At 56.6% G+C, this 57,671-nt stretch carries 52 protein-coding genes and 1 pseudogene (2 of these 53 running past the window's edge); 16 read left to right on the top strand and 37 right to left on the bottom strand.

Annotated elements, in window-relative coordinates:
• Positions 1-1,032: the 3' portion of a two-component system sensor histidine kinase PhoQ gene (gene phoQ / locus HMPREF1144_RS16930; protein ID WP_042927944.1), read on the top strand. It extends 435 nt beyond the left edge of the window; only the last 1,032 of its 1,467 coding nucleotides appear in the window; its start codon lies beyond the left edge, outside the window; it ends in the stop codon at positions 1,030-1,032.
• An 86-nt stretch (positions 1,033-1,118) separates the two neighbouring features.
• Positions 1,119-2,240, top strand: a complete 1,122-nt coding sequence (locus HMPREF1144_RS16925) for a cupin domain-containing protein (RefSeq protein ID WP_009653488.1) — start codon at positions 1,119-1,121, stop codon at positions 2,238-2,240.
• Between the two features lie 55 nt (positions 2,241-2,295).
• On the opposite strand, the gene pepT is transcribed toward HMPREF1144_RS16925, so the two are convergent.
• Positions 2,296-3,525, bottom strand: coding sequence for a peptidase T (pepT, locus tag HMPREF1144_RS16920; RefSeq protein ID WP_004849966.1), 1,230 nt, complete (start codon positions 3,523-3,525; stop codon positions 2,296-2,298).
• A gap of 275 nt (positions 3,526-3,800) precedes the next feature.
• Between pepT and potA the strand changes: the two genes are divergently transcribed.
• From potA to potD, 4 genes are read left to right on the top strand one after another with little or no spacing between them, the layout of a single operon-like run.
• A complete protein-coding gene (gene potA / locus HMPREF1144_RS16915; protein ID WP_004849964.1) occupies positions 3,801-4,919 on the top strand; it encodes a spermidine/putrescine ABC transporter ATP-binding protein PotA in 1,119 nt (372 codons plus the stop codon).
• Complete coding sequence (gene potB / locus HMPREF1144_RS16910; protein WP_009653465.1) at positions 4,903-5,760, top strand: spermidine/putrescine ABC transporter permease PotB; 858 nt, start codon at positions 4,903-4,905, stop codon at positions 5,758-5,760. Before potA ends, potB begins: the two co-directional genes overlap by 17 nt.
• On the top strand, positions 5,757-6,542 hold the full coding sequence (gene potC, locus HMPREF1144_RS16905; protein ID WP_004849960.1) for a spermidine/putrescine ABC transporter permease PotC: 786 nt from the start codon (positions 5,757-5,759) through the stop codon (positions 6,540-6,542). The genes potB and potC overlap by 4 nt, the downstream gene beginning before the upstream one ends.
• Positions 6,539-7,585: a spermidine/putrescine ABC transporter substrate-binding protein PotD gene (gene potD / locus HMPREF1144_RS16900; protein ID WP_004849958.1), complete on the top strand. Its 1,047-nt coding sequence runs from the start codon at positions 6,539-6,541 to the stop codon at positions 7,583-7,585. Before potC ends, potD begins: the two co-directional genes overlap by 4 nt.
• A gap of 423 nt (positions 7,586-8,008) precedes the next feature.
• Here the strand turns inward: potD and HMPREF1144_RS16895 are convergent, their stop codons facing one another.
• The 7 genes and pseudogenes from HMPREF1144_RS16895 to HMPREF1144_RS33695 all read right to left on the bottom strand — a co-directional run.
• On the bottom strand, positions 8,009-8,326 hold the full coding sequence (locus HMPREF1144_RS16895) for a hypothetical protein (RefSeq protein ID WP_004849956.1): 318 nt from the start codon (positions 8,324-8,326) through the stop codon (positions 8,009-8,011).
• A gap of 28 nt (positions 8,327-8,354) precedes the next feature.
• Positions 8,355-9,200, bottom strand: a complete 846-nt coding sequence (cobB, locus tag HMPREF1144_RS16890; protein ID WP_004849954.1) for a Sir2 family NAD+-dependent deacetylase — start codon at positions 9,198-9,200, stop codon at positions 8,355-8,357.
• 14 nt (positions 9,201-9,214) lie between these two features.
• Positions 9,215-10,126: an N-acetylglucosamine kinase gene (gene nagK / locus HMPREF1144_RS16885; RefSeq protein WP_009653421.1), complete on the bottom strand. Its 912-nt coding sequence runs from the start codon at positions 10,124-10,126 to the stop codon at positions 9,215-9,217.
• A 48-nt stretch (positions 10,127-10,174) separates the two neighbouring features.
• Complete coding sequence (lolE, locus tag HMPREF1144_RS16880; protein ID WP_042927942.1) at positions 10,175-11,419, bottom strand: lipoprotein-releasing ABC transporter permease subunit LolE; 1,245 nt, start codon at positions 11,417-11,419, stop codon at positions 10,175-10,177.
• Positions 11,419-12,120, bottom strand: a complete 702-nt coding sequence (lolD, locus tag HMPREF1144_RS16875; protein WP_009653514.1) for a lipoprotein-releasing ABC transporter ATP-binding protein LolD — start codon at positions 12,118-12,120, stop codon at positions 11,419-11,421. The genes lolE and lolD overlap by 1 nt, the downstream gene beginning before the upstream one ends.
• Complete coding sequence (gene lolC, locus HMPREF1144_RS16870) at positions 12,113-13,312, bottom strand: lipoprotein-releasing ABC transporter permease subunit LolC (protein WP_004849945.1); 1,200 nt, start codon at positions 13,310-13,312, stop codon at positions 12,113-12,115. The genes lolD and lolC overlap by 8 nt, the downstream gene beginning before the upstream one ends.
• Before the next feature lie 200 nt (positions 13,313-13,512).
• Positions 13,513-13,578 (bottom strand): annotated as a pseudogene (locus HMPREF1144_RS33695) (hypothetical protein); the annotation flags it as partial.
• A gap of 39 nt (positions 13,579-13,617) precedes the next feature.
• Here HMPREF1144_RS33695 and mfd point away from each other — a divergent pair.
• Together mfd and ldtC are read left to right on the top strand one after the other, a co-directional pair.
• Positions 13,618-17,064 carry a transcription-repair coupling factor gene (gene mfd / locus HMPREF1144_RS16865; RefSeq protein WP_009653454.1) on the top strand — a complete coding sequence of 1,149 codons (3,447 nt, stop codon included), beginning with the start codon at positions 13,618-13,620 and terminating at the stop codon, positions 17,062-17,064.
• A gap of 166 nt (positions 17,065-17,230) precedes the next feature.
• Positions 17,231-18,190, top strand: coding sequence for a L,D-transpeptidase LdtC (gene ldtC / locus HMPREF1144_RS16860; RefSeq protein WP_009653517.1), 960 nt, complete (start codon positions 17,231-17,233; stop codon positions 18,188-18,190).
• Between the two features lie 221 nt (positions 18,191-18,411).
• Here the strand turns inward: ldtC and bhsA are convergent, their stop codons facing one another.
• Complete coding sequence (gene bhsA, locus HMPREF1144_RS16855) at positions 18,412-18,669, bottom strand: multiple stress resistance protein BhsA (protein WP_004131427.1); 258 nt, start codon at positions 18,667-18,669, stop codon at positions 18,412-18,414.
• 249 nt (positions 18,670-18,918) lie between these two features.
• On the opposite strand from bhsA, the gene HMPREF1144_RS16850 reads away from it, so the two are divergent.
• Positions 18,919-19,554 (top strand): TetR/AcrR family transcriptional regulator, encoded by a 636-nt coding sequence (locus HMPREF1144_RS16850; protein ID WP_004849937.1) that lies wholly within the window; start codon positions 18,919-18,921, stop codon positions 19,552-19,554.
• A 370-nt stretch (positions 19,555-19,924) separates the two neighbouring features.
• On the top strand, positions 19,925-22,102 hold the full coding sequence (locus tag HMPREF1144_RS16845) for a TonB-dependent siderophore receptor (protein ID WP_004849935.1): 2,178 nt from the start codon (positions 19,925-19,927) through the stop codon (positions 22,100-22,102).
• A gap of 57 nt (positions 22,103-22,159) precedes the next feature.
• On the opposite strand, the gene HMPREF1144_RS16840 is transcribed toward HMPREF1144_RS16845, so the two are convergent.
• The 8 genes from HMPREF1144_RS16840 to hinT all read right to left on the bottom strand — a co-directional run bounded on the left by HMPREF1144_RS16840 (position 22,160) and on the right by hinT (position 28,269).
• Complete coding sequence (locus HMPREF1144_RS16840; RefSeq protein WP_004131424.1) at positions 22,160-22,699, bottom strand: glycine zipper 2TM domain-containing protein; 540 nt, start codon at positions 22,697-22,699, stop codon at positions 22,160-22,162.
• 225 nt (positions 22,700-22,924) lie between these two features.
• Positions 22,925-24,229 (bottom strand): NAD(P)/FAD-dependent oxidoreductase, encoded by a 1,305-nt coding sequence (locus HMPREF1144_RS16835; protein ID WP_004849932.1) that lies wholly within the window; start codon positions 24,227-24,229, stop codon positions 22,925-22,927.
• A 235-nt stretch (positions 24,230-24,464) separates the two neighbouring features.
• Entirely contained in the window at positions 24,465-25,007 is a 543-nt protein-coding gene (gene ycfP / locus HMPREF1144_RS16830) for an alpha/beta hydrolase YcfP (RefSeq protein WP_004849931.1), read from the bottom strand.
• 36 nt (positions 25,008-25,043) lie between these two features.
• Positions 25,044-26,054 carry a beta-N-acetylhexosaminidase gene (gene nagZ / locus HMPREF1144_RS16825; protein ID WP_161505690.1) on the bottom strand — a complete coding sequence of 337 codons (1,011 nt, stop codon included), beginning with the start codon at positions 26,052-26,054 and terminating at the stop codon, positions 25,044-25,046.
• Positions 26,055-26,085: 31 nt separating this feature from the next.
• Entirely contained in the window at positions 26,086-26,904 is an 819-nt protein-coding gene (gene thiK, locus HMPREF1144_RS16820) for a thiamine kinase (protein ID WP_009653501.1), read from the bottom strand.
• Complete coding sequence (gene lpoB / locus HMPREF1144_RS16815) at positions 26,885-27,520, bottom strand: penicillin-binding protein activator LpoB (protein ID WP_004849926.1); 636 nt, start codon at positions 27,518-27,520, stop codon at positions 26,885-26,887. The genes thiK and lpoB overlap by 20 nt, the downstream gene beginning before the upstream one ends.
• Before the next feature lie 12 nt (positions 27,521-27,532).
• Positions 27,533-27,907 carry a YcfL family protein gene (locus HMPREF1144_RS16810; protein WP_004849925.1) on the bottom strand — a complete coding sequence of 125 codons (375 nt, stop codon included), beginning with the start codon at positions 27,905-27,907 and terminating at the stop codon, positions 27,533-27,535.
• A gap of 5 nt (positions 27,908-27,912) precedes the next feature.
• Positions 27,913-28,269 (bottom strand): purine nucleoside phosphoramidase, encoded by a 357-nt coding sequence (hinT, locus tag HMPREF1144_RS16805; protein ID WP_004849924.1) that lies wholly within the window; start codon positions 28,267-28,269, stop codon positions 27,913-27,915.
• A 353-nt stretch (positions 28,270-28,622) separates the two neighbouring features.
• Between hinT and fhuE the strand changes: the two genes are divergently transcribed.
• Positions 28,623-30,806: a ferric-rhodotorulic acid/ferric-coprogen receptor FhuE gene (gene fhuE, locus HMPREF1144_RS16800; RefSeq protein ID WP_042927939.1), complete on the top strand. Its 2,184-nt coding sequence runs from the start codon at positions 28,623-28,625 to the stop codon at positions 30,804-30,806.
• 100 nt (positions 30,807-30,906) lie between these two features.
• Here the strand turns inward: fhuE and ptsG are convergent, their stop codons facing one another.
• The 14 genes from ptsG to yceD all read right to left on the bottom strand — a co-directional run bounded on the left by ptsG (position 30,907) and on the right by yceD (position 43,543).
• Positions 30,907-32,340, bottom strand: coding sequence for a PTS glucose transporter subunit IIBC (gene ptsG / locus HMPREF1144_RS16795; protein WP_004849920.1), 1,434 nt, complete (start codon positions 32,338-32,340; stop codon positions 30,907-30,909).
• A gap of 297 nt (positions 32,341-32,637) precedes the next feature.
• Positions 32,638-33,432, bottom strand: a complete 795-nt coding sequence (locus HMPREF1144_RS16790; protein WP_004849918.1) for a metal-dependent hydrolase — start codon at positions 33,430-33,432, stop codon at positions 32,638-32,640.
• 10 nt (positions 33,433-33,442) lie between these two features.
• On the bottom strand, positions 33,443-34,447 hold the full coding sequence (holB, locus tag HMPREF1144_RS16785) for a DNA polymerase III subunit delta' (protein WP_009653404.1): 1,005 nt from the start codon (positions 34,445-34,447) through the stop codon (positions 33,443-33,445).
• Positions 34,444-35,085 (bottom strand): dTMP kinase, encoded by a 642-nt coding sequence (gene tmk, locus HMPREF1144_RS16780; RefSeq protein ID WP_004849914.1) that lies wholly within the window; start codon positions 35,083-35,085, stop codon positions 34,444-34,446. Before tmk ends, holB begins: the two co-directional genes overlap by 4 nt.
• Positions 35,075-36,097, bottom strand: a complete 1,023-nt coding sequence (gene yceG / locus HMPREF1144_RS16775; protein ID WP_004849912.1) for a cell division protein YceG — start codon at positions 36,095-36,097, stop codon at positions 35,075-35,077. The genes tmk and yceG overlap by 11 nt, the downstream gene beginning before the upstream one ends.
• Positions 36,098-36,099: 2 nt before the next feature.
• A complete protein-coding gene (gene pabC, locus HMPREF1144_RS16770; protein ID WP_004849910.1) occupies positions 36,100-36,909 on the bottom strand; it encodes an aminodeoxychorismate lyase in 810 nt (269 codons plus the stop codon).
• A 145-nt stretch (positions 36,910-37,054) separates the two neighbouring features.
• Complete coding sequence (gene fabF / locus HMPREF1144_RS16765) at positions 37,055-38,296, bottom strand: beta-ketoacyl-ACP synthase II (protein ID WP_004849908.1); 1,242 nt, start codon at positions 38,294-38,296, stop codon at positions 37,055-37,057.
• Between the two features lie 89 nt (positions 38,297-38,385).
• Positions 38,386-38,622: an acyl carrier protein gene (gene acpP / locus HMPREF1144_RS16760; RefSeq protein ID WP_000103754.1), complete on the bottom strand. Its 237-nt coding sequence runs from the start codon at positions 38,620-38,622 to the stop codon at positions 38,386-38,388.
• 210 nt (positions 38,623-38,832) lie between these two features.
• The gene (fabG, locus tag HMPREF1144_RS16755; protein WP_004131399.1) at positions 38,833-39,567 is read right to left on the bottom strand and encodes a 3-oxoacyl-ACP reductase FabG; all 735 of its coding nucleotides are present in this window, start codon (positions 39,565-39,567) and stop codon (positions 38,833-38,835) included.
• 12 nt (positions 39,568-39,579) lie between these two features.
• Positions 39,580-40,509, bottom strand: a complete 930-nt coding sequence (gene fabD / locus HMPREF1144_RS16750; protein ID WP_042927937.1) for an ACP S-malonyltransferase — start codon at positions 40,507-40,509, stop codon at positions 39,580-39,582.
• Positions 40,510-40,524: 15 nt separating this feature from the next.
• Positions 40,525-41,478: a beta-ketoacyl-ACP synthase III gene (locus tag HMPREF1144_RS16745; RefSeq protein WP_004849901.1), complete on the bottom strand. Its 954-nt coding sequence runs from the start codon at positions 41,476-41,478 to the stop codon at positions 40,525-40,527.
• Positions 41,479-41,531: 53 nt separating this feature from the next.
• Positions 41,532-42,629: a phosphate acyltransferase PlsX gene (plsX, locus tag HMPREF1144_RS16740; protein WP_071532286.1), complete on the bottom strand. Its 1,098-nt coding sequence runs from the start codon at positions 42,627-42,629 to the stop codon at positions 41,532-41,534.
• Positions 42,630-42,831: 202 nt separating this feature from the next.
• The gene (rpmF, locus tag HMPREF1144_RS16735) at positions 42,832-43,005 is read right to left on the bottom strand and encodes a 50S ribosomal protein L32 (protein WP_004101077.1); all 174 of its coding nucleotides are present in this window, start codon (positions 43,003-43,005) and stop codon (positions 42,832-42,834) included.
• Between the two features lie 16 nt (positions 43,006-43,021).
• Positions 43,022-43,543, bottom strand: a complete 522-nt coding sequence (gene yceD, locus HMPREF1144_RS16730) for a 23S rRNA accumulation protein YceD (RefSeq protein ID WP_004849895.1) — start codon at positions 43,541-43,543, stop codon at positions 43,022-43,024.
• Positions 43,544-43,684: 141 nt separating this feature from the next.
• On the opposite strand from yceD, the gene HMPREF1144_RS16725 reads away from it, so the two are divergent.
• Together HMPREF1144_RS16725 and HMPREF1144_RS16720 are read left to right on the top strand one after the other, a co-directional pair.
• Positions 43,685-44,269, top strand: a complete 585-nt coding sequence (locus tag HMPREF1144_RS16725; protein WP_004849894.1) for a Maf family protein — start codon at positions 43,685-43,687, stop codon at positions 44,267-44,269.
• Positions 44,270-44,468: 199 nt separating this feature from the next.
• A complete protein-coding gene (locus HMPREF1144_RS16720; protein WP_009653402.1) occupies positions 44,469-45,614 on the top strand; it encodes a dienelactone hydrolase family protein in 1,146 nt (381 codons plus the stop codon).
• Positions 45,615-45,626: 12 nt separating this feature from the next.
• Here the strand turns inward: HMPREF1144_RS16720 and rluC are convergent, their stop codons facing one another.
• Positions 45,627-46,580 carry a 23S rRNA pseudouridine(955/2504/2580) synthase RluC gene (gene rluC / locus HMPREF1144_RS16715; RefSeq protein WP_014228836.1) on the bottom strand — a complete coding sequence of 318 codons (954 nt, stop codon included), beginning with the start codon at positions 46,578-46,580 and terminating at the stop codon, positions 45,627-45,629.
• Between the two features lie 697 nt (positions 46,581-47,277).
• Here rluC and rne point away from each other — a divergent pair.
• Complete coding sequence (rne, locus tag HMPREF1144_RS16710; RefSeq protein WP_004849889.1) at positions 47,278-50,532, top strand: ribonuclease E; 3,255 nt, start codon at positions 47,278-47,280, stop codon at positions 50,530-50,532.
• A gap of 44 nt (positions 50,533-50,576) precedes the next feature.
• Here the strand turns inward: rne and HMPREF1144_RS16705 are convergent, their stop codons facing one another.
• A complete protein-coding gene (locus HMPREF1144_RS16705; protein WP_004849886.1) occupies positions 50,577-51,512 on the bottom strand; it encodes a LysR family transcriptional regulator in 936 nt (311 codons plus the stop codon).
• A gap of 109 nt (positions 51,513-51,621) precedes the next feature.
• On the opposite strand from HMPREF1144_RS16705, the gene HMPREF1144_RS16700 reads away from it, so the two are divergent.
• Positions 51,622-52,836, top strand: a complete 1,215-nt coding sequence (locus HMPREF1144_RS16700; protein ID WP_004849885.1) for an MFS transporter — start codon at positions 51,622-51,624, stop codon at positions 52,834-52,836.
• Between the two features lie 54 nt (positions 52,837-52,890).
• Here the strand turns inward: HMPREF1144_RS16700 and murJ are convergent, their stop codons facing one another.
• The 4 genes from murJ to rimJ form a co-directional block, all read right to left on the bottom strand.
• On the bottom strand, positions 52,891-54,426 hold the full coding sequence (gene murJ / locus HMPREF1144_RS16695) for a murein biosynthesis integral membrane protein MurJ (RefSeq protein WP_009653526.1): 1,536 nt from the start codon (positions 54,424-54,426) through the stop codon (positions 52,891-52,893).
• 112 nt (positions 54,427-54,538) lie between these two features.
• Positions 54,539-55,462, bottom strand: a complete 924-nt coding sequence (locus tag HMPREF1144_RS16690) for a Gfo/Idh/MocA family protein (RefSeq protein ID WP_042927935.1) — start codon at positions 55,460-55,462, stop codon at positions 54,539-54,541.
• A gap of 2 nt (positions 55,463-55,464) precedes the next feature.
• Positions 55,465-56,112, bottom strand: coding sequence for a YceH family protein (locus HMPREF1144_RS16685; protein ID WP_009653456.1), 648 nt, complete (start codon positions 56,110-56,112; stop codon positions 55,465-55,467).
• Between the two features lie 9 nt (positions 56,113-56,121).
• Positions 56,122-56,706, bottom strand: coding sequence for a ribosomal protein S5-alanine N-acetyltransferase (gene rimJ / locus HMPREF1144_RS16680; protein WP_004131378.1), 585 nt, complete (start codon positions 56,704-56,706; stop codon positions 56,122-56,124).
• Positions 56,707-56,935: 229 nt separating this feature from the next.
• Between rimJ and mdtH the strand changes: the two genes are divergently transcribed.
• Positions 56,936-57,671, top strand: partial view of a multidrug efflux MFS transporter MdtH gene (mdtH, locus tag HMPREF1144_RS16675; RefSeq protein WP_004849878.1) — the 5' portion only. 473 nt of this gene lie beyond the right edge of the window; only the first 736 of its 1,209 coding nucleotides appear in the window; it begins with the start codon at positions 56,936-56,938; the stop codon falls past the right edge of the window.

Genomic DNA, 57,671 nt, shown 5'->3' with positions numbered 1-57,671 from the left:
ATTCGGCAAGAGGACGATGGCTCCGAAATGACCCACTCGGTGGCGATCAATATCTATCCGGCCACCAGCACTATGCCGCAGCTCAGTATCGTGGTTGTCGACACCATTCCGGTGGAGCTGAAGCGCTCCTATATGGTGTGGAGCTGGTTTATTTACGTCCTGGCGGCCAACCTGCTGCTGGTGATCCCGCTGCTGTGGGTCGCGGCATGGTGGAGCCTGCGCCCTATCGAATCGCTGGCCAAAGAGGTCCGCGAACTGGAGGAGCATCACCGCGAGATGCTCAATCCGAATACCACCCGCGAGCTGACGCGGCTGGTCAGCAATCTCAACCGCCTGCTGAAAAGCGAGCGCGAACGCTATGATAAATACCGCACGACGCTGACCGACCTCACCCACAGTCTGAAAACTCCGCTTGCGGTGATGCAGAGCACTCTGCGTTCCATGCGCGGTGAGAAAATGAGCGTCAATGAAGCAGAGCCGGTAATGCTGGAGCAGATTAGCCGCATCTCGCAGCAGATTGGCTACTATCTGCATCGCGCCAGCATGCGCAGCGGCGGTTCGCTGCTCAGCCGCGAGCTGCATCCCATCGCTCCGCTCCTCGACAGCCTGACCTCGGCGCTGAATAAGGTCTATCAACGTAAAGGCGTGAACATTACCCTGGATATCTCGCCGGAAATCAGTTTTGTCGGTGAAAAGAATGATTTTATGGAGGTTATGGGCAATGTGCTCGATAACGCCTGTAAATACTGCCTTGAGTTTGTGGAAGTCTCCGTCCGGCAGACCAACGACAACCATCTGCATATTCTGGTTGAAGATGATGGCCCGGGTATCCCCGCCGCGATGCGCAGCGCGGTGTTCGACCGCGGCCAGCGCGCAGATACGCTGCGCCCCGGACAGGGCGTCGGTCTCTCGGTTGCCCGCGATATCGTAGCCCAGTACGATGGCCGCATCCTCGCCGAAGAGAGCCTGCTCGGCGGCGCCTGCATGGAAGTGATTTTTGGTCGCCAGGCCCTGGAAGATAAAGAGAGCTAAAACAGTCGGTTTTTTAACGGCGCCTGCATCATGCTGGTGCCGCATCCGTTATAATCCCTAACAGACACCTGCTGTGGAATATAAATATGGATTATCAATTAACGCTTAACTGGCCCGACTTTATCGAACGCTACTGGCAAAAACGCCCGGTGGTGCTGAAACGGGGCTTTGCTAATTTCGTCGATCCGTTAAGCCCGGACGAACTGGCCGGACTGGCGATGGAGAGCGAAGTCGACAGTCGCCTGGTCAGTCATCAGGACGGTAAATGGCAGGTTAGCCACGGCCCCTTTGAGAGCTACGATCACCTGAGCGAGAATAACTGGTCGCTGCTGGTACAAGCGGTTAATAACTGGCACCAGCCAACGGCGGCGCTGATGCATCCATTCCGCGCCCTGCCCGACTGGCGCATCGACGATCTGATGATCTCGTTTTCCGTCCCCGGCGGCGGCGTCGGTCCGCATCTCGACCAGTACGATGTGTTCATCATTCAGGGGACCGGCCGCCGCCGCTGGCGCGTGGGCGAAAAAGTGCCGATGAAACAGCACTGTCCGCACCCGGACCTGCTGCAGGTCGACCCGTTTGAAGCCATTATTGATGAAGAGATGGAGCCGGGCGATATTCTGTATATTCCGCCGGGGTTCCCGCACGAAGGCTACTCGCTGGAAAACTCGCTCAACTATTCGGTTGGCTATCGCGCGCCTAACGCGCGTGAGCTGTTCAGCGGCTTTGCCGATTATATTTTGCAGCGCGAACTGGGCAGCCAGCGTTACGCCGACCCGGACGTACCGTCTCGCGAGCACCCTGCGGATATTCTGCCTGCGGAGCTGGATCGCCTGCGCGATATGATGCTGGGGCTGATTAATCAGCCGGAGCACTTTAAGCAGTGGTTCGGCGAATTTATCACCCAGCCCCGGCACGAGCTGGACGTGGCGCCGCCGGAGCCACCGTACCAGCCGGATGAAATTTACGATGCCCTGCAGCAGGGAGATAAGCTGACGCGTCTTGGGGGCCTGCGCGTGCTGCGGATTGATGGCGAGGTATTCGTCAACGGCGAGAAGATCAACTCTCCGCACCGTCCTGCGCTGGATGCTCTGGCAACCCACCTGACGCTAAACGCTGAGCATCTCGGCGATGCGCTGGAAGATCCCTCCTTCCTCGCCCTGCTGGCCGCGCTGGTCAACAGCGGCTACTGGTTCTTTGAGGACTGAGTCTTCGACTGCCCGGTGACGGCTGACGCCTCACCGGGCCCGTAGCTTATAGCCTTCATGCGCCTCGTTTCGCCGTCAGCTCCGCAATACGTACAATCACCTGCACCGCCTTCTCCATGCCTTCAAGCGTCACAAACTCATGCTTGCCGTGGTAGTTATAGCCGCCGGTAAACAGATTCGGACACGGCAGCCCCATGAAGGAGAGCTGAGCGCCATCGGTACCGCCGCGAATCGGCTTCATCTGCGGATCGATCTGGCAATCCACCATCGCCTGGCGGGCTATCTCCACCACGTGCGGGTGCGCCATCACTTTTTCATGCATATTGTAATAGCTGTCTTCGATGACCAGTTCAATATAGCAATCCGGATGCAGCCCCTTGCCGACCTTTTTGGCGATCTCCATCATTTTGCGCTTGCGGGCCTCAAACTGCTTGCGGTCAAAATCGCGGATGATGTAGTGCATATCGGCCCGATCGACCGTGCCTTTGATACTGGCCAGATGGTAGAAGCCCTCATAGCCTTCGGTGGTTTCCGGCGCTTCGTCCGCAGGGACTTCGGCATGAATGCGCGCCGCCAGCGATAGCGCGTTGACCATCACCCCTTTCGCCGTACCGGGATGAACATTGTTGCCAACGATCTTAATCGTCACCGACGCGGCGTTAAAGTTCTCGAACTCCAGTTCACCCACCCCGCCGCCGTCGACGGTGTAGGCCCAGCAGGCGTCAAACGCGGCAACATCGAAATGCTTCGCCCCTTTGCCCACCTCTTCATCCGGGGTAAAGGCGACGCGGATATCGCCGTGAGGAATATTCTTCGCCTTTAGCGTCGCCAGCGCGGTCATGATTTCCGCGATACCGGCTTTATCATCGGCGCCGAGGAGCGTTTTACCATCGGTGGTGATCAGCGTCTGCCCGAGCAGCTGGTGCAGCACCGGGAACATCACCGGGGAGAGGACCTCATCGCCAATACCAAGCGCGATATCGCCGCCGCGATAGTTTTCTACGATCTGCGGATTCACGTTCTTGCCGCTGAAGTCAGGCGACGTATCGACATGAGAAATAAAACCAATGGCCGGAATATCACCCTCAACGTTAGCCGGCAGGGTGCCCATGATCGTCCCTTTCTCACTCAGCGTCACATTCACCAGTCCCATTTCTTGCAGCTGCGCCTGAAGCAGACGTAGCAGCTTCCACTGACCTTCCGTGCTCGGTACCTGACGCACGCCCGGTTTCGACTGCGTGTCTAAAGAAACGTACTGCAAAAAACGCTCAAGCAATTTATCCATGTAGCCACCCTCTTCTTTTGTGACAACATTATTGATAAGCCGGAAAAACCAAATATTGCGTCAGGTCATTTTTAGCCCGGCAAATGAGAATTTAATACATTTCACACGATAATGTTGTAAAGGTAGTTCATCATGGCGCATCAATCATTGGCGATTACAATCGTTTGCCGTAGAATGCTCGGCCTTATTATTTTATGTGCAAAACCAAAGGTGGTTAACCACAAACCCCGCATCGGTAAGCTTTCCGCTGCGTCTACACGGGACAGAGTCGAAAATTGAATACACAACCGCGTTCGCGTTCTCCGCTGGTTCAGCTGGCGGGAATTCGCAAAAGCTTTGATGGTAAAACGGTTATCTCCGACCTCAATCTGACCATCAACAACGGTGAGTTTCTCACCCTGCTTGGCCCCTCTGGCTGCGGTAAAACAACCGTTCTTCGTCTTATCGCCGGACTGGAAAGCGTCGATAGCGGCCAAATCCATCTCGAAGATCACGATATCACCCATATCCCGGCGGAAAACCGCCACGTGAACACCGTCTTTCAAAGCTATGCGCTGTTTCCGCACATGACGGTGTTTGAAAACGTCGCCTTCGGCCTGCGTATGCAGAAAACTCCGACGGCGGACATCGCGCCCCGCGTCCACGATGCCCTGCGCATGGTGCAGCTTGAAGCGTTTGCTCAACGTAAACCGCACCAGCTGTCCGGCGGCCAGCAACAGCGCGTGGCGATTGCCCGCGCGGTGGTAAATAAACCGCGCCTGCTGCTGCTTGATGAATCCCTCTCCGCCCTTGATTATAAACTGCGCAAGCAGATGCAGAACGAACTGAAGGCGCTGCAGCGTAAGCTCGGCATCACCTTCGTCTTCGTCACCCACGATCAGGAAGAAGCGCTGACCATGTCCGACCGTATCGTGGTGATGCGCGAGGGTAAAATCGAGCAGGACGGTACGCCGCGCGAAATCTACGAAGAACCGAAAAACCTGTTCGTCGCCAGCTTTATCGGCGAAATCAACATTTTCAGCGCCACGGTCATTGAACGGATTGACGATCGGCGGGTGCGCGCCAGCGTCGAAGGCCGCGAATGCAATATCTACGTCAACTTCGCCGTTGAAAAAGGCCAGCGGCTTAACGTCCTGCTGCGCCCGGAAGACCTGCGCGTGGACGAGATCCACCACAGTAATGACGCCGATGGCCTGATAGGCTATATCCGCGAACGCAACTATAAAGGCATGACGCTGGAATCGGTGGTTGAACTGGAAAACGGTAAAATGGTGATGGTCAGCGAATTCTTTAATGAGGACGACCCTGATTTTGACCACTCTCTCGACCAGAAAATGGCCATTAACTGGGTAGAAAGCTGGGAGGTTGTGCTGGCCGATGAAGAACACCAGTAAATTCCAGAATGTGGCGATCGCCACCATCGTGGGCTGGCTTGTGCTGTTTGTCTTTCTGCCCAACCTGATGATCATCGCCACCAGCTTTCTGACCCGCGACGACACCAACTTCGTCAAGCTGGTCTTTACGCTGGACAACTACGCGCGCCTGCTCGACCCGCTCTACTACGACGTGCTGCTGCATTCGTTGAATATGGCGCTGCTGGCGACGCTGGCCTGCCTGGCGCTCGGCTACCCTTTCGCCTGGTTCATGGCCAGGCTACCGGAGAAGGTGCGCCCGCTGATGCTGTTTCTGCTGATCGTGCCGTTCTGGACCAATTCGCTGATTCGTATCTACGGACTGAAGATTTTTCTCAGCACCAAGGGCTACCTTAATGAATTTTTGCTGTGGCTGGGTATCATCGATACGCCGCTGCGCATCATGTACACCCCCTCGGCGGTGATTATCGGCCTGGTCTACATTCTGCTGCCGTTTATGGTGATGCCGCTCTACTCGAGCATCGAGAAGCTCGACCGCCCGCTGCTGGAAGCGGCAAAAGACCTTGGCGCCGGTAAGCTACAAACCTTTATCCGTATCATCATTCCGCTGACCATGCCGGGGATTATCGCCGGCTGTCTGCTGGTGATGCTTCCGGCCATGGGGCTGTTCTACGTTTCCGACCTGATGGGCGGCGCGAAGAACCTGCTGATTGGTAACGTGATTAAGAGCCAGTTCCTCAACATCCGCGACTGGCCGTTTGGCGCGGCGACCAGCATCACGCTTACGCTGGTGATGGGCCTGATGCTGCTGATTTACTGGCGCGCGGCGCGTTTACTGAATAAAAAGGTGGAGCTGGAATGATCGGTCGACTGCTGCGCGGCGGCTTTATGACCGCTATTTACGCGTATCTCTATATTCCCATTATTATTCTGATCGTTAACTCGTTTAACAGTTCACGCTTCGGCATTAACTGGCAGGGTTTTACCACCAACTGGTATAGCCTGCTGATGAACAACGACAGCCTGCTGCAGGCGGCGCAGCACTCGCTGACCATGGCGGTGCTGTCGGCGACCTTTGCTACGCTTATCGGCTCGCTGACCGCCGTGGCGCTGTACCGCTATCGCTTTCGCGGCAAGCCGTTCGTCAGCGGTATGCTGTTCGTGGTGATGATGTCGCCGGATATCGTGATGGCGATTTCGCTGCTGGTGCTGTTTATGCTGATCGGTATTCAGCTGGGATTCTGGTCGCTGCTGTTTTCCCACATCACCTTTTGCCTGCCCTTCGTGGTGGTCACGGTATTTTCGCGCCTGAAAGGTTTTGACGTGCGGATGCTGGAAGCAGCGAAAGATCTCGGCGCCAGCGAACTGACCATTCTGCGAAAGATCATTTTGCCGCTGGCGCTGCCCGCGGTGGCCGCAGGGTGGCTGCTGAGCTTTACCCTGTCGATGGATGATGTGGTGGTCTCTTCATTCGTCACCGGGCCGGGTTATGAGATCCTGCCGCTGAAGATCTATTCGATGGTTAAAGTTGGGGTATCGCCAGAGGTTAACGCGCTGGCGACCATTCTGTTGGTTCTGTCGCTGGTGATGGTGATTGCCAGCCAGATAATTGCACGTGATAAAACTCAGGGGACGTTAAAATGAAAAAATGGTCACGCCACCTGCTCGCTGCGGGCGCTCTGGCAGTCGGTATGAGCGCCGCGCACGCGGACGATAGCAAAACGCTCTATTTCTACAACTGGACCGAGTATGTCCCGCCGGGGCTGCTGGAGCAGTTCACCAAAGAGACCGGCATCAAGGTGATCTATTCGACCTACGAGTCGAACGAAACCATGTACGCCAAGCTCAAAACCTATAAAGACGGCGCCTACGACCTGGTCGTGCCTTCCACCTACTTCGTCGACAAAATGCGTAAAGAGGGCATGCTGCAGAAGATCGACAAGAGCAAACTGAGCAACTTCAGCAATCTTGACCCTGAAATGCTCAACAAACCGTTCGACCCCAACAACGACTACTCCATTCCGTACATCTGGGGCGCGACGGCCATTGGGGTGAATAGCGAAGAGATCGATCCGAAGACCGTCACCAGCTGGGCGGATCTGTGGAAACCCGAGTATAAGAGCAGCCTGCTGCTGACCGACGACGCGCGCGAAGTGTTCCAGGTCGCGCTGCGTAAACTGGGCTACTCCGGTAATACCACCGATCCGAAAGAGATTGAAGCGGCCTATAACGAGCTGAAAAAACTGATGCCGAACGTCGCGGCGTTCAACTCCGATAACCCGGCGAACCCGTATATGGAAGGCGAAGTGAACCTCGGCATGGTATGGAACGGCTCCGCGTGGGTTGCGCGTCAGGCCGGTACGCCGCTGGAAGTGGTGTGGCCGAAAGAAGGCGGCATCTTCTGGATGGATAGCCTGTCGATTCCGGCAAACGCCAAAAACGTTGATGGCGCGCTGAAGCTGATCAACTTCCTGCTGCGCCCGGAAGTGGCCAAACAGGTCGCGGAAACCATCGGCTACCCGACGCCAAACCTTGCCGCACGGAAGATGCTAAGCCCGGAAGTCGCCAACGATAAATCGCTCTACCCGGACGCCGCAACGATTCAGAAAGGCGAATGGCAGAACGATGTCGGCAGCGCCAGTACGCTTTATGAAGAGTATTATCAGAAGCTGAAAGCGGGTCGTTAATCGCTCCAGCATGCCGGGCATCGGTTAAGTTGAATACCCAAAATAATTCGAGTTGCATCACGGCGGCAACTAAACGCATCCCCGGGAGCGTACAAACAGTACGTGACCGGGGTAAGTGCAGGTAGCCAACAAAGAGGCAGCTTGAAGTATGATGGGTATTAATGTGTTACAAGAATAAGTACACATGAAACAGTGACGGTAGCTAACCTCTTTTATCAGGCGGTATGACTGTACTTCAGCAGCGGCGGCTTTTACCTGTATAAAATAGTCCCCCTATGGGCGGTAATGATAGGCTTCAGTACCTTTGTAGCCACCTGGCTGTGGACGCGTAAACGACGCTGAATTTACCCCAGCTGGCTCGCTTTTCGCCGTTCTGGGTGAGAGTGAAATGCGGCGGGCGGCTTTTTACTACCCGCCAGAGGCCTACTCGTTCCGCTTTCCCTTACGCTTATTTGCGGCGTCATCCACCTTGCCGGTGACATAGTTCAGCGGCTTCCACAATGCAGCTATCGTAATAAGCGTACCGAACGCGGCGATATCGCCCTGTGCGCGCTGGCCGACCAACAGCAGATAGAGCAGATGAAACAGACATGAAGCGGCGGATCCGAGACCGAGAAAAAAACAAATAATAAACAGCATATTTCGGCTATCGGAAAGACGGGGCAGGCAATGCTGACTCCACAGCCCAACCCCAACTGCGGCAATAAAAATAATGAAAGATATCACTAACGGGCTATCCATAGCCGCTCCTGCTTTCCATCGCGATTTATCAAGGACGTGGCGTCGACCTGGCTATCTCATGCAGCAATTTTTCCACAAACCTCGGTACTTCTTCGCTTGCCAGGCCATAGTGTTTTTCGGCAAATTCGCTGCCCACCTGGCTTGGCTCAAGGTTGAGCTCTACCGTATGGGCGCCCTGCAGCCGCGCTTCGTGAACAAAGCCTGCCGCCGGATAAACGTGCCCGGAAGTGCCGATGGCGATAAAGATATCGCACTCGGCCAGCGCAAGGTAGATCTCATCCATATCCAGCGGCATCTCGCCGAACCACACCACGTGCGGGCGCAGCGGCGCGGGGAACTGGCAGCAGTGGCATTTGTCTTCCGCGGTCACATCGCCGGTCCACTCCAGCACCTGGCCGCTCCACGAGCAGCGCACCTTCAGCAATTCGCCGTGCATATGTATCACCCGGCGATTGCCCGCGCGCTCGTGCAGATTATCGATATTCTGGGTCACCAGCAAAAAACGATCGCCCAGCGCCTCTTCCAGCCGCGCCAGCGCCTGATGCGCCGCATTGGGCACGATATCCGGTCCTTGCAGCTGGCGGCGGCGGTCATTATAAAACGCCTGCACCAGCGCCGGGTCGCGGGCGAAGCCTTCCGGCGTCGCCACGTCTTCCACCCTATGCTCTTCCCACAGGCCATCGGCGGCGCGGAAGGTTTTAATTCCCGACTCAGCCGAAATACCCGCGCCGGTTAGCACCACGACTCTTGGTTTTTCCATCGTTTCAGGGGTCTCCTTATCTTCGCCGAAGAAAATCCGCTGACGCAGACGGTCTCGTAACCGACGCTTATTGCGGCGAAATCGGCTTAATCGATGTAAGCGGCGCGACTGCATAGCTACCTCTGTCGTTATTGAGTCAGATGAAGGAAGGCCGCACCGCGCATGCCTCCGGCATCGCCATGACGCGCGCGCTCAATGCGCGGCACGCTGGCAACGGGAAGCAGATGTCGCGGCAGGCGCTGCGCCAGCCCTTCGGTTATTGCTGTAAAGTTAGACAATCCTCCGCCAAGCACCAGCAGATCCGGGTCGACAATCGTTAAAATATTGCCGAGGCATACCGCCAGCAGATCGAGATAGCGCTCGACGTGCTCGCGCGCCTTTGCGTCGCCCTGCTGCCATAGCGCGACGATCTCGGGCGAGGTTAAAGCGTGTTGGTAAAAATGTTCATACAGCCAGGCGAAGCCGCGTCCGGAAAGGTAGTTTTCAATGCAGCCCAGCTGGCCGCAGCCGCAGCGCGTAAGCGGAAAATCGCGCCCCACCACCTCCAGCGCATCCACCGGCAGGCGGGTATGGCCGAATTCGCCGGTAATATAGCGATGCCCGGTAATCGATTTTCCGTTGAGTACCAGCCCCCCGCCAACCCCGGTGCCGAGGATCATCCCCATCACCAGCGGATATTGGGTGAACTCGTCATCCCACGCTTCGGAGAGGGCAAAACAGTTGGCGTCGTTATCAAGCCGCACATCGCGGCCCAGAAGTTCGCTCAGATCGGCCCGCAGCCGCCTGCCGCTGGCGGCGGGCACGTTGGCGGCGTAGAGCGTGCCGTCCTCCGTCTCCGGCATGCCCGGAATACCGATGCCCACCGAACCCTGACAGCCGAAGCGCCGATCGGCTTCCTCAACCAGCGCTTCTACCGCCTGCAAAAAAACCTCATAGCTCTCTTTTGGCGTGGCGACGCGTTTTTCCCACTGTAGCCGCCGCGCTTTATCAAATACGCCCAGCGCTATCTTGCTGCCGCCAATGTCAAATCCATAGTACATTTCAGCAATTCCTCTTTACTGGTCAGCAAAGCCGACCATGACGATAAATTACTGGCCACTCAGCACCCTCGCCGGGTCAATGCGGCTGGCGCGGCGGGCGGGATACCAGCTGGCCAGCAAACTCAGCAACAGTGCCGTCACCAGCACGTAAACGACGTCCAGCCAGTGCAGTTCAGACGGCAGGAAGTCAATAAAATAGATGTCGCCGGAGAGGAATTTATGCCCGATCAGGCTCTCAATACCGTTAATGATTGCGGTCAGCTTAAAGGCGCAGATAACGCCAATCGCCACCCCAATCAGGCTCCCTACCGAACCGGCAAGTAAACCATACCATACGAAAATCGCGCGGATCAGCCCGTCTTTTGCGCCAAGCGTGCGCAGCACCGCAATATCGCCGCTTTTATCTTTCACCGCCATCACCAGGGTCGAGACGATGTTAAAGCAGGCCACGCCAATCACCAGCACCATCGCCAGGTACATAATGGCGCGGATCATCTGAATGTCCCGGTACATATAGCCGTAGGTGCCTATCCAGCTCTTGATATAAACGTAGCTATTGGTCACCTGGCCCGCATCGCGTACCGGGGTGTTGGCATGAAACACGTCGGTCACTTTGATGGCGATCCCCGTCACGCTGCTGCCCATATCAAGGTACTGCTGCGCATCCTGCATGGGAATCATGGCAAAACTATGATCGAGCTGTCCGCTGAGCTGCAAAATACCGGCGACGTGAAGCCTGACGCGCTTTGGCTGCAGCAGCTGATGTTCGGCATCGGAGTTAGGGATCATAATTGACACCCAGTCCCCCTGCTTAACGTGCAGGGCATCGGCGACGCCTTTACCAAGGATCACCTGCTGTTCGCCAGCTTTAAAGCTGGCCCACGCATTGTTCTGCACAAAGTTGGGCAGCGAACTGAGACGGCCCTCCTGCTGCGGGTCAACGCCTTTCACCTGGATGGCGCGCATATTGCTGCCGCTCTCCACCAGCCCGGTGAAGTTAATATATGGCGCCGCGGCAACGATGCCTTTAACCTTCTCAACCTTCGCCAGCGCCTCGTTCCAGTTGTTCCACGGCTGGTTCACCGGTTCAATCTCACCGTGAGGGACCACCGCCAGAATGCGGTTGTTGAGTTCGCGTTCGAAGCCGTTCATCGCGCTCAGGCCAACGATCAACACCGCCACGCCCAGCGCGATACCGATCGTCGAAATAACCGAAATCAGCGACACCATCCCACCGCGCCGCCTTCCACGGCTGAAGCGCAGGGCAATCAATAACGATAACGGAGAAGCCATTACTCAGCCCCCATCAGGGAGAGTTCGGCTGTCAGGCGCCCATCGCGCATCTCCAATTGGCGGCTCATGCGTTTTGCCAGCTGCAGGTCGTGGGTCACCACCAGGAAGGCGGTACGCTGCGCCACGTTCAGCTCGCCAAGCAGTTGAAAAATGCTGTCGGCGTTGCGGGCGTCAAGGTTACCGGTGGGCTCGTCCGCCAGCACCAGGCGCGGTTTATTCACCAGCGCGCGGGCAATCGCAACGCGCTGACGCTCGCCGCCGGAGAGCTCCGACGGACGGTGGCCGCTGCGGTGCTCAAGCCCGACGGCGCGCAGCATCGCTTTCGCCTGCCGCTCGATATCCGCCGCCTTCTGCTTACCAATCAGCAGCGGCATCGCCACGTTTTCCAGCGCGGTGAAATCCGGTAAGAGGTGGTGAAACTGATAGATAAAGCCCAGTTCGCGGTTGCGCAGATCGGCGCGGGCGGCGGCGGAGAGCTGGCTCATCGGCTGGCCGTAAAAGATAACGTCGCCGGAGGTCGGCGTATCCAGCCCGCCAAGCAGATGCAGCAGCGTACTTTTGCCGGAACCCGAGGTACCGACAATCGCCATCATCTCGCCCTCCTCAATGCTGAAGCTGACATCATGCAACACGTCGGTTTGCACGCTGCCTTCCTGATAGCGTTTGCACAGGTTGTCGCATTGCAGCAGGATCTTATTCATAACGTAAAGCCTCAGCGGGTTGAGTGGCGGCAGCGCGCCATGAAGGATACAACGTAGAGAGTAATGCCAGCACCATTGCCACGAGGGCAATCACAATGACCTGCAGCGGCTCAATGGCCACCGGCAGCGCGGCGCCGTCGAGGAATGCGCCGATAATCGGCATCAAATTATTTAACTGACTGGCAAGCAGCGCGCCCAGTCCGGCGCCAAGCAGCGCGCCGACGATCCCGGCGCTAGCGCCCTGGACCATAAAGACCAGCATGATCTGCCGCGGCGTCAGGCCAAGGGTCTGGAGAATCGCCACTTCGCCCTGTTTTTCCATCACCATCATTCCCAGAGAGGTAATGATGTTAAAGGCGGCGACGGCGACGATCAGGCTCAGCAGCAGGCCCATCATATTTTTTTCCATCCGCACGGCCTGGAACAGCTCGCCTTTACGCTCGCGCCAGTCCTGCCATTTGGTCCCTTCCGGCAGCGTCTGCTGGCTGAGGGTATCCACCTGTAAAGGCTGATTCAGCCACAGCCGCCAGCCGGTAATATTTCCCTGCGGGTAGCGCATCAGGCGCGAGGCGTCGTCGATGTTGGTCAACATTTGATAACCATCGACTTCACTGCTGGCCGCAAAGGTACCGATCACGTTAAACAGGCGCTGGCTGGGAAGCCGCCCCATCGGGGTAAACTGGCTGGCGGAAGGCACCATCACGCGGATTTGATCGCCGCGATTGACGCCCAGCTGTCCTGCCAGCTGCTCGCCCAGGATGACGTTATACTTGCCGGCCTGCAGATCGCTCTGCTTGACGTTAACCAGGTAGGGCGTCAGGGGATCTTTTTGCGCCGGGTCGATGCCGAGCATCACGCCGACCGCCACGCTGCGGGCGCTTTGCAGCACCACATCGCCGGTGGTCAGCGGCGCCACGCGGGTGACCCCCTGTAATCTGGCCGCGCTTTCCGGCAGCTGTTGCGGGTTTACAGACCCCTGCTTGGCGCTAAGAATGGCCTGCGGCATCAGCCCCAGGATGTTGTTTTGCAGCTCGCGTTCAAAGCCGTTCATCACCGAAAGAACGGTCACCAGCGCCATCACGCCAAGCGTAATGCCGATGGTCGAAAGCCAGGAGACGAAACGACCGAAGCGGTCGGCTGCGCGCCCACGCATATAGCGAAGGCCGATAAAGAGTGCGGCAGGTTGATACATGTCATCCATCTGATTGCTGATAGCCGATGCCCGAGTATATAAGCGATTATGGGCAGCGTAAATGACTGATACCTGTAGATTTTATTGACAAAAATAGCAAAAAATCAATATAAACAACAAGATAGACAGGTAAGTCAATATTTAACTTTACGCTTATCGGAGTTCGTTACATTTTTGGCCACGACAGGATGTTTGCGATACGGGTTGGCGAATCCGGGTCGATCGCGGATAATCTCACTATTGAATATCAGCGAGTTGCCCTCCATATCGGCAGAGCGAATACCCAAGAGATCATGATACCGTCTATGCCTGAACAATACCGATACTCTCTGCCGGTTAAAGCCGGCGATCAGCGCCAGATTGGCGAACTGACCGGCGCGGCCTGCGCCACTCTGGTGGCGGAAATGGCCGAGCGCCACGGCGGACCGGTGGTACTGATTGCCCCCGATATGCAAAACGCCCTGCGTCTGAATGATGAAATCAGGCAGTTTACCGATAGCATGGTGGCGGGCCTGGCGGATTGGGAAACCCTCCCTTACGATAGCTTTTCCCCGCACCAGGACATTATCTCTTCCCGTCTCGCCACCCTGTACCAGCTCCCGACGATGGAACGCGGCGTACTGATTATCCCGGTCAGCACCCTGATGCAGCGCGTCTGTCCGCATAATTTCCTCCACGGCCACGCGCTGGTGATGAAAAAAGGCCAGCGCCTGTCGCGGGATGCGCTGCGCTCCCAGCTGGATAGCGCCGGCTATCGTCACGTCGACCAGGTGATGGAGCACGGCGAGTACGCCACGCGCGGCGCATTGCTTGACCTGTTTCCGATGGGCAGCGAGCAGCCCTACCGTCTCGATTTTTTTGATGATGAGATAGACAGCCTGCGCCTGTTCGACGTCGACAGCCAGCGTACGCTGGAGGAAGTCGCCAGCATTAACCTGCTTCCGGCGCACGAATTCCCGACGGACCAGGCAGCTATCGAGCTGTTCCGCAGCCAGTGGCGCGACCGCTTTGAGGTCAAACGCGACGCCGAGCATATTTATCAGCAGGTCAGCAAAGGCACGCTGCCCGCGGGAATCGAATACTGGCAGCCGCTGTTCTTTAACGAGCCGCTGCCGCCGCTGTTCAGCTATTTCCCGGAGAAAACCCTGATCGTTAACACCGGCGATCTGGAGGCCAGCGCCGAACGCTTCCAGAACGAAACCCGCGCCCGCTTTGAAAACCGCGGCGTCGACCCGATGCGCCCGCTTTTGCCGCCGGAACAGCTGTGGCTGCGCAGCGATGAGCTGTTTAGCGAGCTAAAAAAATGGCCGCGCGTCCAGCTCAAAACCGAGCGTCTGGCGGAAAAAGCCGCCAACACCAATCTCGGTTATCAGAAATTACCCGAGCTGGCGATCCAGGCGCAGAACAAAGCGCCGCTGGATAACCTGCGCCGATTCCTCGAGTCCTTCAGCGGGCCGGTGATTTTCTCGGTCGAGAGCGAGGGGCGTCGAGAGGCGCTTGGCGAAATGCTGGCGCGTATTAAGATCGCGCCAAAGCATATCCTGCGTCTTGAAGAGGCGACGGGTAATGGCCGCTATCTGATGATCGGCGCCGCCGAGCATGGTTTCGTCGATAGCCAGCGTAATCTGGCGCTGATTTGCGAAAGCGACCTGCTGGGCGAGCGCGTCGCGCGCCGTCGTCAGGACTCTCGCCGCACCATCAATCCGGATACGTTGATTCGTAACCTGGCGGAGCTGCATATCGGCCAACCGGTGGTGCACCTTGAGCATGGAGTTGGGCGCTACGCCGGAATGACCACCCTTGAAGCGGGCGGCATCAATGGCGAATACCTGATGCTGACCTACGCCAACGATGCCAAACTGTACGTGCCTGTGTCGTCGCTGCATCTGATTAGCCGCTATGCGGGCGGCGCGGAAGAGAATGCGCCGCTGCATAAACTGGGCGGCGACGTCTGGGCGCGGGCGCGGCAGAAAGCGGCCGAGAAAGTGCGCGACGTGGCCGCCGAACTGCTGGATATCTACGCCCAGCGCGCGGCAAAAGCGGGCTACGCGTTTAAACATGATAAAGAGCAATATCAGCTGTTCTGCGACGGCTTCCCGTTCGAGACTACGCCCGATCAGGCGCAGGCTATTAACGCCGTACTAAGCGATATGTGTCAGCCGCTGGCGATGGACCGTCTGGTGTGCGGCGATGTCGGCTTCGGCAAAACGGAAGTGGCGATGCGCGCCGCGTTTCTGGCGGTTGAAAACCATAAGCAGGTGGCGGTGCTGGTGCCGACCACCCTGCTCGCCCAGCAGCACTTCGATAACTTTCGCGATCGCTTCGCCAACTGGCCGGTGCGCATCGAGATGCTCTCGCGCTTTCGTAGCGCCAAAGAGCAGGCGCAGATCCTCGAGCAGGTCGCGGAAGGGAAAGTCGATATTCTTATCGGCACCCATAAACTGCTGCAGCCGGACGTTAAGCTGCGCGATCTCGGCCTGCTGATTGTTGATGAAGAGCACCGCTTCGGCGTGCGCCATAAAGAGCGCATCAAGGCGATGCGCGCCGACGTCGATATCCTGACCCTGACCGCCACGCCTATTCCGCGTACGCTGAATATGGCGATGAGCGGTATGCGCGATCTGTCGATCATTGCCACTCCGCCCGCCCGCCGTCTGGCGGTCAAAACCTTCGTCCGCGAATATGACGCGCTGGTGGTCCGCGAGGCGATCCTGCGTGAGGTACTGCGCGGCGGCCAGGTTTACTACCTCTATAATGACGTGGAAAACATCCAGAAAGCCGCCGAGAGGCTGGCGGAGCTGGTGCCGGAAGCGCGCATTGCCATCGGTCACGGCCAGATGCGCGAGCGCGAACTCGAACGGGTGATGAACGATTTCCATCATCAGCGCTTTAACGTGCTGGTGTGCACCACCATTATCGAAACCGGGATCGACATTCCAACGGCGAACACCATTATTATCGAGCGCGCCGATCACTTCGGTCTCGCACAGCTGCACCAGCTGCGCGGTCGCGTCGGTCGTTCGCACCATCAGGCCTATGCCTGGCTGCTGACGCCGCATCCGAAGGCGATGACCACCGATGCGCAAAAACGTCTTGAGGCTATTGCATCGCTGGAAGATCTCGGCGCTGGTTTCGCGCTGGCAACGCATGACCTCGAAATTCGCGGCGCGGGTGAACTGTTGGGCGAGGATCAGAGCGGTTCCATGGAAACCATCGGCTTCTCCCTCTATATGGAGCTGCTGGAAAATGCCGTTGACGCGCTGAAAGCAGGCCGCGAACCCTCGCTGGAGGATCTTACCAGTCAGCAGACCGAAGTTGAGTTACGGATGCCGTCGCTGCTGCCGGACGACTTTATCCCGGATGTGAATACGCGCCTGTCGTTCTACAAACGCATTGCCAGCGCGAAGAACGAGAATGAGCTGGAGGAGATCAAAGTCGAGCTTATCGATCGCTTTGGCCTGCTGCCCGACCCGGCAAGAAACCTGCTCGATATCGCCCGACTCCGCCAACAGGCCCAGAAGCTGGGGATCCGCAAGCTGGAGAGCAACGAAAAGGGCGGCACCATTGAGTTTAACGAGAAGAATAACGTGAACCCGATGTGGCTGATTGGCCTGTTGCAAAAGCAGCCTCAGCACTATCGCCTGGATGGCCCAACGCGCCTCAAGTTTACGCAGGACCTTGCCGAGCGTAAAACACGGATGGAGTGGGTGCGCCAGTTTATGCGCCAGCTCGAAGAGAACGCCGCCGCCTGATAGCAGGCGGGATACGGCCTGTGCGTCGTATCCCGCCCCTCCTCGCTTGTTCGGCAAAATTTACAAACATTTTGCAATCCCTCTGAACTTCCAGACACTCGCTTCGCCATAATCTCAGGGACTTTTCGTATAAAAATAACCACTTACTTATTATGGAATTAGGGTGATGAAAAGCTTTACGCGAATTTCTCTGTGGCTGGGGATGATGGTTATCGCCGCCGCACTGGCGCTGCCCGCTCGCGCCAATACCTGGCCCCTGCCGCCTCCGGGCAGCCGTCTGATCGGGCAAAACCAGTTTCATGTCGTCGAGAATAACGGCGGCTCGCTCGAAGCGATCGCCAAAAAGTACAACGTCGGTTTTCTGGCCCTGCTCCAGGCTAACCCCGGGGTGGATCCGTATGTTCCACGAGCCGGTAGCGTGCTGACGATTCCGCTGCAAACCCTGCTGCCCGACGCGCCGCGCGAAGGATTAGTCCTTAACCTGGCCGAACTTCGCCTCTATTACTATCCGCCAGGAAGAAGTGAAGTGACCGTTTATCCTATCGGCATTGGTCAGCTCGGCGGCGACACCATCACGCCGACGATGGTCACCACCGTCTCCGACAAACGCGCCAACCCGACCTGGACGCCGACGGCAAATATTCGCGCCCGCTATAAAGCAATGGGCATTGACCTGCCCGCCGTCATGCCCGCCGGCCCGGATAACCCCATGGGGCACCACGCCATTCGCCTGGCGGCGTACGGCGGCGTGTATCTGCTGCACGGCACCAACGCCGACTTCGGCATCGGCATGCGCGTCAGCTCCGGCTGTATTCGCCTGCGCGATGACGACATCAAAGCGTTGTACAACGAAATCACCCCAGGCACGAAGGTGACGATTATCAATACGCCAATCAAGGTGTCCGTGGAGCCGAACGGCACCCGTCTGGTGGAGGTCCATCAGCCGCTGTCAAAACATATTGATGACGACCCGCAGACGCTGCCCATTACCCTTACTGACAGCATGCAGGCGTTTAAGCAGGCACAGTTGACCGACACCGAGGTAATGGAACGCGCGATGATGCTGCGTTCGGGCATGCCGATTGACGTCACCCGCCACCATCGCGTAACGGAGCAGTCGCTCTAGTTCGCTAAACTGCCGACGAAAAAAAACCGCCTTCAGTTCACTGAGGCGGTTTTTTTATGGCAATAATCAAACAGGGTCCTGCTTTTCTGCGAGCTGCGGCGCCATATAAGGGGTGGGCACCGCCTCTCGTCAGAGAATAACGTCCTTGTTACTTCACGCGGACTGCTGAAGGGGGTCAGATCCGCGCTTAGTCAGTGGCATAACAGGGGTAGCGCAACAAATTATTTGTAGATAACCGCAGTCCCGTGAAGGGTGTTAGGACCGGTTACGGACGTAATACGGTAAGAGGTTGCGCCCATCTCTTCCGCTTTTTGCGCCAGCTGATCTTCCAGCGAACCCAGGTTGGTCCCGGCTGAGGCGGAAACGGTACCGATTTTATGCTGGCCCGCCGGCGTTGACTGAACTTCTACGGCGGCAAAGCTGGCGAAAGAGAGTGAGCTAAGAACAGCGGCGATAGCGAGTGTTTTAACGTTTTTCATGATTGTTATACCTGTGCAGATGAATGTTTTTGTAGGGGCGAACGCATTTAATTAACGATCGATAGGGAAATGATAATGTGATCTAAGTCACACGTCAAACTATTTTTATAACGACCGTTTAACTATTTATAAACAGCTTAAAATTCATACATATATGAATTATTTATTTTTAGAGCAACATCGCTGGTAGCACGTAAGGTTTATTTTTATAATGCCCTTTCAACAAACCAACACAGGTACAGCGGCACCATGACAACTGACGTTCAAAGTTGCACAAAAAAAAGCCGTGGCCGACCTAAAGTGTTCGACAGGGAAGCGGCGCTGGATAAGGCCATGACACTCTTCTGGCAGCACGGCTATGAAGCGACCTCTCTCGCCGATTTAGTGGAGGCGACGGGCGCAAAAGCGCCTACGCTCTACGCGGAATTTGTGAATAAAGAGGGGTTGTTTCGCGCGGTGCTGGATCGCTACATCGCGCGTTTTGCCGCCAGGCACGAAGCGCTCCTCTTTGACGAAGAGAAAAGCGTCGATCGGGCGTTACGCGACTACTTCACCGCCGTCGCGACTTGCTTTACCAGCAAAGAAACGCCGGCAGGCTGCTTTATGATTAATACCTCCGCAGCGCTGGCGGCGGCGTCCACCGATATCGCCAATACCGTGAAGTCCCGGCACGCGATGCAGGAACAGACGCTAACGCAGTTTCTCCAGCAGCGGCAGCTGCGCGGCGAGCTGCCGCCAGACGGTGACGTACGCCAGCTGGCGCAGTTTCTTAACTGCATATTACAAGGCATGTCGATCAGCGCCCGCGAAGGCGCCGACTTCACTAAAATCATGCAGATCGCCGAGACCACGCTGCGTCTGTGGCCCCAGGTTCTTCAGCGCTAGGACCTTGCTTACCGGTGGGCTCCCCACCGGTTCCCCTCCCCTTTATCCCTACATAACGCAATGTTTTCAGTCATTTATTTTGTTCATTTCACGAGAATGATATTGATAACAATAATCAATACGGGCAAAATTCAGTCTTAAACGTTTCTGTATATTTCACCATGTAACAACCGGTACGCCCGTACCGAATAACGAAAACAACGATATCGTAAGCCCTAAATAATTCGAGTTGCAGGACATGGCGCTTGTGCCTTGATCTGCGCTAGCGCTGGCCCCGTAGGGGCCAGGCCCATGGATGGGCCGGGTAATCCGCAGTCAACACACCTGCAACTTGAAGAATGACGGGCATAAACTCATAAAAGGAATGAGCATGAACAAGCGTCTCTGGGTGCTTAACCCACTGCTGCTGGCAACCGCCCTGCCCGCCTGGGCCGCTGATGACAGCATGATCGTCAGCGCAAACCGAACGCACCGCACCGTCGCTGAAATGGCCCAGACCACCTGGGTTATCGAAGGTCAGGAAATTGAACAGCAAGTTCAGGGCGGAAAAGAATTTAAAGACGTGCTGGCGCAGCTGATCCCCGGCATCGACGTCAGCAGCCAGGGACGCACCAACTACGGCATGAATATGCGCGGCCGCGCGATCGTCGTGCTGATTGACGGCGTTCGCCTTAACTCCTCCCGTACCGATAGCCGCCAGCTGGATTCTATCGATCCGTTTAACATTGAGCATATCGAGGTGATCTCTGGCGCCACATCGCTGTACGGCGGCGGTAGTACCGGCGGCCTTATTAATATCGTCACCAAAAAGGGCCAGCAGGAGCGCCAGGTCGATCTGGAGCTGGGGAGCAAAACCGGTTTTGCCAACAGCAACGATCATGATGAACGCGTGGCGGCAGCGGTCAGCGGCGGTACCGACCACGCTTCCGGCCGTTTATCGGTAGCCTATCAGCGTTTTGGCGGCTGGTATGATGGCAATAACGATGCGCTGATCCTTGATAATACCCAGACCGGGCTTCAACATTCCGACCGCCTGGATGTAATGGGAACGGGAACCATTGAGATTGACGAGAACCGTCAGCTGCAGCTGGTAACCCAGTACTATAAAAGCCAGGGCGACGATTACGGTCTGTACCTCGGGAAAAATATGTCGGCGGTGACCGGCGACGGCAAAGCCTTTACCACCGATGGCCTGAACTCCGACCGCGTCCCCGGCACCGAACGTCACCTGATAAGCCTGCAGTATTCCGATGCCGATTTCCTCGGCCAGAATCTGGTCAGCCAGGTCTATTATCGTGATGAATCCCTGACTTTTTACCCTTTCCCTACGCTCAGCAAAGGCCAGGTCAGCAGCTTCTCCTCTTCACAACAGGATACCGATCAGTACGGCGCGAAGATCACCCTGAATAGCCAACCGCTGGATGGCTGGGATCTGACCTGGGGAGTGGACGCCGACCACGAAACCTTCAACGCCAATCAGATGTTCTTCAATTTGGGCCAGTCTATGTCTTCCGGCGGTCTGAATAACCAGGCTATCTACACCACCGGCCGTTATCCCGGCTACAGCATTACCAACCTGGCGCCGTTCCTGCAGTCCAGTTATGACCTGAACGACATCTTCACTATCAGCGGCGGCGTACGTTATCAGTGGACGGAAAACCGGGTCGATGATTTTGTCGGCTATGCCCAGCAGCAGGATGTCGCCAGCGGCAAGGTCAGCTCAGCGGATGCCATTCCGGGCGGAAAAACCGATTACGACAACTTCCTGTTTAACGCCGGGATTGTCGCCCATCTCACCGATCGTCAGCAGACCTGGTTTAACTTTTCCCAGGGCGTTGAGCTGCCGGATCCGGGCAAATACTACGGCATCGGAAAGTACGGTGCGGCGGTCAACGGCCATCTTCCGCTTCTCTCAAGCGTGAACGTTGGCGATTCGCCGCTGCAGGGAATTAAAGTTAACTCGTACGAACTGGGCTGGCGCTACACCGGCGATAATCTGCGCACTCAGCTGGCGGCTTACTATTCGACCTCCGATAAAACGATCGTCGTTAACCGTACCGATATGACCATCGATGTGCAGTCCGATAAACGCCGTATTTATGGCGTAGAGGGCGCGGTGGACTATTACTTCCCGAACAGCGACTGGAGCGCCGGAGCTAACTTTAACGTGCTGAAATCGCAGGTGAAAAGCGACGGTAGCTGGCAGAAGTGGGACGTCACTCTCGCCTCGCCGTCAAAAGCCACCGCGTGGGTGGGCTGGGCGCCGGAGCCGTGGTCGCTGCGGGTGCAGAGCCAGCAGGTGTTTGATATAAGCGATGCCAGCGGCAATAAGCTCGACGGCTACAATACGGTAGACTTTATCGGCAGCTACGCGCTCCCCCTCGGCAAGCTGACCTTCAGCATTGAGAACCTGCTCAATGAAGATTATGTCACCCTCTGGGGCCAGCGCGCGCCGCTGCTGTACAGCCCGACCTACGGCAGCAGCTCTCTCTACGAGTATAAAGGCCGCGGACGCACCTTCGGCCTGAACTACGCGTTGAGCTTCTGATAAAAAAAAGCCCCTCAGCCAGAGAGCCTGAGGGGCGAATAAAGATACACATCTTTTTTACGCTTTGTTAGTCAGAATCAGTTGGCCATTGCTGTCCAGCGGGATTTGCGTACCAGGGTCGCGATCCATACGGATTTTGCCCTGCTGGTCGCCGATTTTGTAAGTGACATCGTAGCCGAGCATTTTTTCTGATTTATCGTACACCGTTTTGCAGCGCTGCTGCGTCGTGGTGTAGGTATCCCCTTCCTGCATTGAGCCCTGAATCTGGTTACCGGCATAGCCGCCGCCCAGCGCGCCCACGACGGTGGCAACGTCGCGGCCGCGTCCGCCGCCGAACTGATGGCCAATAACCCCACCGGCCACCGCGCCCAGCACGGATCCGGCGATGCGGTTTTCATCCTGCACCGGTCGACGATGGGTCACGGTGACGTTCCGGCACTCCTGGCGCGGGGTTTTGACGCTCTCTTTTATCGGCGTACTGGACACAACCTGTGCATACTGCGGGCCGCGATCTAACACGTTAAGACCGGCAACGGCTGCGACGCCCAGCGCGGCAGCCACGCCAATACCTATACCCGCCAACATTGATTTATTCACGGGACTTCCTCCTTCGTTGCTATTGCCCGTAATTTTGCAATCCAGGCATCAGGCTTGCAAATAAGAAAGCGGATGAAAAGTGCGTGAACGTATGGCAAATCAACGGGATTCGGAGGAATCTGAGAGGGTTTTCCGGGAAGGAAAGGAGGATATTCTGGTTATTAGTCTCTTAATGCGAAAAGCAAACGGGCGGACAAAACCTTGTGGCTTTGCCGCCCAGAGATATTAATGCAGCTTCAGGCGCGGACGAATAATGCGGTTGATACGTCCTACCAGCATCATCAGGCCGGTTTTAAAGTAGCCGTGCAGCGCAATCTGGTGCATGCGATACAGAGAGATATAGACGAAGCGCGCAATGCGACCTTCGATCATCATTGAACCGCGCATCAGGTTGCCCATCAGGCTGCCCACGGTGGAATAGTTAGAGAGCGACACCAGGGAACCGTGATCTTTATAGGTATAAGCTTTCAGCGGCTTACCTTTCATCTGCGCCAGAATATTGTGCAGGGCGCAGGTCGCCATCTGGTGCGCAGCCTGAGCGCGCGGCGGGACAAAACCGCCTTCCGGGCGGGCGCAGGACGCGCAGTCACCGATGGCGTAAATATCCGCATCGCGCGTCGTTTGCAGCGTCGGTTCGACCACCAGCTGGTTAATACGGTTAGTCTCCAGACCGCCAATCTCTTTCATAAAGTCCGGCGCCTTAATCCCGGCCGCCCAGACCATCAGATCAGCGTTGATAAATTCGCCTTCTTTCGTGTGCAGACCGTTTGCATCGGCGCTGGTGACCATGGTTTTGGTCAAGACGCGAACGCCAAGCTTGGTCAGCTCGCTGTGCGCGGCGCCGGAAATGCGCGGCGGCAGCGCGGGCAGAATACGCTCGCCAGCTTCAACCAGCGTCACGTTCAGAGCTTCGTTAGTCAGACCTTTGTAGCCGTAGCTGTGCAGCTGTTTCACCGCATTGTGCAGCTCGGCCGACAGCTCAACGCCGGTCGCGCCGCCGCCGACGATGGCGATGTTCACCTTGCCGTTCGCCCCGAGGTTCGCCGAATACTTGAGGAACAGATCCAGCATTTCCTGATGGAAACGACGCGCCTGATGCGGATTATCGAGGAAGATGCAGTTCTCTTTCACGCCAGGCGTGTTGAAGTCGTTCGACGTACTTCCCAGCGCCATGACCAGCGTATCGTAAGGCAGCTTACGCTCAGGCACCAGCAGCTCGCCCTTCTCGTTATGCAGCTCGGCGAGGGTGATCGTTTTGGTTTCACGGTTAATATCCACCACCGATCCCAGCTGGAACTGGAAGTCGTGGTTACGGGCGTGAGCAAGATAGCTCAGCGCGTCTACACCTTCATCAAGTGAACCGGTCGCCACTTCATGCAGCAGCGGTTTCCACAGGTGGCTGTGGTTACGATCAACCAGCGTGATTTTGGCCTTTTTATTACGGCCCAGCTTTTTACCCAACTGGGTAGCCAGCTCCAGCCCACCGGCACCACCACCCACAATCACTATTTTTTTCAATGGCGTAGTCACGCGACCCCCTAAAATTATTAACCAATTGTTAACTAAAAGTTATAGATATAACCTTTAATTAACAACAGGTTACGGCAGTGAAACCATTCAGCGAGATCGAGAATAACATGAACGGTGCATTGGTCATACCAAAATTGATATGCATCAAGTTTTACCGCATATTTTTTGAGCGCAGAATCGCAAAAATGAATAAAAAAAAGCCCGCGATGTTTTCACATTGCGGGCCGGCGCGCGTTTAGCCGAGGGTTTTGAAGGCTTTTATGCGCTGGAGATGCGGGGAGATATTCTTGAACTTGTGGGTCTGTTCTTCATCCCAGATTATCTCGTAGTAATGGTGCAGCAGGTCCGCCGAACGCTGGCTATTCAGCGCTTCGTCCTGACGAGATAGCACCACCAGGCAGCGATCGCGGTTTTTTTCGCGGAAATTATTCACGCATTTGGTGGCAATATCCGCATACTCTTCCGGCCGATCAATTTTCCCTTCCATGTTTTCATTGGGAAACAGGTTCGGGTTAAAAATGGCCTGGCGGATATCGCAAAGAAAGCCAATTCGCTCCGCCCAGAAGCCGCCGAGACCCACGCCGCAAATCAGCGGCCGATCGTCGGCGCTCAGCTGCAGCATCTTATCGACCTCTTTTAATAAGTGCTGCATATCATGTTTGGGATGCCGCGTGCTGTAGCTAATCAACCGAACATCGGGGTCAATAAACTGAAGCTGAAGCACCTTCTCATGGTTACCGGGGCTGTTTGAGTCAAAACCATGTAAATAGATAATCATCGCATCCTCACCAGACAACAACGCCTTTCAGGTTTATTACGCGGATTTCGCCTCTTGCCAGCGCGCGTGAAGCTGCTCAAGCTGCGCGCTGATCGCCTTCCAGCGGGCGGAATCCCTTAACGCCTGACGGCTAAAGGAACCTTTATGATACAATTTCGTAACACGTTCTGCTTTGATCGGCGACAGGTTATCCAGCACGCTGACCGCACCCTTACGATTATTGCAGACAAGGATCATATCGCAACCCGCATCCAGCGATGCCTGGCCGCGCTCGGCGTAGCTGCCCATAATCGCCGCCCCTTCCATCGACAGATCGTCAGAGAAAATCACCCCTTCAAATCCCAGCTCACCGCGCAGAACTGTTTTTAGCCAGTGCGCAGATCCGCTGGCCGGACGCGGGTCAACGTCGCTGTAGATGACGTGGGCGGGCATGATCGCATCAAGCCGCTGCTCGCCAATCAGCGTACGGAAGATGGCCATATCTCTGGCGCGAATTTCCGCTTCCGCGCGCGGATCGCGCGGCGTCTCTTTATGGGAATCGGCCGTCACCGCGCCGTGTCCGGGAAAATGCTTACCGGTGGTTTTCATTCCCGCGGCGTGCATGCCGTCAATAAAATGACGAGCTATCGCCAGGGCTTTGTCGGGATCGTCGTGATAGGATCGCTCGCCAATAGCGGCGCTGATATGCCCAACGTCCAGAACCGGCGCAAAGCTGATATCAATATCCATGGCGATCATTTCGCTGGCCATCAGCCAGCCAGCCTCTGCGGCCAGCTTACCGCCCTCCTCCATGCCGAGCAGCGCGGCGAAAGATTGCGCCGCAGGGAGGGGGGTAAAGCCCTCGCGGAAACGCTGCACGCGCCCGCCTTCCTGATCTACCGCCACCACCAGATGGTTACGCGAGGCCTCGCGGATCTGGCGGACCAGCTCACGCAGCTGCGCCGGATCGTGATAGTTGCGGGTAAACAGGATCAGCCCGCCAACCAAAGGATGCGCCAGAATCTCACGCTCTTCCGCATCCAGTTCAAAACCTTCGACATCCAACATTACCGGGCCCACATCCACCTCTCTTATCCTTTTACTTTTTGTCTAACTGGCACCATACCTCATCCGCCAGCGCAATAAACTGTCGGTCGCCGGTTTGCTGCCAGCGTCGCTCGTACCAGCCCGCCATCAGCAGCTGCACCCACGGACGCCAGCGCTGAATTTGCCGCCAGAGCTGAAGCTCATCGATGCTCGCCTGTCTCGCGTATTCTTCGGCTAGCCGACGATGCGCGTCGGGCTCGATCCACACCGCCGCCAGCTCCAGCGCAACATCGCCATCGCCCGCATATTCCCAGTCAATCAGCCGCAGTCCCGCCTCGCCGTGAACGATGTTGCCCGCATGGACATCCATATGTAACGGGGCGAGACGCAGCGGCCGGGGCTCGCCGCGACGCAGCAGCCGTTTGTGCCAGCGTAGCCACCGCGGTGTGCGCCGCGCGGGGCTGCACTGTTGCCAGTACCGCTCAAGCAGCGGCCGCAGCGCGATACGCCAGCCAAAGCGCGGCTGCTGGTGCAGATGATACAGTAACCCTGCGAGCGCCGGACACTCCGGTAATGCGTTAACCACATCGCCTGAGCAATATTCCACCACCATCCAGGCGGGAGAATAAAACACCGGCGCGGGCGCTAACGAATCGGGAAGGCGTGACAGGACGTGATATTGACGGCGAAAGTCGCAGGCCGGCGCATGCGGATCGTGCGGCTGGCGCAGCACCCGCTTTTGCCGACCATCGCTGAGAATGCAGCTGCCGCCGCTCAGCCCGTTTTGGGGCGGCGCGGCGACAGGCGTATAGCGCGGGAAAAAGCGCGACAGCACTTCGTCGCGCGTGAGCTTATTGTTGCTGAACAGCACCTTTGCCTGACCAGATAATTTCGCCGGTCTGGACCAGCATTAGCTGCATTTTCAGCTCAGGGGAATTGACGTTGCCGGTCGCGTTAGAATAGAGCACGTACTGTGCGCCAACGGTACGCGCAATGCCCATCGCTTTACTGCGGCTGCCAAGGCTATCCTGCGGCGACAGGCCAAGCTGCTGTTTGGCTACGCCCAGTTGCTGCTGCGAGACAAGGGTGAATTTTCCATTGCCTTCCAGCGCGCTGCGCAGCGCCGTGGTGGCCTCTCCCGCATTCAAGGTGCCGTTGGTGCGGTTATTGACGCTGTCGACCAGCAAAATGCTGCCCGCATTTACGCCGCTGGCCTGCAGCATCTGCCCTATCATCGGCTGCACCGCGGAATTCCAGTCAAAATGACGCACGCGCGGCGCCGGCTGCGCTGGCTGCTCGCCGTGTTCAATCGGACCCGGCTGCGTAGGTATCACGGGAATAGTCGGCACAGTCGGCTGCGGCTGAACGGGCTGTTGCGGCTTCGGCTGCGCTTCCTCAACGGGAGCGGGTTCCTGACGTTGGCCCACGCATCCGGCAAGGAATATCGCCAGTGCGGTAACTAATGCATAGCGACATAGTTTAATCATTACGATTACCTCTTACAGATAAAGATAAAGTCGGGCCTTGTGCGCCCCCAGAATATTGGCGCTGTCATAAAGCGTAACGGAAGAGTGCGCAGGCACCGTTATGCTGCGCGCGGACTCCAGCGGATGCATTTCCAGCCCTCTGGCGTCATACCAGAAAAAGCGATAATGCACGGTCACCGGTACCTGGCGTTCATTGAACAATCGGGTGGTCGCCGTCGCCTGAATCTCGGATGCGGTCACCGTCGGTACTTCAGCGCTGATGCCCGCTGCCAGTACGTTTGATTCCATCACCAGACTTTGCCGATCGCTGACAGGAATTTCCGGATGCGAACTGCACCCGGCCAGTAACGTCACGGCCAGAAGTGCGCCGAAGTGGGCTGCGCGCATGAATGTTAACCTTTATGAGCCAGCATCGGGCCTAACGGACGGCCGCCCAGCAGGTGCATATGGACATGGTAGACCTCCTGGCCCCCGTGGCGATTGCAGTTGACGATCAGGCGATAGCCATCGTCGGCAAGCCCCTCATCGCGGGCGATTTTCGCCGCGACGGTCATCATGCGTCCCAGGGCAAGCTCGTGCTCTGCGGTCACATCGTTGACGGTGGGAATCAGGATATTGGGAACGATCAGAATATGGGTTGGCGCCTGCGGAGAGATGTCGCGAAAAGCGGTCACGAGCTCATCCTGATAAACCACATCCGACGGGATCTCCCGGCGAATGATTTTGCTGAAAATCGTTTCTTCTGCCATGACTGATTCCTTAATAATTTTTATACCGTGCTCTGGCCTGCCTCTGCAGGTAAACGCGGATGCACAGGATTCCCCTAAGAGTATGAGCGAGTTACTCCCCCTCTTTCAACCTGAATGCGTTTTTTCTTACGCGAGCAAGCGCTTAGCTGCTGACGGATTAAGCGTTTCTTCGCTGTGTGCCTCCCGGTACCGGTCAATAAGACCCGGGTACAGCCGTTTTCCCGCTTGTTTACACATTAAATATTAATGCGTATATTTCTCATTTTCATTCAAAGAAAATGCAGTGCACTGACGATCTACCGCGACCATCGCGCCGCAGCAAATAACAACAATTACACGATCAAGGGTTTATGATGTCTCTCTCCACCAACTTTCGGGATGGGCATAACGCGCCGTCCCTGCTTGCTATGGGTATAGCGCTGGCGATCTTTCCCAACCTCAGTCAGGCAGCCGGCACGTCCGAAGACACTATTATTGTAGAAGGTTCCTCAGATAGCGCCTCGGAGACACAAGAGCAGGACTACAGCGTCAGAACCACCTCAGCCGGGACTAAAATGGAGATGGCCCAGCGCGATATCCCGCAATCGGTCAGTATCATTACCGAACAGCGGATGCGGGATCAGCAGCTGCAAACGCTGGGCGACGTCATGGACCATACCATGGGGATCAGCAGCAGCCAGGCGGACTCAGACCGCACCAGCTATTACTCCCGCGGTTTTGAGATCGACAATTATATGGTCGATGGCATTCCGACCTGGTTTGAATCCCGCTGGAATCTGGGCGACGCGCTTTCCGATATGGCCCTCTTCGAACGGGTTGAGGTCGTACGCGGCGCCAACGGCTTGCTGACCGGTACCGGCAACCCTGCCGCGTCGGTCAATATGATCCGCAAGCACGCGACCAGCCGGGAGTTCAAGGGAAACGTCTCTGCGGAGTACGGCAGCTGGAATAAGCAGCGCTACGTTGCTGATATGCAAAGCCCGCTGACTGACGAGGGCAGCGTACGGGCGCGCATTATCGCCGGTTATCAAAATAATGACTCGTGGCTGGATCGCTATAACAGCGAAAAAACGTTCTTCTCCGGCATTCTTGATGCCGATCTCGGTACGTCGTCCGCTTTATCCGCTGGCTACGAGTATCAGCGTATCGACGTGAATAGCCCGACATGGGGTGGCCTGCCTCGCTGGAATACCGATGGCAGCAAGAACCACTATGACCACGCCCACAGCACCGCGCCCGACTGGGCCTATAACGACAAAGAGATCAACAAGGTCTTCGTCACGCTGAAACAGCGCTTTGCCGATACCTGGCAGGCAACGATGAATGCCACCCATTCTGAGATCACGTTCGACAGCAAGATGATGTACGTGGACGCGTACGTCAACAAAGCGACCGGAATGCTGGTGGGCCCCTATAGCAGCTACGGCCCGGGCTATGATTACGTCGGCGGTACCGGCTGGAATAGCGGCAAACGTAAAGTCGACGCCGTTGACCTGTTCACCGACGGCGGCTACGACCTGTTTGGTCGTCAGCACAACCTGATGATCGGCACCAGCTACAGCAAACAAAACAACCGCTATTTCAGTTCGTGGGCAAACGTCTTCCCCGATGAGGTTGGCAGCTTCTATAGCTTCAATAGCGCGACATTCCCGGAAACCAGCTGGGGCCCGCAGAGCCTGGCGCAGGACGATACCACGCGAATGAAGTCGCTGTATGCGGCGACGCGTTTTTCCCTGCTTGACCCGCTGCATCTGATTCTTGGCGTCCGCTATAACAACTGGAGCATCGAGACGCAGACCTACGCGATGGAGAAAAACCATACCACGCCTTACGCCGGGCTGGTTTACGACATCAACGACAGCTGGTCGGCCTACACCAGCTATACCTCGGTCTTCCAGCCGCAGAATAAGCGCGATAGTTCCGGTAAATACCTGACCCCGGTTACCGGAAACAACTATGAAGTCGGCCTGAAGTCGGACTGGATGGACAGCCGGTTAACGACGACGCTCGCCCTATTCCGCATCGAGCAGGATAACCTCGGCCAGGCGACCGGCGGGCAAATTCCCGGCAGCAACGGCGAAGCCGCCTATAAAACCGTCGACGGTACCGTCAGCAAAGGGGTGGAGTTCGAAATCAACGGGGCGATTACCGATAACTGGCAGATGACCTTTGGGGCGACGCGTTTTGTCGCTGAAGACAATGAAGGCAATGCGGTGAATCCCAACCTGCCGCGTACCAGCGTCAAGCTGTTCACCCGCTACCGTCTGCCGGTAATGCCTGAACTGATCGTCGGCGGCGGCGTTAACTGGCAGAACCGGGTGTATAAAGATACCGCGACGCCGTACGGGACGTTCCGTGCGGAACAAGGCAGCTACGCGCTGGTGGATGTGTTCACGCGTTACCAGGTCACTAAAAATTTTGCTGTGCAGGGTAACGTCAATAACCTGTTCGACAAAACCTACGACACCAACGTCGATGGTTCTATCGTCTACGGCGAACCGCGCAACGTCAGCATTACGGCCAGCTATCAGTTCTGATCTCTGCTTAACGTGACGAAAGCCGCGAGCGCGCTTTTTAACGCCTGCGGCCATTAAAAAAGGCAGCCCGTAGGCTGCCTTAGTCTCCCCATATCACAACTTAGCTGTTGCGGATATATTCATCCATTTCAGTTTTCAGGTTATCGGATTTGGTACCGAAAATAGCCTGAACGCCTGAACCTGCAACAACCACGCCTGCGGCACCCAGTTTTTTCAGGCCAGCCTGATCAACTTTCGCCACATCCGCCACGCTCACGCGCAGACGAGTGATACATGCGTCAAGGTTAGTAATGTTCTCTTTACCGCCGAACGCGGCAATCAGAGCCGGAGCCATTTCGCTGGTCGCGCCAGCTTTGCTGTCTTCGGTGGCATCTTCACGACCCGGGGTTTTCAGATCCAGCGCTTTGATCAGCACGCGGAACACCACGTAGTAAACAATCGCGTAGCAGATACCGACGATCGGGAACAGCCACAGCTTGCTGCTGTTGCCAGACAGAACGATGAAGTCGATCAGACCGTGAGAGAACGACGTACCGTCACGCATACCCAGCAGGATACAGATCGGGAAGGCCAGACCTGCCAGAATCGCGTGGATGATGTACAGGATCGGCGCAACGAACATGAACGAGAACTCGATCGGCTCGGTAATACCGGTCAGGAACGAGGTCAGCGCTGCGGAGATCATGATACCGCCCACTTTCGCGCGGTTTTCCGGTTTAGCAGAGTGCCAGATAGCGATAGCGGCGGCCGGCAGACCGTACATTTTGAACAGGAAGCCGCCGGACAGTTTGCCCGCAGTCGGGTCGCCTGCCATATAGCGCGGAATATCACCGTGGAAGACCTGACCTGCTGCGTTAGTGTATTCACCAATCTGCATCTGGAAAGGAACGTTCCAGATGTGGTGCAGACCAAACGGCACCAGGCAGCGCTCAATGAAACCGTAGATACCGAACGCGACAACCGGGTTCTGGTAAGCGGCCCACTGGGAGAAAGTCTGGATTGCGCTACCGATCGGCGGCCAGATAAAGGACAGGATCACGCCAGTGAAGATCGCTGCCAGGCCGGAGATAATTGGCACAAAACGCTTGCCCGCAAAGAAGCCCAGATACTCAGGCAGCTTAATGCGATAGAAGCGGTTGAACATGTAGGCTGCGATGGCACCGGAGATGATACCGCCGAGGACGCCGGTATCCGCCAGGTGTTTAGCCGCAATCTCTTCAGCAGGTAAATGCAGAACCAGAGGTGCAACCACGGCCATGGTTTTCACCATGATGCCGTAAGCGACGACCGATGCCAGAGCGGATACGCCGTCGTTATTGGTGAAGCCAAGTGCGACACCGATAGCAAAAATCAGCGGCATGTTAGCGAAGACCGAACCGCCCGCTTCCGCCATGACGTGGGAAACTACGGCTGGCAGCCAGCTGAAGTTTGCGGAACCGACACCCAGCAGGATACCTGCGATAGGCAGTACGGATACCGGCAGCATCAGCGATTTACCGACCTTCTGCAGGTTAGCAAATGCATTCTTAAACATAATTGAGAGTGCTCCTGAGTATTTGGTGCTTTTTTACGTTTTCACGCATTGGCCCGGGGGGAGAACCGCGCCGTGGACAGGACATCTAAGCGCCCTTTATTTATTACACAGAGTAAAATAATTACCGGGATGATTGTTTGACGGCTATCACGTTTCAATCAGACACCCATTAAAAACTGACATTGATTTACATAACTCGTGTCTGAATGTTGCCAAAAAACCTTCACCGCCCCATTTGTGGCGGTGAACTTTACTCGCTTTAGCTATTAATTACGAGCCTTAAAATAATAAGCAATATCAGAGAGGTTGCAGACGGGAGGGGTCAATATGAAAAAGCGTCGCGAAATTTTCAGTCGTCTGTTGTGCCAGCTGCTCCAACGATACGCCCTTAAGGACCGCCATATACTCGGCGACGTCCCTGACCATTGCCGGCTGGTTCTCTTTGCCGCGATGCGGTACCGGCGCCAGATACGGCGAATCGGTTTCCACCAGCAGGCGATCGAGAGGTACATAGCGCGCAGCATCGCGAAGCTGCTCCGCATTACGGAACGTCACAATGCCGGAAAACGAGATATAGAACCCCATATCCAGCAGCTTACCCGCTGTCTCCCTATCCTCAGTGAAACAGTGTAGTACGCCACCGCAATCCGTCACTTTTTCTTCGCGTAAAATTTCCAGCGTATCGGCGCGGGCATCGCGGGTGTGAACAATAACCGGCTTATTCAGCTCCCGGCCTATTCGGATATGATCGCGAAACGACGCCTGCTGACGCGCTTTTGTTTCCGGCGTGTAGAAATAATCGAGCCCGGTCTCGCCCATCGCGACGACGCCGTCCTCTGCTGCGAGTTTGCGCAGCTCTTCAACGTCATACTCTTCATCCTGGTTTAACGGATGGACGCCGCAGGAAAAAACGACGTCGTGACGCTGCCCCACCAGCTCGCGCATACCGCGGTATCCCGGCAGCGTCGTCGCCACCGCCAGGCAAAATTTCACATCGCGCGCGGAAGCCTTTGCCAGTACATCGTCCACATCTTTATGCAGCGTTTGATAATCCAGGCCATCGAGATGGCAATGGGAGTCGACTAAAAACATGATGTCTCTCTCAGAGGTGGGATACGGGAAGAACCGCCCCGGGTTGCAGGTAATGTTCCCAGCGCAGAAGGCGCTCGGTTAGCAGCAGTTCGCGATTAATGCCGACAACGCTCAACAGCTGTTCGCGGCAGGCGCTGACGTCACGCGCAATCGCCTGCAGGCGCGCCGCCGGCAGCGCAGCGGCCAGCTGATTGACCAGTGGCCAGGCGTCCGGATTGCTGATAAGCGTAATCCCCTGCTGCCTTTTTTGCGCATCGACCAGCAGCGATGCCAGCCAGTGCAGGCGAATCGCGGCCTGTTCATGGTTCAAAATCGGCAACAGCGTCAGCCAGTCGCCGTGAATGAAAATATTACCCAGGATCTGACAAAGCTGCTGGCGCGGCGCCCAGTGAGCATCCTGCAGCAGATCCAGCGCTGCCGCTGGCGCGTTGGCGCTCAGCCGCAGCGCCGCGAGCAGCGCGTCTTGCGACATCGTCACTTCACGCTCTAACCACGCCAGCGCGTAGCGTTCTGAAGGCGGAGCAAGGTGATACAAACGACAGCGGCTGCGCAGCGTTGCCAGCAGGCGCGCTGGCTCCTGACAGGCCAGGAAGAACCAGGTATTCTCCGGCGGCTCCTCCAGCGTTTTCAGCAGCGCGTTTGCCGCCGCATCCGTCAGCATAGCGGCATCGCCTATCCACACCACCTTCGCACCGCCAAGCCGGGCGTGCTCATAAAGCTTTTCGCTCACCTCGCGCACGGCATCGATCCCGAGCGAGCTCTTTCCCTTTTCCGGGGCCAACGCATAATAATCAGGATGGGTACCGGCCTGCATCAGCTGACAGCTGTGGCAATGACCGCAGCTTTTATGCCCTTCCGGCTGGCGGCACATCAGAAAGCGACAAAGCGCGTAAATCAGCGCATCGCTCCCCATGCCCGGCAGCGCCTGGACCATCAGCGCATGGTGGCCCCGTCCCGCCTGATAGCTGGCAACCAGCTGTTCAAAAGGCGGGCGTAACCACGGATACCATTTCATGGGAGTTGCTCCGCAACCCACTGATTCACCACCGCACGGATGTCGCGCTCGACGGCCTCCAGCGGCTGGGTGGCGTCAACGGTGCGGATGGTGGGATCCTGGGCCGCCAGTTCAAGGTAGCGCGCGCGAGTTCGATTAAAGAAATCCAGCGACTCCTGCTCAATTCGGTCAAGTTCGCCGCGGGCGCGGGCGCGCTTCAGACCCACCTCCGGAGTCACATCAAGATAAAGCGTCAGATGGGGACGAAAGTCTCCCAGTACCGCGTCACGCAGGGTCGCCAGCATCGTCTGGTCGATACCGCGACCGCCGCCCTGATAGGCCTGGGTAGAGAGATCGTGACGATCGCCAATGACCCATTGACCGCGCGCCAGAGCGGGTTTAATCACCGTCTCTACCAGCTGTACGCGCGCCGCGTAAAACATCAGCACTTCCGCTTTATCATTAATCACTTCATCGCCGGTGGACTGAATATCCAGCACCAGGCTGCGCAGCTTCTCGGCCAGAATGGTGCCACCCGGTTCGCGGGTAAACACCATATCGCTAACGCCCAGCTGTTTTAGCGTCTCTACCACACATTCACGCGCGGTGGTTTTCCCTGCGCCCTCCAGGCCCTCGATGACGATATAGTTACTGCGCATTTTTTTCCTTAAGTACTTTCAAATAATCCTGAACCGAGCGGTTATGGCTGGCCAGGTTGGTGTTAAACGTATGCCCGCCCTTGCCGTCCGCGACAAAATAAAGATACGGCGTTTTCGCCGGATGCGCGGCGGCGTTCAGCGAGGCCTCGCCCGGTGCGGCGATGGGTCCGGGCGGCATACCGTTAATGGCATAGGTATTGTAAGCGGTCGGCGTTTCCAGGTCTTTACGCGTTAATTTGCCATTATAACTCTCCCCCATCCCGTAAATCACGGTGGGATCGGTTTGCAGACGCATGCCGATACGTAAACGATTGATAAATACCGATGCGACGCGGTCGCGCTCTTCCGGCAGCGCCGTCTCTTTTTCAATGATAGAGGCCATCGTCAGCAGCTGATTCTTATCATGATACGGCAGATTCTCCATTCGCCCTTCCCAGGCTTTATCGACCGCGGCAACCATCTTCTGATGCGCGCGCTTAAGGATCGCCACATCGCTGGTATTGGCGGTATACATCCAGGTATCCGGCCAGAACCAGCCTTCGACCCAATCGGGATGTTCCAGTTCAAGGGCCTTCGCCACGGTTTCATAGCTATCATCCGCCAGCGTATGCTTGACGTAAGGCGCATCGCGCAGCTGACGCAGGTAGTCACTCACCCGCATACCTTCAACGAAGCGCAGCGGAAACTGCGCCTCTTTACCGCTGGCGAGCAGCTGCAGCATCTGGCGTACCGTCATATCAGGCGTGAAGCGATAGGTCCCGGCTTTAAAGTGGGACAGCTCAGGCTTGATGCGCAGCAGCCACTGGAACACCCGAGGGCGGTTAATGACTTTATCGCTATACAGCTGTTGCCCAAGCGCCAGGCGCCCCGTTCCGGCCTCAAGGGTAAAGATGGTCTCTTCTTTAATCAGTAACTTACTGTCCGCCAGCTGGCGAACTTTCCACATACCGATGCCCGCGGCGATGCCCAGCACCACCACCAACAGCAGAATGAAACGTAACATTTTCTTCATGGCTAATCAGACAGCTCACACAAGGGGGCTAAAAAATGATAAAGCTCGCGCGTGGACCAACGTTTATCGTTCCAGCGGCGAACAGGCACCAGCGGCATTAATGCGTTACAGACAAGGACCTCGTCGGCTTCGCGTAACGCCTCGGGGCGCATGGTGGCTTCGACAACGCGAAACGGCGATGGTGCCAGCTTAGCGAGAATGTACTGGCGCATAATACCGTTGACCCCCGCCTGATCGAGGCGCGGGGTAAAAACGTCGGATCCTTTACGCCAGAATAAGTTCGCGGCACAGCATTCCGTAAGCCACCCGTCGCTGTCAAGGACCAGCGCTTCATCGGCGTCCGTCTGCTCAAGATGAGAACGAATCAGCACCTGCTCCAGCCGATTAAGGTGTTTGAGGCCGGCGAGCGAGGGATTGCGTCCCAGCCTGACAGGGCTCAACGTCACGGAGATCCCCTCCTCGCGCCAGCGAAGATAGTGCTCCGGCCAGGGCGATACGCTGAGGATTCTCACGGGATTCACGCATCCGGCAGCGCTGTATCCGCGCCCCCCCGCCCCGCGCGTGATGATGACCTTCAGCACGCCATCCTGATGGGGCTGCGCCAGATGCGCCATTTCCTGCGCTAATAGCGCCCAGTCGTCGTAGGGGATAAAGAGCTGTTCACAGGCCTTCTGCAGGCGGGCCAGATGGGCTGACAGCAGCTGAACCCGGCCTCTGAAGATGCGCGCCGTGGTAAAGCAGCCATCGCCGAACTGAACGCTGCGATCGTTCACCGCAAGCGTTTCACTTTCAGCGCCATTTATCAAATACATAAAAGTCTCCTTATCGCTGGCCGGTTAGTTTCGCAGGAGGAGATACATTGAACAAGCGGAGAAAACTGAATAAAAAAAGGCCCGACGAGCGGGCCATTTTTTCGATGAGCATTGACGTCAGCAAAGACGTGGCGTCAGGCGCGCATCACACCCTTTTAAAGATTAGCGAGCCGTTAGTGCCGCCGAAGCCGAAGGAGTTACACAGGGTATACTCCAGATCGCTAACCTGACGCGCTTCGTGCGGAACGAAGTCCAGATCGCAACCGTCATCCGGGTTATCCAGGTTGATGGTTGGCGGAACCGCCCGATCGCGCAGCGCGAGGATGGAGTAGATAGACTCTACTGCGCCCGCGGCGCCCAGCAGGTGGCCGGTCATTGACTTAGTTGAGCTGACCATGACGCGGCTGGCAGCGTCACCGAAGACAGATTTCACCGCCTGCGCTTCTGCTTTATCGCCTGCCGGCGTAGAGGTGCCGTGGGCGTTGACGTAGCCAATCTGGCTAGCTTCAATGCCAGCATCGCGAATGGCGTTCACCATCGCCAGCGCGGCTCCAGCACCATCTTCCGGTGGCGAAGTCATATGGTAGGCATCGCTGCTCATACCAAAGCCGACGATTTCCGCATAGATTTTCGCACCGCGTTTCTTCGCATGCTCGTACTCTTCCAGCACAACCATGCCGGCGCCGTCGCCCAGCACGAAACCATCACGCTCTTTATCCCATGGACGGCTTGCCGCCTGCGGGTTGTCATTGCGGGTGGACAGCGCGCGCGCTGCGCCAAAGCCACCTACGCCCAGCGGGGTACTGGCTTTTTCCGCACCACCGGCGACCATTGCATCAGCATCGCCATAGGCGATAACGCGCGCGGCGTGACCAATGTTGTGTACGCCAGACGTGCAGGCGGTTGCGATGGAAATGCTTGGTCCACGCAGACCAAACATGATGGTCAGATGCCCGGCCACCATGTTAACGATTGTGGAAGGAACAAAGAACGGGCTGATCTTACGCGGTCCGCCTTTTACCAGCGAACTGTGGTTTTCTTCGATCAGGCCAAGCCCGCCAATACCGGAACCAATAGCGGCACCGATGCGGGTAGCATTCTCTTCCGTCACTTCAAGGCCAGAATCCTGCATGGCCTGAATGCCAGCGACAATTCCATATTGAATGAAGGCGTCCATCTTGCGCTGTTCTTTGCGCGAGATGAAGTCATCACAGTTAAAATCCTTTACTAAGCCAGCAAATTTCGTTGCATAGGCGCTAGTATCGAAATGGTCGATCAGGCTGATGCCACTCTGACCGGCAAGGAGAGCTTTCCAGGTAGACTCTACGGTATTGCCGACAGGAGACAACATGCCCAGTCCGGTCACAACTACACGACGCTTAGACACGGTTGTCCTCCAGGGAGGGAAAATAGATTCTTGTGGGACAAAATATAGATAAAACTCAGGCGGTCGAATGACCGCCTGGAGATGTTCACTTACGCCTGGTGGCCGTTGATGTAATCAATGGCAGCCTGAACAGTAGTGATTTTCTCAGCTTCTTCGTCCGGAATCTCAGTATCAAACTCTTCTTCCAGAGCCATTACCAGCTCAACGGTGTCAAGAGAATCAGCGCCCAGGTCTTCAACGAAGGAAGCATTGTTGGTAACTTCTTCCTGCTTAACGCCCAGCTGTTCGCCGATAATTTTCTTAACGCGTTCTTCGATAGTGCTCATACTCTTAAATTTCCTATCAAAACTCGCTTTCGCGATGGTTTTCGTAGTGTATAAAATGTTGAAAAATTTGCAACTAAATCCCGGCAGGTCTTACCACGATTTTACGCTATTTTGCGGCTGTTTGCCCTCATAACGCAAATCATTTTGTACAAAACATTACGGTGAACCGCACAGACTGCGCGGTTCCTGAGCGTTTTGCACAAATCTCGGTCAGACCATATACATTCCGCCGTTGACGTGCAGAGTTTCACCGGTGATGTAACTCGCTTCGTCAGAGGCTAAAAATGCCACCGCGCTGGCGATTTCATTTGGAGAGCCTAAGCGCCCCGCAGGAACTGCCGCCAGCGTACCCGCACGCTGCTCATCGGTCAGCGCACGCGTCATGTCCGTTTCAATAAAGCCCGGAGCAACAACGTTTACAGTAATACCGCGGGACGCAACTTCGCGAGCCAGTGATTTACTGAAGCCAATCAGACCCGCTTTCGCCGCAGCGTAGTTGGCCTGACCCGCATTTCCCATGGTACCAACCACAGAACCGATAGTGATAATACGTCCATGACGCTTTTTCATCATAGCGCGCATTACCGCTTTTGACAGACGGAAAACAGATGACAGGTTGGTTTCGATAATATCGTTCCACTCATCATCTTTCATGCGCATTAACAGGTTATCACGAGTAATCCCGGCATTATTCACCAGGATATCAACTTCACCAAATTCTGCGCGAATATTTCCCAGAACAGATTCGATAGATGCAGGATCGGTCACATTCAGCAGCAGACCTTTGCCGTTAGCACCTAAATAATCGCTGATCGCCTGCGCGCCGCTCTCGCTGGTTGCAGTACCGATTACTTTCGCGCCACGGGCAACGAGCGTTTCAGCGATTGCGCGGCCAATCCCGCGACTTGCACCGGTAACCAGCGCGATTTTTCCTTCAAAACTCATGGTTTTCCTCTTTTATTGCTCAAGCGCCGCAGACATCGCCGCCGGCTCGTTAAGCGCGGAAGCGGTCAGGGTGTCAACAATACGTTTAGTCAGACCGGTGAGGACTTTACCCGGACCAACTTCATACAGATGCTCTACGCCCTGTGATGCCATAAACTCAACGGTTTTGGTCCACTGAACCGGACTATACAGCTGGCGAACCAGGGCATCACGGATAGCATCAGGTGCCGTTTCACTTTTCACGTCGACGTTGTTTACCACCGCAATCGTCGGCGCGTTAAAGGTGATTTTCTGCAGCTCAACCGCCAGTTTTTCCGCCGCCGGCTTCATCAGCGCGCAGTGGGACGGTACGCTGACCGGCAGCGGCAGGGCACGTTTCGCACCCGCAGCCTTACAGGCGGCTCCCGCACGCTCGACGGCCTCTTTGTTACCCGCAATAACCACCTGTCCTGGCGAGTTAAAGTTTACCGGAGAAACCACCTGCCCTTCAGCAGATTCTTCGCAGGCCCTGGCAATCGCAGCGTCGTCAAGCCCGATGATCGCGGACATCGCACCGGTACCTTCCGGTACCGCTTCCTGCATAAACCTGCCGCGCATCTCAACCAGGCGGACAGCATCAGCAAAATCGATAACGCCTGCGCATACCAGCGCAGAGTATTCGCCGAGGCTGTGGCCCGCCAGCAAAGCGGGCGCTTTACCGCCCTGCTGCTGCCAGACGCGATACAGCGCTACGGAGGCGGTCAGCAGAGCCGGCTGCGTCTGCCAGGTTTTATTCAACTCTTCCGCCGGGCCCTGCTGTGCAAGCGCCCACAGATCGTAACCCAACGCCGCAGAGGCTTCACGGAACGTCTCTTCAATGACCGGGTAAGCGGCCGCCATATCTGACAGCATCCCGACACTCTGAGAGCCCTGTCCCGGGAACACAAAAGCAAATTGCGTCATGTTTAAATCCTTATCCTAAAAACGAACCAGCGCGGAACCCCAGGTGAAACCACCACCGAAGGCTTCCAGCAGAATAAGCTGACCACGTTGAATGCGGCCATCGCGAACGGCTTCATCCAGCGCACAGGGAACAGATGCCGCCGACGTATTACCGTGTCTGTCGAGCGTGACGACTACGTTGTCCATCGACATGCCCAGCTTCTTCGCTGTGGCGCTGATAATACGCAGGTTGGCCTGATGCGGCACCAGCCAGTCAAGCGCAGAGCGCTCGAGGTTGTTCGCAGCTAAAGTCTCGTCCACGATGTGCGCCAGCTCGGTTACCGCCACCTTAAAGACTTCATTACCCGCCATCGTCAGATAGATGGGGTTTTCCGGTTCGACGCGATCGGCGTTCGGGAGCGTCAGCAGCGCTCCGTAGCTGCCATCCGCGTGCAGATGGGTGGAGATGATGCCCGGCTCTTCAGAAGCACCCAGCACCACGGCGCCGGCGCCATCGCCAAAAATAATAATGGTTCCGCGATCGGCAGGATCGCAGGTGCGCGCCAGCACGTCAGCGCCGATCACCAGCGCGTAATCCACCGCACCGTTTTTCACGTATTGATCGGCAACGCTGAGCGCATAGGTGAACCCCGCGCAGGCCGCAGCGACGTCAAACGCCGGGCAGCCTTTAATACCCAACATTGATTGAATCTGGCAAGCCGAGCTAGGAAACGCATGGGTACCGGAGGTGGTCGCAACAATAATCAGACCAATTTGCTCCGGCTTGACGCCCGCCATGTCCAACGCATTCTTAGCGGCTTCAAGGCCCATCGTAGCAACTGTTTCATTCGGTGCGGCAATACGACGCTCGCGGATACCGGTACGAGTAACAATCCACTCGTCAGACGTATCGACCATATTTTCCAGTTCAGCGTTCGTACGCACGTGCTCAGGCAGATAGCTGCCGGTACCAATAATCTTCGTATACATGTACGCTCAGTCACTCTTGGGTAATATACCGGGTTAACTCAAACTGCGAGGCGTCAGTCGTTGCCGGTCATCCGGGTTTGAGGCCTGGAATTTCCGCTTCTGCCGCCTTCAGGCAATTCGAAACCTGCAGGGTATAAAGATTCCAGGCGAGCGGCAATTCGCTGAGGAACCTGCCGCTGCACAGCCTGCACAGCCTGCTCTATCGCGACGCAAAAAGCGCGCTGATTGGCAGCTCCATGACTTTTAATCACGGAACCGCGTAATCCTAACAGACAGGCACCATTATACTGGTCGGGGTTGAGGTGACTGAATCGCCTCGACAGGCTTTTTTGTAACCAACGCTTTAATAAAAGCAGCCACCACGACCTTTTTTTCCCCTCTCCCTGTGATTTCAACAGTGAAAGGAACATTCTGACAACACCTTCCATCGTTTTTAATGTGACGTTGCCCGTGAATCCATCACAAACCAAAACATCCGTCTTGCCCGTCAACAATTCGTTGGCTTCCAGATACCCAATATAGTTGAGGGTCGGCAGGGTCTTCAAAATCGCCGCCGCGTCGCGAATGCTGCTGAGACCTTTCATCTCTTCTTCGCCGATATTCAGAAGCGCAACGCGGGGATCCTTAATACCGATCGCTTCTTCGGCAAGTACCGCCCCCATGACGGCAAACTGCACCAGCATTGTGCTATCGCAATCCACGTTAGCGCCTAAATCCAGCACCACCGTTTTGCCCTTCAGCTGATGCGGCAACATAGTAACCAGCGCAGGGCGCTCGATCCCCTCAATGGGCTTAAGCAGCAGCTTCGCCAGCCCCATCAGCGCTCCGGTATTACCCGCACTGACGCAGGCCTGAGCCCGCCCTTCTTTCACTAACTCCAGCGCAATGCGCATTGAGCTACCGCGACTGGCGCGAATCGCTTGCGCGGGCCGAGCATCACTGGCAATAACTGACTGCGCAGGGATAACCTGCAGACGTGAACGTTGTTCAAAATCAGCTTTGGCAAGTAATGGCGCGATAGTGTCGGGATCGCCGACTAAAAGAAGTGTGAGTTGTGAATTAGAGTTCAGTGCCTGCAATGCTGCAGGCACTGTCACGGAAGGGCCAAAATCCCCGCCCATGACATCTAACGCCAGGGTTAGACGTGTCAAGGTAACGTCGCTGCTCGGTTTGGTTATTCCCCAGTTACCCGGGGAGATCCTCACTAAGCTTCATCACGCTTTTACTCTTCGGCTTTCACGCGGCAAGTGCGTTGACTGCGCTCGTTCACACCAGTCACATAGTGAGCTATGCTCCTGGTGCTTCTCTCGCTTGCGTCTTCTTGCAACGCGAAATCCATGGAGTAATGCGTGATTACTTAGCGATAACCTTGCGACCGCGGTAGAAACCGTCGGCAGTGATGTGGTGACGCAGGTGTTTTTCACCAGAAGCTTTGTCTACAGACAGGCTGGTGACTGCGGTCAGCGCGTCATGGGAACGACGCATGCCACGTTTGGAACGGGTTGGTTTATTCTGTTGTACGGCCATGGACCTTACTCCTCAATTACTTATGCTTTAAGCTGGCTAATACGGCAAATGGATTTGGTTTTTGTGCCTCTTCAGGCAGTTCACCAAAGACCATGTCCGCGTCGGACACTTCACAGTGTTCAGAATCATGCACCGGAACTACGGGCAAGGCGAGGATGATTTCATCTTCAACCAGCGCCAGCAGATCGATTTCACCGAATTCGTTAACCTCAATCGGCTCATACGCTTCCGGCAGTGCTTCGGCCTGTTCGTCATTTCTGACGGGGCTGAAACAATACGTTGTGTGAACATGATGGGGGAACGGTTTCCCGCAACGCTGACATTCGAGGGTTACCGATACCGTCGCATCGCCGCTTAAAACGGCAAGACGCTGGTTATCGATAGCGAACGACATGCTGCATTCCACATCGCTGTCCACGCTGACAACAGAATCAGCGACACGCACAGCCTGATCACGGGTATAGATACCTTGGTAATCTAAGCGTTTTTGAGCCGTGCGAACCGGATCGAGAGTCAGGGGTAATTTTACCTTTTGCATAGGGCGCGCATATTAACTTTGTAACGTCATAGAGTCAAAGAAAAAGGCAGCCTCAGGTTGCCTTTTGCCATTTATTCGCACACATTGCGGCGCATAGTTTAAAATGATGCTCTGCGAAGCGCTATATGTGGATGAAAAAATATGTCTGAACTAATCCTCGCGTCAACCTCGCCGTGGCGGCGAATGCTGCTGGAAAAACTGTCGGTGCCTTTTGAATGCGCTGCGCCGAACGTTGATGAAACCCCGCTGCCCGGCGAACCTGCCCGCCAGCTGGTGATGCGTCTGGCGCAGGCAAAGGCGCAGGCCCTTGCCGCACGCTACCCACAGCACCTCATTATAGGCTCCGATCAGGTTTGTGTCCTGGACGGTGAAATTACCGGCAAACCGCATACGGAAGAAAACGCCCATCGCCAGCTGAGAAAGGCCAGCGGCACCATCGTCACGTTCTATACCGGCCTGGCGCTGTACAATTCCGCCAACGGTCATCTACAAACGGAATGCGAACCTTTCGACGTTCATTTCCGCCGTTTAAGCGACCAGGAAATTGAGAGCTATATCCGCAAGGAAAACCCGCTGCAGTGCGCCGGAAGCTTTAAAAGTGAAGGTTTAGGCATCACGCTATTCGAACGGCTTGAGGGGCGCGATCCCAACGCGCTGGTCGGTTTGCCGCTCATTGCCCTGTGCCAGATGCTGCGCCGGGAAGCGTTGAATCCCCTGCTCACGTAAACATGATTAAGGCCTCCCGCTCCCACGCGGTCTCTTCCTGAGGCCGCGTGCCGCCGCTTTACAACGCGTTTTACCCGCTGCCCAACGGAGCAGAGCAGGTTTACCCCAACTTAATTAATGCATCGCCTGTCACAGTTTATTTTACCCGCGCCATTAGAATCCATTATGAAACGTTGTTTTATTTTTAAATGGAGCCACTATGCCAACCCGCGCTACGCTTTTGACCCTCACCCTGCTGGCCGCCGCCGGCGTTAATGCCCATGACTGGCAGCGCCAGGGCATCGTAGATGGCAATCTCCCCGCCTCCTGGCAGCAGCTGAAAGCGCAGATGACCTACCCGGACTCGTGGCTCTCTGGCCACTACCGTGATTTTGAGCAATGGCGACAGCAGGCTCGTACGCTGCTTCGGCAGTCTCTGCTAACCCCGGCGTCGACACTCCCCTTCGCGCCGCAAACGCTGATGAGAGAAAATCGAGGCGCGTATACCGCCGAGAAGCTGGCCTTCAACGTAACCGACGATAACAGGATTGCCGCGCTGATGTTGACGCCAAATTCCCCCGGCCCTCACCCGGCAATTGTTCTGCTGCACGACCATGGCTCAAAGTTTGATATCGGTAAGGAGAAGCTAATCCGTCCGTGGAACGACGCCGCACGGCTGGCCAGCGCCGAGGCGTGGGCGGATAAATTTTTCAGCGGTCGGTTTATCGGCGATGAACTGGCGCAGCGCGGCTATGTCGTCATCGCCATTGATAGCCCGGGTTGGGGGGACCGAGGGCCGATGGTCTACGAGCAGCAGCAGGCCCTCGCCAGCAACTACTTTAACCTGGGGCGCTCGCTGGCAGGTGAAGTTGCCTATGAAGATCTGCGCACCGTCGATTTCCTCAGCACTTTAAAAACGGTTGATAGTCAACGCATTGGGGTCGTGGGTTTCTCAATGGGCGGTTTTCGCGCCTGGCAGTTGGCCGCACTGTCTGACAAAGTCGCCGCGACTGCGGTTATCTCCTGGTTTGGAACCTGGAACGGCCTGATGCAGCCTGGCAACAACGTTTTGCGCGGCCAGTCGGCGTTTTATATGCTTCACCCTGGCTTATCCGGACGCCTCGATATTCCCGATATTGCCAGCATTGCCGCGCCAAAACCGATGCTTATTTACAGCGGCGGACAAGATAAGCTCTTCCCGGCGGAAGCCGTTAACGACGCCTTCGCAAAAGTACATAAAGTGTGGGCGTCGCAAAACGCGCAGGATAAGCTGGAAACAAAAACGTGGCCGGAACTGGGCCACGTTTTTAATCAACAACAGCAGGATGAAGTTTTCCCCTGGCTTGCCAGGTGGCTCAAACCCTGAGCCTGGGCGCGGTCATTTCGCGTTACGCAAGACCTGCAGGCAGCGCTTAAGCTGATTATCTAAGGGGGCTTCAATGCGCATAATCTCCCCGCTACCCGGATGGGTAAACTTCAGCGCCGCCGCATGCAGAAACAGCCGGTTAAGGCCGGTGCCCGCCAGCTGCTTATCAAATTCACGGTCGCCGTAGCGGTCGTCAAAAGCAATAGGGTGGCCGGCGTATTGCGTATGTACGCGGATTTGATGCGTACGACCGGTCACCGGGCTGCAGCGCACCAGCGTCGCATGGGTATAACGCTCTTCAACTTTAAAGCGCGTCTCCGACGGTTTCCCCTCCTGGTTAACCCGCACAATGCGCTCACCGCTCTGCAGGATATTTTTCAGCAGCGGCGCCTGCACCACTTTAGTATGCGACTGCCACTGCCCGCGCACCAGCGCCAGGTAATCCTTCTGCATTCCTTTGTCGCGCAGCTGCTCGTGCAGGGAGCGCAGCGCGGAGCGCTTTTTGGCGACCAGCAGCACGCCGGAGGTGTCGCGATCCAGGCGATGCACCAGCTCCAGGAAACGCGCTTCCGGACGCAGCGCGCGCAGACCTTCAATTACGCCAAAGCTCAATCCGCTGCCGCCGTGTACCGCCGTTCCGGAAGGCTTGTTAAGCACCAGGATATGATCGTCTTCATATAAAATCACATCGGCCAGCGCGGCCACTTTTTGCAGGTGCGGAGAGACCGCCTCTTCTTCTTTCTCAGAGACGCGAACCGGCGGGATGCGCACTTCGTCGCCGGCTTCCAGCTTATATTCCGGCTTCACGCGCTTTTTGTTAACCCGCACCTCGCCTTTACGCAAGATGCGATAAATCATGCTCTTCGGTACGCCCTTCAGCTGCGTACGCAAAAAGTTGTCGATACGTTGCCCGGCTTCATCATCAGCAATGGCAACCATTTTTACGCTTGGGATCTCAGTTTTCATGGTGCGCGATTCTAAATAGCCCGACGCATTAGCGCCACTCATTTTTATATGCTTATATTTATCATCATCCGGATTTCACAGTACGCTTCATCATCGTTTTGTTTGTTATTAGAACAATCTGTATACGCGGGTGAAAAAACTGTGAGTAACCGGGTGATAAAAGGTGAAAGTCAACTTGCTATAACGAGCTTAGCAATGGAATAATGATGCAGTATTCCGTGCTGAAACTTGTTAGAACAAGAAATTAGCGGAATGACCAATTTTGTCTGACCGATCATCAACGCAGCAATGGCGTAAGACGTATTGATCTTTCAGACAGTTAGCGGGCTGCGGGTTGCAGTCCTTACCGGTACAGGCTCTATGGATTTCACGTCGCAGGAAGGCGTTCACACTGGGATATCCCGGCGCTCATCTGGATCAAATGATTAAGATGAGCAGGTTAAGTCGCCACGCCTGCTGCATGAAAAACGATGGGTATAAATGGAATCTTCTCTGGTGATACATCCCAGGCAGTTCCCCTGATAAGTGCGCTGTGTTTCCGTTTGAAATACAGGCGACCGACACTCTGCGCCTCTTAAGCGCGCGACAGCCGTGAGGTTGGCGACGTGAAACAGACACGAGGCCATCGGTTTTCCCCGGTAAGGCGTTACTCTGCCCGTAGCTTAGTCGTCAATGTAAGAATAATGAGTAAGTTACGATGAAAAGAATGTTAATCAACGCAACTCAGCAGGAAGAGTTGCGCGTCGCCCTTGTTGATGGGCAGCGCCTGTACGACCTGGATATCGAAAGCCCCGGGCACGAACAGAAAAAAGCGAACATCTACAAAGGCAAAATCACTCGTATTGAACCTAGCCTCGAAGCCGCATTTGTTGATTATGGTGCCGAGCGTCATGGTTTCCTCCCTCTCAAAGAAATTGCCCGCGAATACTTCCCTGCCAACTACAATTCTCACGGTCGTCCAAACATCAAGGACGTGCTGCGTGAAGGCCAGGAAGTGATTGTCCAGATCGATAAAGAAGAGCGTGGCAATAAAGGCGCCGCGCTGACCACCTTTATCAGCCTGGCGGGTAGCTATCTGGTGCTGATGCCGAATAACCCACGCGCTGGCGGTATTTCACGCCGCATCGAGGGCGACGATCGCACCGAACTCAAAGAAGCGCTGGCCAGCCTTGAGCTGCCGGACGGCATGGGACTTATCGTTCGCACAGCGGGCGTCGGCAAATCCGCCGAAGCGCTGCAGTGGGACTTAAGCTTCCGCCTGAAGCACTGGGAAGCCATCCAGAAAGCCGCAGACAGCCGCCCTGCTCCGTTCCTGATCCATCAGGAAAGCAACGTCATCGTGCGCGCTTTCCGCGACTATCTGCGTCAGGATATCGGCGAAATCCTTATCGACAACCCGAAGGTGCTTGAGCTGGCTCGCCAGCACATTGCGGCGCTGGGTCGTCCGGATTTCAGCAGCAAAATCAAACTGTACACCGGGGAAATCCCGCTGTTCAGCCACTATCAAATCGAATCGCAGATTGAGTCCGCTTTCCAGCGTGAAGTGCGTCTGCCTTCCGGCGGTTCTATCGTTATCGACAGCACCGAAGCGCTGACCGCTATCGATATCAACTCCGCACGCGCCACCCGCGGCGGCGACATCGAAGAAACGGCGTTTAATACCAACCTTGAAGCAGCCGATGAAATCGCTCGTCAGCTGCGTCTGCGCGACCTTGGCGGCCTGATCGTTATCGACTTCATCGATATGACACCGGTTCGCCACCAGCGTGCGGTAGAAAACCGCCTGCGCGAAGCCGTCCGTCAGGACAGAGCGCGCATCCAGATCAGCCATATTTCCCGCTTTGGACTGCTGGAGATGTCGCGTCAGCGCCTGAGCCCGTCACTCGGAGAGTCCAGCCATCATGTCTGCCCGCGCTGTAGCGGAACGGGTACCGTGCGCGATAACGAATCGCTGTCGCTTTCTATTCTGCGTTTGATCGAAGAAGAAGCGCTGAAAGAGAACACCAAAGAAGTTCACGCTATCGTACCTGTGCCGATTGCCTCTTACCTGCTGAACGAAAAACGTGCCGCAGTAAGCGCGATTGAAACCCGTCAGGCCGATGTGCGCGTTATTATCGTGCCAAACGACCAGATGGAAACGCCGCACTACTCTGTTCTGCGCGTGCGTAAGGGCGAAGAGACCTCCACGCTGAGCTATCTGCTGCCGAAACTGCACGAAGAAGAGATGGCCATGCCTTCTGATGAAGAGCCGGCCGAGCGTAAGCTCCCGGAACAACCGGCGCTGGCTGCTTTTGTCATGCCTGACGCGCCTCCGGCTCCGGCCCAGGAAGAGCCGGCCAAAGCCGCGGCTACCGTTGCGCCTGCCGCATCCGCACCGAAGCCGGCAGCGTCGGCGCAGCCTGGCCTGGTTGCCCGCTTCTTCAGCGCGCTGAAAAAAATGTTCTCCAGCGAGGAAGAGACTAAACCGGCAGAAGTTCAGGTTGAGAAAAAAGCGGAAGAGAAATCCGAGCGTCAGCAGGATCGTCGTAAACCGCGTTCCAACAACCGCCGCGATCGCAATGACCGCCGCGACAACCGGGATAATCGCGATAGCCGCGAGAACCGCGATAGTCGTGCCGAGAACAGCGAAGGCCGCGAGTCTCGTGAAGAAAACCGCCGCAACCGTCGTGAGAAGCAGCAGCAGAACGCTGAGCCGCGCGAAATTCGCCAGACAACGGTCGAAGATAGCGAAAAAGGCAAAGCGCGCGACGAGCAGCAGCCGCGCCGCGAACGTAATCGCCGCCGTAACGATGATAAACGTCAGGTTCAGCAAGAAGCCAAAGCGCAAACCCGCGAAGAGCCGGTTGTTCAGGAGAGCGAGCAGGAAGAGCGCGTGCAGACGATGCCGCGTCGTAAACCTCGCCAGCTGGCGCAGAAGGTGCGTATTGAATCTGCTGCCGCTGAACAGGTTGTCGAGCCGGTAGCCGCGCCTCAGGTCGCCGAAGCGCCGGTCGTCCAGCCGGAAGCCGCAGCGCCGCGCACTGAACTGGCGAAAGTCGATCTGCCGGCGGTTGTTGAACCCGCTGCGGAGCATGACGACAACGGTGAATCCCGCGAATCTAACGGTATGCCGCGTCGTTCACGTCGTTCTCCTCGTCACCTGCGCGTCAGCGGCCAGCGCCGTCGTCGCTACCGTGATGAGCGTTACCCGACGCAATCCCCGATGCCGCTGACCGTAGCCTGCGCATCGCCGGAAATGGCGTCTGGTAAAGTGTGGATCCGCTACCCGGTCGTTCGCCCTCAGGACCAGCAGCAGGAAGACGTGCAGGTTCAGGAGTTCTCAACCACTGCGGCTGAGCCCGTCGTCGCGCCAGTGGCTGCCGCTGAGCCGGTTGTCTCTGAAGTGATTGCTCCGGCTGTCGCCGCAGAAAGCGCAGTCGAGCCAGTGGCCACTACCGAGCCTGTGGCGGTGATTAACGAACCTGAAGTTCCGGTCGTAGAAACCACGCATCCGGAGGCTATCGCCGCCCCGGTTGATGAACAGCCGCAGCTGATTGCCGAAGCCGATGAAGCCGTGGCCGAAGAAGTTGTCGCAGAAGCCGTTGACGTCGTTGCGCAAGAGGCTGTCGAACCGGAAGCTGCGGTCGCTGAACCTGTTGCGGTTGAAGAGGCGGCGGTGGTTGTTGAGGAAGCGCCTGTTGTTTCCGAACCGGTGGTTGAACCTGCACCAGCGGCGGAGCCGGTCGTTGCGACTCAACCTGTTGTCACGGCTGCGCCGGTAGTTAAGGTCGCCAATCGTCACGCCACGGCACCGATGACCCGCGCCCCAGCGCCAGACTACGTACCTGAAGCGCCTCGTCAAAGCGAGTGGGTTCGCCCGAACTTTGATTTTGACGGTAAAGGTTCTGCTGGCGGTCATAGCGCCACGCACAAAGCCGCTGCCGGACCTACCCGTCCGCAGCCCGTAGAGTAAGTAACGTCACCTCGACAAGACCGGCCCCCGCGGCCGGTCTTTTTTTATTCCCCTTCAGGACGCTGCATTCCCGCAATCTGCGGCATGACCTCACGCATCAGATCGAGAAACTTACGCAACCGCGTCGGATAATAGCGCGCCCAGGGATACACCAGGTGTACCGGCAGCGGTGAGGCTCGCCACTGCGGGAACAGCTCCACCAGCCGCCCGGCGGCAATATCGTCCGCTACCGCCCAGCTCGACACAATCGCCGCGCCCAGCCCCGCCAGCGCGGTATTACGCGCCACATGCACGCTATCGGTACTCAGACACGGCGCGATGGCAAAGGTAATAAGCTGCTCATCCACTTGAGACTGCAGCCTCACCTCATGCTGATAGAACGTACTGATGGCTATCCACGGCAGCAACGACATCTCCTGCGGCGCGCTTAACGGCGGCAAGTTTGCCAGCAGCGATGGGGATGCCACCACGCTGCGGGGAACCTCGGCCAGCAGTACCGATACCGTAGCCGGATCCACCTCGGCCCCCACGCGAATCGCGCAGTCGATACCATCGCTCAGAAAATCGACCGTCTTATCGTTCAGCATCCATTCAACCGCCAGCTGGGGATAGCGCTGCAAAAAATCCACCAGCGGCCCCAGCAGCTGTTGCTGACCAAACGCATGCGGGGCCCGCACTCTTAAAATCCCCACCGGCCGGTCATCGGTGATCCGCAGGTCATCTTCCAGCGCCAGCCAGGCATCGACGACCTGGCGGGCATGCTGATAACAGCGCTCACCGTCATCGGTCAGCTTCATCGCGTGAGTCGTGCGCAGAATCAGCTTTGCGCCAAGCAGCCCCTCCAGAGACTGAAGCCGTCGACTTACCGTCGCCTGGGTCGTATTCATCTGTACCGCGGCGGCGGAGAGAGACCCGGCCTCCACGATACGAATGAACGTACGCATCAGTTCGATACGATCTATACGCTCTTGCTTCTTCATTTATATTTTGCCTATACGTTTAGCGTATAACCGTTTTACCACCGGGCTATCTACCGCGCCAGCCGGATTACGGGAAAAATAGCACCATCGCTTCTAAGAGGAATCCACCATGACACCAACTCCACTCACCTCCCGCGCCGCCGGGTGGGTCATTTTCATCCTTGCGCTGGGCGCAGGCTTCAGCGTCGCCTCAATCTATTACGCGCAACCGCTGCTGCCGCTGATGGGGGCTAACCTCCATTTGAGCGTTGAGGGTATGGGTCTGGTTCCGACCCTGACCCAGGCCGGCTACGCGCTGGGCATACTTTTCCTTCTCCCGCTTGGCGACCGCCACGACCGCAGAAAGCTGATCCTGATGAAAAGCGCCGCGCTGGCCGTCCTGTTGCTGCTCTGCAGCCTTACCGGTCAGCTAAGCTCCCTGCTGATTGTCAGCCTGCTTATCGGTATGGCCGCGACCATGGCGCAGGATATCGTACCGGCAGCCGCGATTCTGGCTCCCGCGGGCAAGCAGGGGAAAATGGTGGGTACGGTGATGACCGGCCTGCTGCTGGGGATCCTGCTGTCGAGAACCGTTAGTGGTCTGGTGGGAGCGCTATTCGGCTGGCGGGTAATGTATCAGGCGGCTGCGGTCAGCATCGCGATGATTGGTGTGGTGATGTGGCGCGTGCTGCCGCGCTTCGAAATTCACTCAACCCTCAGCTACCCGCAGCTGATGAAATCGATGGCGCATCTGTGGAAACGCTATCCGGCCCTGCGTCGCGCCGCATTCGCCCAGGGATTCCTCTCTATCGCCTTTAGCGCCTTCTGGTCTACGCTTGCGGTCATGCTGTTGGCACACTATCAGATGGGCAGCGCGGTAGCCGGTGGCTTCGGTATTGCAGGGGCTGCCGGGGCGCTTGCCGCCCCGCTTGCCGGCGGCCTGGCCGACAAGTTCGGCGCAGAAAAAGTCACGCAAATGGGCGCGGCGCTGGTGACGGTTTCGTTTGCCCTGATGTTTTTGCTGCCTGCGCTACCGCAGCATGGTCAGCTAATCCTGATTGCCATCTCGGCCGTCGGTTTTGACCTGGGGCTGCAATCCAGCCTCGTAGCGCACCAGAACCTGGTGTATGGCCTGGAGCCGCAGGCGCGCGGACGCCTCAACGCGCTGCTGTTCACCGGCGTGTTTATTGGGATGTCGCTGGGTTCAGTACTGGGAAGCAAACTGTATGTGCTCGCAGGCTGGAGCGGCGTGGTGACCCTCGCCGTCGTAACCGGTGCGATTGCCCTTGGGATCCGCCTGCTGGAAAGCGCCAGGGTCGTATCGGCGCAGCGAACCGTCAGGTAAAAAAAAGCCGCTGTGCAATTCCTGCAGAGCGGCTTTTTATTTCATCAGAACCACTCAGACCGTGCGACGCGCAAACTCTTTCACGCGAAAGCCCAGCAGCAGCAGCGTCGCGAAATAGGCGACAACGCCGGCCACCACGACAACCATCAAGCGCAGCAGGCGGAACGGCATCGTCCCCTGCGACCACTCCGGCATCAGGTACATCACGCCCAGCAGCGCCGCTGACATAATAATCACCGCGATGACCAGGCGCAGCAGGAACAGGAACCAGCCCGGCTGAGGCGTAAAAATTTTCTGTTTCCGCAGCTGCCAGTAGAGCAGCGCGGCGTTCAGGCAGGCCGCCAGGCCAATCGACAACGACAGGCCAGCGTGCTTCAGGGGCCCAATAAAGGCGAGGTTCATCACCTGCGTCATGATCAGCGTGACGATGGCAATTTTCACCGGCGTTTTAATGTCCTGCCGCGAATAGAATCCGGGAGCCAGCACCTTCACGACGATGAGCCCCATCAGCCCGACTGAATATGCCACCAGCGCACGCTGGGTCATCGCGGCATCAAAAGCGGTAAATTTCCCGTACTGGAATAACGCGACCGTCAGCGGCTTGGCCAGGATCCCTAACGCCACCGCGCTCGGTAGCGCGAGCAGGAAGCACAGGCGTAATCCCCAGTCCATCAAACGGCAGTATTCATCGTGATTGCCGCTGGCGAAGCTTTTAGACAACGAAGGCAGCAAAATGGTCCCCAGCGCCACGCCCAGTACGCCGGACGGAAACTCCATCAGACGATCGGCGTAGTACATCCACGATACGGAGCCGGAAACAAGGAATGAGGCAAAAATAGTGTTAATGATCAGCGAGATTTGGCTGACTGAGACGCCAAGGATCGCCGGCCCCATCTGTTTCACCACCCGCACCGCGCCAGCATCTTTAAGGTTGACCCGCGGCAGCACCAGCATGCCGATTTTTTTCAGATGCGGCAGTTGCCAGGCGAGCTGCAAAATACCGCCAACCGTTACCGCCCACGCCATTGCCAGCATCGGCGGATTAAAATAGGGCGCGGCAAACAGCGCAAAACCAATCATGCTGACGTTCAGGAAGGTCGGGGCAAAAGCAGGCACCGAAAAGCGGTTCCAGGTATTCAGGATGGCGCCCAAGAGTGAAGCCAGGGAGATCAGCAGAATATAGGGAAAAGTGATTCGCAAGAGCTGCGTGGTCAGGGCGAACTTTTCGGGCGTATTGGCAAATCCCGGCGCGGTGATAGTAATCACCCACGGTGCCGCCAGCATACCGGCGACGGTGACCAGCGCCAGAACCAGCGTCAGCAGCCCCGACACGTAGGCGACGAACACCCGGGTCGCATCTTCACCCTGTTTGCTTTTGTATTCAGCAAGAATGGGGACGAAAGCCTGAGAGAAAGCGCCTTCAGCAAAAATACGCCGTAAAAGGTTCGGGAGTTTAAAAGCAACGAAGAAGGCGTCGGTGGCCATCCCCGCGCCAAAAATACGCGCCACAATTGCATCGCGCGCAAAGCCCAGCACGCGCGAAAACATGGTCATCGAACTGACGGCCGCCAGTGATTTTAAAAGATTCATTAACGTGTTATTCCACAACCCTGGAGTAAAACGCCCGCAAATGCGGGCGCTGGAAAGTGGCGATAGTCTACCGGGTTCATAATGAATTACTACTGTCAGTTGTTACAACGGATTATTCGCTCATCGCTTCGCGCCAGAGTTTCTCTATAACGCGCTGAGCCAGCAGCGCCTGCTCGCCGGACGTTTCAGGAACCGTCTGATTTTGCACGCATTCGATAAAATGCCGCGCGCAGCCGGTAAACCCACGCTGCTCAAGGGTGGTCTGCCAGCCGGGGACCGGACGCTGGATCACGCCGCGCCCCCGCTCCTCCTGCCACTCCCGCATATCACGGACTTCATATAATCCACCGTCGGTTACCGCCTGCACCCACTCCCGCTGGCTTCCGGCGCGGCGGTGCATACTGGTGGTTATCTGCATCATTCCGCAACTGAAATGGTGTTCGGCATACAGCATCTCCCCTTGAGCGGTAGTGTGCAGCGCACCACCGCTTAAACGCGCTTTATCGCCCGCCAGCCATAGCGCGGTATCGACGACGTGCAGATAGTCATCCAACAGCGTGAAGCGCAGATCGTGGCCTACGCTGTTGCTACGGTGCTTATCCATCCGCAGCGACGCAGCGCTCCCGATCTGGGCCTTCAGCTCGCGATAGAGGGGGGCAAAACGGCGGTTAAACCCGACCATTAGCGTGAGGTGACGGCGAGCGGCCAGCTCAACCAGCGCCTCCGCATCGCTGAGTTTATCCGCCAGCGGTTTATCAACGCAGACATGCACTCCGGCATTGAGCAGGCGGGAAACCACTTCATAATGTGAAGCCGTTGAAGTATGCACGAATACGGCATCACACTGCGCCGCCAGCTGTTCCAGAGAATCTGCATAGGGAATACGCCAGGTTTCACAGATACGCAGCGCTTTCTCTTTCCCGGGCGACCACGCCGCCTGTAGCGTCCAGTCATCGGCGGCCCCCAGCACCGGTAACCACGCCTTTTGCGCGATACCGCCAAGGCCAACCACTCCTATACGTAGTTTCGCCGACATGCTTAATCTCCCAGGTGAGCCAGCAGTGAATCGAGGCGCGCTTTCAGCTCGGCAACTTCCGCCTCCAGCGCCTCAACGCGCATCTGAAGATCGTCGCCGGGCGGCGACACGGCCTCCACGACGGTAATCAGTGAATCCATATCATCGCAGAACAGATGCATATAGCGGCTTTCACGCTTGCCGGGCTCCCGCGGCAGACGCGCAACATAGGGGCCATCTTCTCGCGAAGCCAGCTTTTCGAGGATGCTTTCAACCTCGGCCATATCGCTGAATTCATGCATTCGCTGCGCGCGACCGCGGAGTTCGCCAGGCGTCTGCGCCCCGCGCAGCAGCAGTGTGGTCACGATAGCGACTTCCGCCGGTGAGAATTTCAGATCGCCGAATTCAGAGTTGCAGAAGCGTTGTTCATACTTGGTCACCCGATTGCCGAAACCGCTGACCGTACGCAAATAATGGCGCTTGACTAGCGTATCGAGCAGATCCTGAACTTCGCTTTCGCTGAGCGACATTACCGGTTCACGGTTTGTTTTCTGGTTACAGGCGGTGACCACCGCGTTGACCGACAGGGGGTACTGCTCCGGCGTGGTGACCTGCTTTTCCAGCATGCAGCCAATGACCCGCGCCTCATGTGCGGTTAACTGATATTTCATGATGTCTCCTTAGCGACCCGGGGTCCAGTCCGGTGTCGTCAACGCCGTCAGTACGTGATCGCGCCACTGCCCATCAATGAGCAGGTAATCTTTGGCGTAACCCTCTTTTTCAAAGCCCAGACGCGCCAACAAATCGCCGCTGCGCTGATTATGCGGCATATAGTTTGCCATTATGCGATGGATATGTTGCGTGCGCTGCATATAGCGAATAGCCGACGTCAGCGCTTCATACATCAGCCCCTGCCCTTGCCATTTCTCCCCTATGGAGTAGCCGAGATAGCAGGCATGAAACGATCCGCGCACCACGTTCGAAAAATTCGCCACGCCGATGATCTCTTTTTCTTCCGGGTCCAGCAGAGCAAAATAGAACGCCGAGCCCTGCTTATGAAACTCAGAAATCATCGATAAACGCGCCTGCCAGCCGGAAGGATAACAGTGGCTGTCATCGCGCACCGGTTCCCAGGGTTTTAAGAACCCTTTATTTTCCGCGTAATAATCGGCCAGACGCCAGGCGTCACGATCGTGCACCAGCCGAACCACCAGCCGGTCCGTCGTCAAACGCACCTTCGGTACGTTACTGCGATAGCCAAACATTCCCCTCTCCTGTTCCCCTGACGCAATACTTGCTGACTTTACTATACCTGTCCTGCACGGCGGTGTGAAAACAGCAACATACCATTTTCTGCACCATCTCTGCTTTTCGATGAATAGCCTCTATCGTTCTTGCATTTTGATAAAAAAATATTGTCGCGAGTGTGCTGGGAAAATAGCCATTAACCCCGCAAAATGTCAGAGCTTATTCTTATTTTTCCCTGGAGGGGAAATGTCCCGCGTATCGCAGGCAAGGAGCCTGGGTAAATATTTCCTGTTAGTCGATAACATGCTGGTCGTACTCGGCTTTTTCGTTGTGTTTCCGCTTATCTCCATTCGCTTTGTCGACCAGATGGGGTGGGCAGCGCTGATGGTCGGGATTGCGCTCGGCCTGCGTCAGCTGGTGCAGCAAGGCTTAGGAATATTTGGCGGCGCCATTGCCGACCGTTTTGGCGCCAAACCGATGATCGTTACCGGTATGCTGATGCGCGCGGCCGGCTTCGCGGCGATGGCCGTCGCCCACGAACCCTGGGTGCTGTGGCTCTCTTGTATTCTTTCAGGTCTCGGCGGCACGCTGTTCGATCCCCCGCGGGCGGCGCTGGTGGTCAAGCTGGTACGCCCGCACCAGCGCGGACGTTTCTTCTCTATCCTGATGATGCAGGACAGCGCAGGAGCGGTGATCGGCGCGCTGCTGGGCAGCTGGCTGCTGCAATATGATTTTCGCCTGGTGTGCAGCGCCGGTGCGGCGCTGTTTATCGCCTGTGCGGCATTCAACGCCTGGTATCTTCCCGCCTGGAAGCTGTCGACGGTCAAAACGCCGGTTCGTGAAGGTCTGGGGCGCGTGCTGCGCGACAAACGCTTTGTCACCTATGTGCTGACGCTGACCGGGTATTACATGCTGGCGGTGCAGGTGATGCTGATGCTGCCGATTATGGTCAATGATATTGCGGGTTCTCCGGCGGCGGTCA

It is taken from the genome of Klebsiella sp. OBRC7 (assembly GCF_000293135.1).
Lineage (GTDB): Bacteria > Pseudomonadota > Gammaproteobacteria > Enterobacterales > Enterobacteriaceae > Klebsiella > Klebsiella michiganensis.
Note: the sequence above shows the minus strand (reverse complement) of the source record. Positions and strands in the feature narration are given on the sequence as shown.

What these genes read in the sequence shown, in the direction of transcription:
- ldtC (WP_009653517.1), top strand. Translation starts at nt 17,231, where the DNA reads ATGAAAAGCTTTACGCGAATTTCTCTGTGGCTGGGGATGATGGTTATC.
- HMPREF1144_RS16850 (WP_004849937.1), top strand. Translation starts at nt 18,919, where the DNA reads ATGACAACTGACGTTCAAAGTTGCACAAAAAAAAGCCGTGGCCGACCT.
- HMPREF1144_RS16685 (WP_009653456.1), bottom strand. Translation starts at nt 56,112, where the DNA reads ATGAAATATCAGTTAACCGCACATGAGGCGCGGGTCATTGGCTGCATG.
- potC (WP_004849960.1), top strand. Translation starts at nt 5,757, where the DNA reads ATGATCGGTCGACTGCTGCGCGGCGGCTTTATGACCGCTATTTACGCG.
- HMPREF1144_RS16700 (WP_004849885.1), top strand. Translation starts at nt 51,622, where the DNA reads ATGACACCAACTCCACTCACCTCCCGCGCCGCCGGGTGGGTCATTTTC.
- mfd (WP_009653454.1), top strand. Translation starts at nt 13,618, where the DNA reads ATGCCTGAACAATACCGATACTCTCTGCCGGTTAAAGCCGGCGATCAG.
- nagK (WP_009653421.1), bottom strand. Translation starts at nt 10,126, where the DNA reads ATGTACTATGGATTTGACATTGGCGGCAGCAAGATAGCGCTGGGCGTA.
- HMPREF1144_RS16745 (WP_004849901.1), bottom strand. Translation starts at nt 41,478, where the DNA reads ATGTATACGAAGATTATTGGTACCGGCAGCTATCTGCCTGAGCACGTG.
- lpoB (WP_004849926.1), bottom strand. Translation starts at nt 27,520, where the DNA reads ATGATTAAACTATGTCGCTATGCATTAGTTACCGCACTGGCGATATTC.
- tmk (WP_004849914.1), bottom strand. Translation starts at nt 35,085, where the DNA reads ATGCGCAGTAACTATATCGTCATCGAGGGCCTGGAGGGCGCAGGGAAA.
- HMPREF1144_RS16895 (WP_004849956.1), bottom strand. Translation starts at nt 8,326, where the DNA reads ATGGATAGCCCGTTAGTGATATCTTTCATTATTTTTATTGCCGCAGTT.
- murJ (WP_009653526.1), bottom strand. Translation starts at nt 54,426, where the DNA reads ATGAATCTTTTAAAATCACTGGCGGCCGTCAGTTCGATGACCATGTTT.
- HMPREF1144_RS16705 (WP_004849886.1), bottom strand. Translation starts at nt 51,512, where the DNA reads ATGAAGAAGCAAGAGCGTATAGATCGTATCGAACTGATGCGTACGTTC.
- ptsG (WP_004849920.1), bottom strand. Translation starts at nt 32,340, where the DNA reads ATGTTTAAGAATGCATTTGCTAACCTGCAGAAGGTCGGTAAATCGCTG.
- HMPREF1144_RS16845 (WP_004849935.1), top strand. Translation starts at nt 19,925, where the DNA reads ATGAACAAGCGTCTCTGGGTGCTTAACCCACTGCTGCTGGCAACCGCC.
- potB (WP_009653465.1), top strand. Translation starts at nt 4,903, where the DNA reads ATGAAGAACACCAGTAAATTCCAGAATGTGGCGATCGCCACCATCGTG.
- potD (WP_004849958.1), top strand. Translation starts at nt 6,539, where the DNA reads ATGAAAAAATGGTCACGCCACCTGCTCGCTGCGGGCGCTCTGGCAGTC.
- HMPREF1144_RS16790 (WP_004849918.1), bottom strand. Translation starts at nt 33,432, where the DNA reads ATGTTTTTAGTCGACTCCCATTGCCATCTCGATGGCCTGGATTATCAA.
- yceD (WP_004849895.1), bottom strand. Translation starts at nt 43,543, where the DNA reads ATGCAAAAGGTAAAATTACCCCTGACTCTCGATCCGGTTCGCACGGCT.
- rimJ (WP_004131378.1), bottom strand. Translation starts at nt 56,706, where the DNA reads ATGTTTGGCTATCGCAGTAACGTACCGAAGGTGCGTTTGACGACGGAC.
- pepT (WP_004849966.1), bottom strand. Translation starts at nt 3,525, where the DNA reads ATGGATAAATTGCTTGAGCGTTTTTTGCAGTACGTTTCTTTAGACACG.
- lolD (WP_009653514.1), bottom strand. Translation starts at nt 12,120, where the DNA reads ATGAATAAGATCCTGCTGCAATGCGACAACCTGTGCAAACGCTATCAG.
- pabC (WP_004849910.1), bottom strand. Translation starts at nt 36,909, where the DNA reads ATGTATTTGATAAATGGCGCTGAAAGTGAAACGCTTGCGGTGAACGAT.
- HMPREF1144_RS16810 (WP_004849925.1), bottom strand. Translation starts at nt 27,907, where the DNA reads ATGCGCGCAGCCCACTTCGGCGCACTTCTGGCCGTGACGTTACTGGCC.
- HMPREF1144_RS16725 (WP_004849894.1), top strand. Translation starts at nt 43,685, where the DNA reads ATGTCTGAACTAATCCTCGCGTCAACCTCGCCGTGGCGGCGAATGCTG.
- fhuE (WP_042927939.1), top strand. Translation starts at nt 28,623, where the DNA reads ATGTCTCTCTCCACCAACTTTCGGGATGGGCATAACGCGCCGTCCCTG.
- hinT (WP_004849924.1), bottom strand. Translation starts at nt 28,269, where the DNA reads ATGGCAGAAGAAACGATTTTCAGCAAAATCATTCGCCGGGAGATCCCG.
- bhsA (WP_004131427.1), bottom strand. Translation starts at nt 18,669, where the DNA reads ATGAAAAACGTTAAAACACTCGCTATCGCCGCTGTTCTTAGCTCACTC.
- rluC (WP_014228836.1), bottom strand. Translation starts at nt 46,580, where the DNA reads ATGAAAACTGAGATCCCAAGCGTAAAAATGGTTGCCATTGCTGATGAT.
- nagZ (WP_161505690.1), bottom strand. Translation starts at nt 26,054, where the DNA reads ATGTTGGATGTCGAAGGTTTTGAACTGGATGCGGAAGAGCGTGAGATT.
- ycfP (WP_004849931.1), bottom strand. Translation starts at nt 25,007, where the DNA reads ATGATTATCTATTTACATGGTTTTGACTCAAACAGCCCCGGTAACCAT.
- lolE (WP_042927942.1), bottom strand. Translation starts at nt 11,419, where the DNA reads ATGGCTTCTCCGTTATCGTTATTGATTGCCCTGCGCTTCAGCCGTGGA.
- fabD (WP_042927937.1), bottom strand. Translation starts at nt 40,509, where the DNA reads ATGACGCAATTTGCTTTTGTGTTCCCGGGACAGGGCTCTCAGAGTGTC.
- HMPREF1144_RS16720 (WP_009653402.1), top strand. Translation starts at nt 44,469, where the DNA reads ATGCCAACCCGCGCTACGCTTTTGACCCTCACCCTGCTGGCCGCCGCC.
- rpmF (WP_004101077.1), bottom strand. Translation starts at nt 43,005, where the DNA reads ATGGCCGTACAACAGAATAAACCAACCCGTTCCAAACGTGGCATGCGT.
- fabG (WP_004131399.1), bottom strand. Translation starts at nt 39,567, where the DNA reads ATGAGTTTTGAAGGAAAAATCGCGCTGGTTACCGGTGCAAGTCGCGGG.
- yceG (WP_004849912.1), bottom strand. Translation starts at nt 36,097, where the DNA reads ATGAAGAAAATGTTACGTTTCATTCTGCTGTTGGTGGTGGTGCTGGGC.
- holB (WP_009653404.1), bottom strand. Translation starts at nt 34,447, where the DNA reads ATGAAATGGTATCCGTGGTTACGCCCGCCTTTTGAACAGCTGGTTGCC.
- lolC (WP_004849945.1), bottom strand. Translation starts at nt 13,312, where the DNA reads ATGTATCAACCTGCCGCACTCTTTATCGGCCTTCGCTATATGCGTGGG.
- HMPREF1144_RS16925 (WP_009653488.1), top strand. Translation starts at nt 1,119, where the DNA reads ATGGATTATCAATTAACGCTTAACTGGCCCGACTTTATCGAACGCTAC.
- HMPREF1144_RS16690 (WP_042927935.1), bottom strand. Translation starts at nt 55,462, where the DNA reads ATGTCGGCGAAACTACGTATAGGAGTGGTTGGCCTTGGCGGTATCGCG.
- cobB (WP_004849954.1), bottom strand. Translation starts at nt 9,200, where the DNA reads ATGCAGTCGCGCCGCTTACATCGATTAAGCCGATTTCGCCGCAATAAG.
- rne (WP_004849889.1), top strand. Translation starts at nt 47,278, where the DNA reads ATGAAAAGAATGTTAATCAACGCAACTCAGCAGGAAGAGTTGCGCGTC.
- acpP (WP_000103754.1), bottom strand. Translation starts at nt 38,622, where the DNA reads ATGAGCACTATCGAAGAACGCGTTAAGAAAATTATCGGCGAACAGCTG.